The sequence below is a fragment of the Clostridium algoriphilum genome (assembly GCF_020443705.1).
GTDB classification, from domain to species: domain Bacteria; phylum Bacillota; class Clostridia; order Clostridiales; family Clostridiaceae; genus Clostridium_AD; species Clostridium_AD algoriphilum.
On the sequence record NZ_JAIZZK010000021.1, the window covers coordinates 1 to 57,671 of the forward strand.

49 protein-coding genes, 2 pseudogenes and 1 other annotated feature (1 of these 52 running past the window's edge) are annotated in these 57,671 nt (G+C 31.2%); of the genes and pseudogenes, 34 read left to right on the forward strand and 17 right to left on the reverse strand.

Features of this window, described 5'->3' with window-relative positions:
* Nucleotides 1-128: 128 nt before the first annotated feature.
* Nucleotides 129-389, reverse strand: coding sequence for a thioredoxin family protein (locus tag LGK95_RS14650; protein ID WP_226125528.1), 261 nt, complete (start codon nt 387-389; stop codon nt 129-131).
* Between the two features lie 315 nt (nt 390-704).
* Between LGK95_RS14650 and LGK95_RS14655 the strand changes: the two genes are divergently transcribed.
* A complete protein-coding gene (locus LGK95_RS14655) occupies nt 705-1,691 on the forward strand; it encodes a PGN_0703 family putative restriction endonuclease (RefSeq protein ID WP_226125529.1) in 987 nt (328 codons plus the stop codon).
* An 82-nt stretch (nt 1,692-1,773) separates the two neighbouring features.
* On the opposite strand, the gene corA is transcribed toward LGK95_RS14655, so the two are convergent.
* On the reverse strand, nt 1,774-2,724 hold the full coding sequence (gene corA, locus LGK95_RS14660) for a magnesium/cobalt transporter CorA (RefSeq protein ID WP_226125530.1): 951 nt from the start codon (nt 2,722-2,724) through the stop codon (nt 1,774-1,776).
* Nucleotides 2,725-2,877: 153 nt separating this feature from the next.
* Here corA and LGK95_RS14665 point away from each other — a divergent pair, with 153 nt between their 5' ends.
* From LGK95_RS14665 to LGK95_RS14685, 5 genes and pseudogenes are all read left to right on the forward strand, one after another.
* Nucleotides 2,878-3,570 (forward strand): copper homeostasis protein CutC, encoded by a 693-nt coding sequence (locus LGK95_RS14665; protein WP_226125531.1) that lies wholly within the window; start codon nt 2,878-2,880, stop codon nt 3,568-3,570.
* 184 nt (nt 3,571-3,754) lie between these two features.
* A pseudogene (locus tag LGK95_RS14670) lies at nt 3,755-6,083 on the forward strand (GxGYxYP domain-containing protein); the annotation flags it as partial.
* A gap of 144 nt (nt 6,084-6,227) precedes the next feature.
* On the forward strand, nt 6,228-6,539 hold the full coding sequence (locus LGK95_RS14675; protein ID WP_226125532.1) for a hypothetical protein: 312 nt from the start codon (nt 6,228-6,230) through the stop codon (nt 6,537-6,539).
* A 421-nt stretch (nt 6,540-6,960) separates the two neighbouring features.
* The gene (locus LGK95_RS14680; protein WP_226125533.1) at nt 6,961-7,161 is read left to right on the forward strand and encodes a DUF1657 domain-containing protein; all 201 of its coding nucleotides are present in this window, start codon (nt 6,961-6,963) and stop codon (nt 7,159-7,161) included.
* A gap of 65 nt (nt 7,162-7,226) precedes the next feature.
* A complete protein-coding gene (locus tag LGK95_RS14685; RefSeq protein ID WP_226125534.1) occupies nt 7,227-9,032 on the forward strand; it encodes a hypothetical protein in 1,806 nt (601 codons plus the stop codon).
* Nucleotides 9,033-9,117: 85 nt separating this feature from the next.
* On the opposite strand, the gene LGK95_RS14690 is transcribed toward LGK95_RS14685, so the two are convergent.
* Entirely contained in the window at nt 9,118-10,491 is a 1,374-nt protein-coding gene (locus tag LGK95_RS14690; RefSeq protein WP_226125535.1) for a sodium-dependent transporter, read from the reverse strand.
* Between the two features lie 545 nt (nt 10,492-11,036).
* Here LGK95_RS14690 and LGK95_RS14695 point away from each other — a divergent pair.
* The 9 genes from LGK95_RS14695 (at nt 11,037) to LGK95_RS14735 (ending at nt 20,757) form a co-directional block, all read left to right on the forward strand.
* A complete protein-coding gene (locus LGK95_RS14695; RefSeq protein WP_226125536.1) occupies nt 11,037-11,399 on the forward strand; it encodes a YccF domain-containing protein in 363 nt (120 codons plus the stop codon).
* A gap of 77 nt (nt 11,400-11,476) precedes the next feature.
* Nucleotides 11,477-11,813, forward strand: a binding site (T-box leader).
* A gap of 67 nt (nt 11,814-11,880) precedes the next feature.
* Complete coding sequence (locus LGK95_RS14700) at nt 11,881-12,180, forward strand: ACT domain-containing protein (RefSeq protein ID WP_226125537.1); 300 nt, start codon at nt 11,881-11,883, stop codon at nt 12,178-12,180.
* A gap of 41 nt (nt 12,181-12,221) precedes the next feature.
* Complete coding sequence (gene ilvB / locus LGK95_RS14705) at nt 12,222-13,904, forward strand: biosynthetic-type acetolactate synthase large subunit (RefSeq protein ID WP_404814460.1); 1,683 nt, start codon at nt 12,222-12,224, stop codon at nt 13,902-13,904.
* 141 nt (nt 13,905-14,045) lie between these two features.
* Entirely contained in the window at nt 14,046-16,313 is a 2,268-nt protein-coding gene (locus LGK95_RS14710) for a glycoside hydrolase family 3 C-terminal domain-containing protein (protein WP_226125538.1), read from the forward strand.
* Between the two features lie 249 nt (nt 16,314-16,562).
* Complete coding sequence (locus LGK95_RS14715; RefSeq protein WP_404814461.1) at nt 16,563-16,715, forward strand: CoA-transferase; 153 nt, start codon at nt 16,563-16,565, stop codon at nt 16,713-16,715.
* A gap of 109 nt (nt 16,716-16,824) precedes the next feature.
* Nucleotides 16,825-17,478 carry an acetate CoA-transferase subunit alpha gene (atoD, locus tag LGK95_RS14720; RefSeq protein ID WP_226125539.1) on the forward strand — a complete coding sequence of 218 codons (654 nt, stop codon included), beginning with the start codon at nt 16,825-16,827 and terminating at the stop codon, nt 17,476-17,478.
* 1 nt (nt 17,479) lies between these two features.
* On the forward strand, nt 17,480-18,145 hold the full coding sequence (locus LGK95_RS14725; protein WP_226125540.1) for a 3-oxoacid CoA-transferase subunit B: 666 nt from the start codon (nt 17,480-17,482) through the stop codon (nt 18,143-18,145).
* Nucleotides 18,146-18,336: 191 nt separating this feature from the next.
* On the forward strand, nt 18,337-19,716 hold the full coding sequence (locus LGK95_RS14730) for a GntP family permease (RefSeq protein WP_226125541.1): 1,380 nt from the start codon (nt 18,337-18,339) through the stop codon (nt 19,714-19,716).
* Nucleotides 19,717-19,815: 99 nt separating this feature from the next.
* Nucleotides 19,816-20,757, forward strand: coding sequence for a 3-hydroxyacyl-CoA dehydrogenase family protein (locus LGK95_RS14735; protein WP_226125542.1), 942 nt, complete (start codon nt 19,816-19,818; stop codon nt 20,755-20,757).
* Nucleotides 20,758-20,943: 186 nt separating this feature from the next.
* On the opposite strand, the gene LGK95_RS14740 is transcribed toward LGK95_RS14735, so the two are convergent.
* The 6 genes and pseudogenes from LGK95_RS14740 to LGK95_RS14765 form a co-directional block, all read right to left on the reverse strand.
* Nucleotides 20,944-21,705: a 3-hydroxybutyrate dehydrogenase gene (locus LGK95_RS14740; protein ID WP_226125543.1), complete on the reverse strand. Its 762-nt coding sequence runs from the start codon at nt 21,703-21,705 to the stop codon at nt 20,944-20,946.
* Nucleotides 21,706-22,436: 731 nt separating this feature from the next.
* Complete coding sequence (locus LGK95_RS14745) at nt 22,437-23,783, reverse strand: TIGR00366 family protein (RefSeq protein WP_226125544.1); 1,347 nt, start codon at nt 23,781-23,783, stop codon at nt 22,437-22,439.
* 375 nt (nt 23,784-24,158) lie between these two features.
* Nucleotides 24,159-25,883 carry a thiol reductant ABC exporter subunit CydC gene (gene cydC, locus LGK95_RS14750; RefSeq protein ID WP_226125545.1) on the reverse strand — a complete coding sequence of 575 codons (1,725 nt, stop codon included), beginning with the start codon at nt 25,881-25,883 and terminating at the stop codon, nt 24,159-24,161.
* Nucleotides 25,880-27,613: a thiol reductant ABC exporter subunit CydD gene (cydD, locus tag LGK95_RS14755; RefSeq protein ID WP_226125546.1), complete on the reverse strand. Its 1,734-nt coding sequence runs from the start codon at nt 27,611-27,613 to the stop codon at nt 25,880-25,882. Before cydD ends, cydC begins: the two co-directional genes overlap by 4 nt.
* Nucleotides 27,614-27,624: 11 nt before the next feature.
* Nucleotides 27,625-27,778: pseudogene (locus LGK95_RS14760) on the reverse strand (cytochrome d ubiquinol oxidase subunit II); the annotation flags it as partial.
* A gap of 102 nt (nt 27,779-27,880) precedes the next feature.
* Nucleotides 27,881-28,762: a prenyltransferase gene (locus tag LGK95_RS14765; RefSeq protein ID WP_226125547.1), complete on the reverse strand. Its 882-nt coding sequence runs from the start codon at nt 28,760-28,762 to the stop codon at nt 27,881-27,883.
* 611 nt (nt 28,763-29,373) lie between these two features.
* Here LGK95_RS14765 and LGK95_RS14770 point away from each other — a divergent pair.
* Nucleotides 29,374-30,285: a D-2-hydroxyacid dehydrogenase gene (locus LGK95_RS14770; RefSeq protein ID WP_226125548.1), complete on the forward strand. Its 912-nt coding sequence runs from the start codon at nt 29,374-29,376 to the stop codon at nt 30,283-30,285.
* A gap of 80 nt (nt 30,286-30,365) precedes the next feature.
* Here LGK95_RS14770 and LGK95_RS14775 read toward each other — a convergent pair whose 3' ends face one another.
* The gene (locus LGK95_RS14775) at nt 30,366-31,109 is read right to left on the reverse strand and encodes an IclR family transcriptional regulator (protein WP_226125549.1); all 744 of its coding nucleotides are present in this window, start codon (nt 31,107-31,109) and stop codon (nt 30,366-30,368) included.
* A 255-nt stretch (nt 31,110-31,364) separates the two neighbouring features.
* Between LGK95_RS14775 and LGK95_RS14780 the strand changes: the two genes are divergently transcribed.
* The 3 genes from LGK95_RS14780 to LGK95_RS14790 all read left to right on the forward strand — a co-directional run bounded on the left by LGK95_RS14780 (nt 31,365) and on the right by LGK95_RS14790 (nt 34,973).
* The gene (locus LGK95_RS14780) at nt 31,365-31,820 is read left to right on the forward strand and encodes a heme-degrading domain-containing protein (RefSeq protein ID WP_226125550.1); all 456 of its coding nucleotides are present in this window, start codon (nt 31,365-31,367) and stop codon (nt 31,818-31,820) included.
* A 19-nt stretch (nt 31,821-31,839) separates the two neighbouring features.
* Entirely contained in the window at nt 31,840-32,592 is a 753-nt protein-coding gene (locus LGK95_RS14785; protein ID WP_226125551.1) for an SDR family NAD(P)-dependent oxidoreductase, read from the forward strand.
* A gap of 542 nt (nt 32,593-33,134) precedes the next feature.
* On the forward strand, nt 33,135-34,973 hold the full coding sequence (locus LGK95_RS14790) for an APC family permease (RefSeq protein WP_226125552.1): 1,839 nt from the start codon (nt 33,135-33,137) through the stop codon (nt 34,971-34,973).
* Nucleotides 34,974-35,551: 578 nt separating this feature from the next.
* Here LGK95_RS14790 and LGK95_RS14795 read toward each other — a convergent pair.
* Complete coding sequence (locus LGK95_RS14795) at nt 35,552-35,881, reverse strand: winged helix-turn-helix transcriptional regulator (protein WP_226125553.1); 330 nt, start codon at nt 35,879-35,881, stop codon at nt 35,552-35,554.
* A gap of 261 nt (nt 35,882-36,142) precedes the next feature.
* On the opposite strand from LGK95_RS14795, the gene LGK95_RS14800 reads away from it, so the two are divergent.
* The 3 genes from LGK95_RS14800 to LGK95_RS14810 all read left to right on the forward strand — a co-directional run bounded on the left by LGK95_RS14800 (nt 36,143) and on the right by LGK95_RS14810 (nt 38,764).
* The gene (locus LGK95_RS14800) at nt 36,143-36,607 is read left to right on the forward strand and encodes an acyl-CoA thioesterase (RefSeq protein WP_226125554.1); all 465 of its coding nucleotides are present in this window, start codon (nt 36,143-36,145) and stop codon (nt 36,605-36,607) included.
* Between the two features lie 225 nt (nt 36,608-36,832).
* Complete coding sequence (locus LGK95_RS22685; protein WP_226125590.1) at nt 36,833-38,362, forward strand: oxidoreductase; 1,530 nt, start codon at nt 36,833-36,835, stop codon at nt 38,360-38,362.
* 195 nt (nt 38,363-38,557) lie between these two features.
* On the forward strand, nt 38,558-38,764 hold the full coding sequence (locus LGK95_RS14810; RefSeq protein WP_226125555.1) for a hypothetical protein: 207 nt from the start codon (nt 38,558-38,560) through the stop codon (nt 38,762-38,764).
* A 438-nt stretch (nt 38,765-39,202) separates the two neighbouring features.
* Here LGK95_RS14810 and LGK95_RS14815 read toward each other — a convergent pair whose 3' ends face one another.
* Complete coding sequence (locus LGK95_RS14815) at nt 39,203-39,568, reverse strand: hypothetical protein (RefSeq protein WP_226125556.1); 366 nt, start codon at nt 39,566-39,568, stop codon at nt 39,203-39,205.
* An 824-nt stretch (nt 39,569-40,392) separates the two neighbouring features.
* Here LGK95_RS14815 and LGK95_RS14820 point away from each other — a divergent pair.
* Nucleotides 40,393-41,067 carry a YczE/YyaS/YitT family protein gene (locus tag LGK95_RS14820; protein ID WP_226125557.1) on the forward strand — a complete coding sequence of 225 codons (675 nt, stop codon included), beginning with the start codon at nt 40,393-40,395 and terminating at the stop codon, nt 41,065-41,067.
* A 691-nt stretch (nt 41,068-41,758) separates the two neighbouring features.
* Here the strand turns inward: LGK95_RS14820 and LGK95_RS14825 are convergent.
* Nucleotides 41,759-41,950 carry a hypothetical protein gene (locus LGK95_RS14825; protein ID WP_226125558.1) on the reverse strand — a complete coding sequence of 64 codons (192 nt, stop codon included), beginning with the start codon at nt 41,948-41,950 and terminating at the stop codon, nt 41,759-41,761.
* Nucleotides 41,951-42,263: 313 nt separating this feature from the next.
* Here LGK95_RS14825 and LGK95_RS14830 point away from each other — a divergent pair, with 313 nt between their 5' ends.
* Together LGK95_RS14830 and pckA are read left to right on the forward strand one after the other, a co-directional pair.
* Nucleotides 42,264-42,422, forward strand: a complete 159-nt coding sequence (locus tag LGK95_RS14830; protein ID WP_226125559.1) for a hypothetical protein — start codon at nt 42,264-42,266, stop codon at nt 42,420-42,422.
* A 519-nt stretch (nt 42,423-42,941) separates the two neighbouring features.
* Entirely contained in the window at nt 42,942-44,519 is a 1,578-nt protein-coding gene (gene pckA, locus LGK95_RS14835; RefSeq protein WP_226125560.1) for a phosphoenolpyruvate carboxykinase (ATP), read from the forward strand.
* Nucleotides 44,520-45,135: 616 nt separating this feature from the next.
* Here pckA and LGK95_RS14840 read toward each other — a convergent pair.
* Nucleotides 45,136-45,828, reverse strand: coding sequence for a DUF554 domain-containing protein (locus tag LGK95_RS14840; RefSeq protein ID WP_226125561.1), 693 nt, complete (start codon nt 45,826-45,828; stop codon nt 45,136-45,138).
* A gap of 115 nt (nt 45,829-45,943) precedes the next feature.
* Between LGK95_RS14840 and LGK95_RS14845 the strand changes: the two genes are divergently transcribed.
* Both LGK95_RS14845 and LGK95_RS14850 read left to right on the forward strand, forming a co-directional pair.
* A complete protein-coding gene (locus tag LGK95_RS14845) occupies nt 45,944-46,810 on the forward strand; it encodes a LysR family transcriptional regulator (protein WP_226125562.1) in 867 nt (288 codons plus the stop codon).
* A 222-nt stretch (nt 46,811-47,032) separates the two neighbouring features.
* The gene (locus LGK95_RS14850) at nt 47,033-48,205 is read left to right on the forward strand and encodes a class I SAM-dependent methyltransferase (protein WP_226125563.1); all 1,173 of its coding nucleotides are present in this window, start codon (nt 47,033-47,035) and stop codon (nt 48,203-48,205) included.
* A 288-nt stretch (nt 48,206-48,493) separates the two neighbouring features.
* On the opposite strand, the gene LGK95_RS14855 is transcribed toward LGK95_RS14850, so the two are convergent.
* From LGK95_RS14855 to LGK95_RS22475, 3 genes are all read right to left on the reverse strand, one after another.
* Nucleotides 48,494-49,843, reverse strand: a complete 1,350-nt coding sequence (locus tag LGK95_RS14855; protein ID WP_226125564.1) for a citrate/2-methylcitrate synthase — start codon at nt 49,841-49,843, stop codon at nt 48,494-48,496.
* 185 nt (nt 49,844-50,028) lie between these two features.
* Nucleotides 50,029-50,154, reverse strand: coding sequence for a hypothetical protein (locus LGK95_RS22470; RefSeq protein ID WP_264174570.1), 126 nt, complete (start codon nt 50,152-50,154; stop codon nt 50,029-50,031).
* Between the two features lie 1,102 nt (nt 50,155-51,256).
* Entirely contained in the window at nt 51,257-51,385 is a 129-nt protein-coding gene (locus LGK95_RS22475; RefSeq protein WP_264174571.1) for a CPC_1213 family protein, read from the reverse strand.
* 727 nt (nt 51,386-52,112) lie between these two features.
* Between LGK95_RS22475 and LGK95_RS14860 the strand changes: the two genes are divergently transcribed.
* From LGK95_RS14860 to kdd, 7 genes are all read left to right on the forward strand, one after another.
* Nucleotides 52,113-53,447 (forward strand): M20 family metallopeptidase, encoded by a 1,335-nt coding sequence (locus tag LGK95_RS14860; protein ID WP_226125565.1) that lies wholly within the window; start codon nt 52,113-52,115, stop codon nt 53,445-53,447.
* A gap of 83 nt (nt 53,448-53,530) precedes the next feature.
* Nucleotides 53,531-54,373, forward strand: coding sequence for a transporter substrate-binding domain-containing protein (locus LGK95_RS14865; RefSeq protein ID WP_226125566.1), 843 nt, complete (start codon nt 53,531-53,533; stop codon nt 54,371-54,373).
* A gap of 58 nt (nt 54,374-54,431) precedes the next feature.
* Complete coding sequence (locus LGK95_RS14870) at nt 54,432-55,088, forward strand: amino acid ABC transporter permease (protein ID WP_226125567.1); 657 nt, start codon at nt 54,432-54,434, stop codon at nt 55,086-55,088.
* 35 nt (nt 55,089-55,123) lie between these two features.
* The gene (locus LGK95_RS14875; protein ID WP_226125591.1) at nt 55,124-55,846 is read left to right on the forward strand and encodes an amino acid ABC transporter ATP-binding protein; all 723 of its coding nucleotides are present in this window, start codon (nt 55,124-55,126) and stop codon (nt 55,844-55,846) included.
* Nucleotides 55,847-55,900: 54 nt separating this feature from the next.
* Nucleotides 55,901-56,281 carry a 3-aminobutyryl-CoA ammonia lyase gene (kal, locus tag LGK95_RS14880; protein WP_226125568.1) on the forward strand — a complete coding sequence of 127 codons (381 nt, stop codon included), beginning with the start codon at nt 55,901-55,903 and terminating at the stop codon, nt 56,279-56,281.
* 34 nt (nt 56,282-56,315) lie between these two features.
* Complete coding sequence (gene kce / locus LGK95_RS14885; protein WP_226125569.1) at nt 56,316-57,155, forward strand: 3-keto-5-aminohexanoate cleavage enzyme; 840 nt, start codon at nt 56,316-56,318, stop codon at nt 57,153-57,155.
* 11 nt (nt 57,156-57,166) lie between these two features.
* Nucleotides 57,167-57,671, forward strand: the 5' end (the start) of a protein-coding gene (gene kdd / locus LGK95_RS14890) for an L-erythro-3,5-diaminohexanoate dehydrogenase (RefSeq protein WP_226125570.1). 536 nt of this gene lie beyond the right edge of the window; the window shows 505 of its 1,041 coding nt (coding positions 1-505); the start codon lies at nt 57,167-57,169; its stop codon lies off the right edge, out of view.

Consider the following 57,671-nt stretch of genomic DNA (forward strand, 5'->3'; position numbering starts at 1 on the left):
CCAAACTGTTTTTTGCCTTTTACTGCTGACATAACAATACCCCCAATCATAGTTTTATTATCCTACAAATGGGGGTGTTTTTGCAATGTCCGTTTTTAGTGGTTCAGTTCAAAATCGTAGGTGTTTTTTTATTTAAGGGCTTCTTCAAATACGTTACGTATAATATCTATAGAGGGAACACCTTCATGTACCTTAACTTCGTTAACAAAGTAGGTAGGAACATAATAGTAGTCGTATTGTTTAGCTATCTTTGGTTGAAGCTCTTCATCAATTATTTCAACTTCAATATTTGCATATTGTGGGTTCTTATTTTTTAATTCTTTCATCATAGCATATGCTTGTTTACAGTAAGGACACCAGCTTGTTATGAACATAGTTACAGGTTTCATTTATAATCACCACCTATTTATCTTTACAAAGATATTATTTGAATTATAAAATATATTATACACTATTCTACTACTTTGTAATTTAAAAGAGAACATATAAATGAAGAAAATCAATTAATATTATTCTGCTTAAAATATAGTTATAAGAAATAAAAAATTATAAAACAATTATAAGATAATTATCTTATAGTGTAACTAAATTATAATATTTAGAGTTGTTTTTCACAATATGTTCAATATTTGTATTATTAATTAAATTTGAGCAATATACATAATTATACATTAGGAAACAGAAATCATAGGAGGGTGATCTTGTTGGATGATAAATTAAAGGATGACAAAATAGAAAAGTTTAGTGAGATGGATAATACTGAAACTATGATAAAGGATCAAGGCGGAGATTTAGAATTGTCAGATAACAATGGTGTATTAATTTCGGATTCACGAGATTTTCAAACCAAAGTTAAAGAACATTTAGGTGAGTATAAAAGAGATATGCTCAATATTTATGAAGATGGTATATATAACTATAAGAATAAAGGTATTTTATATGAACACATTCTTCATAAAGATAAATATAAAGTAAACATTATTGAAAAATACAGGACTGATTTTTTTAAATCAGATTATTACAAAGGTATAACCCTACACAGGTATTTTCACCATTTAAATTCATCTCAGGCTATGTGTATTAATTTTTTTTATCCATTAATCAAAGAAAAATCATTGGAATCAATCCTAAATGTAATGAATATAGAAGGCGAAATCAATTATAATTGTAATGATATATGTTTTGAAAAAATATCTAAATTAGAAAAAAACTCCGGAAGGAAGACTAACTTTGATTTTTATATAAAGTTAAACTCAAGAGTTAGAATATATTTTGAGATAAAATATACAGAAAATCATTTTGGAAAAGTCAGGAAGGATAAAGAGCGTAAAGAGTACAAAGAACATAAGAAGAAATTTTATGATGTATATATGCCATTAATTAAGAATAATCCAGCCATAAAGGAATGCTTTAAAACAGAAGATAAGTTTTTAAATAATTACCAAGTAATGAGAAATATTGCACACATATCTAAAAATAGTTATGTTATATTTATATACCCAAAGGGAAACAAGGCTATTAAAAAAGCAGCATTGTCTGCAAAAGAAGAAGTTATAGAAAAGGGATGGGAAGCTCATTTTATTTTATTTACATGGGAAGAACTTATAAAGCAATTAAAGTCAAATTTAAATTCAAAAGAATTAATTGAGTATTACGATAAGCAATTTAGTCCGAAATACCTCAAGCTTTAATTCAAGGTATTTAAGAATAATATACTTATATCTTCAGTATTAACAAAGTAAAAACACCATTTATTTGGTGTTTTTAACTATATTATAGCCATTTTTTCTTCTTGAAAATTAATATCTCTACGAAAGAAATAAAAAACATTATAAATATAGTAATAAAATAACTGTATTTAGCACTTAACTCAGGCATGTTTTGAAAATTCATACCATAGATTCCTGTTATTATTGTAAGTGGCATCATAACCGTAGTAATTATAGTTAAAATCTTCATAATTTTATTCATTGAATTAGATAATTGAGAAGAATAAAGCTCTAAACAAGACGTAACCATTTCATGATCAGATTCAATTAAATCATATATTCGAAGTACATGGTCATAAATATCAGAGAAATATATCCTATATTTTTCAGTTATAATATCATCATGCCTCAAAAGAGTATTTAATACTTCCCTCAATGGAGAAACAACTCTTCTGAGCTTAATAACACTTTTCTTTACTCGCATAATATTATTAAGAGTACTTTGAACAGGGTTGTTCATTGATTCTTCTTCTAGAATATTAATTTTCTCTTCAACCGTATCTGTTACCACAAATAACTGGTCTATAGCCTCATCAAGAATATGATATAAAACAAAATCACTTCCATTAGAAACAATATCTAATCCCTTGTTTATATCATCCATAATCTTTTTTACTGATTTATTCTCACCATAATGTATTGTTATAATATAATTTGAGCTTATATATACATAGATGTTATTATAAGAAAAGGCATTTCTAGTATGACTATCTGATGTGACAAGAATTAAAAAATGATAATCTTTATAATCATTTATTTTACACCTCTTACTTTTATGTATACAATCTTCAATAGTGAGATGATGAAAATTAAATTTATCTTTTAAAAACATAAAATCACTTTCACTTGGGTTGTTAATATTAAGCCAAAACATTTTGTCAGAAGATTGCGATTTAGAAAATACTTTTTCGATGGTGGTAAATTCATGTACTTTATCATTAATGTAAGTAATCAATAAAATCTCTCCCTTTATTGAAATATCTGCAATAGGAATATTAACTCTATTATATATTATTATTGATATAAAATATATTAGATATGGTAAAATAACAAATATATATAATTAAAAAAGGAAATTCAATTAGGAACATACATAGGAGTTGAGCAAATGATTGAAATTATAGCAGCAACGATAGAAGATGTAAAGAGAATTGAAGAAAGTGGCGCTGATAGAATAGAGCTTGTTAGTGCATTATCGGAAGGTGGCTTAACACCAAGTTATTCACTTATTAAAAGAGCAGTCCAAAGTGTTAAAATACCAGTAAATGTGATGATACGACCACATGGAAAATCGTTTATATATACAGATGAAGAAATTGAGGTTATGGTAGAAGATATTATGATTGCAAAAGAACTTAATGTTAATGGTGTAGTATTTGGAGTTTTAAATATAGATAATGAAATATGTATTCCTTCTTTAGAGAAATTGTTAAAAGCTTGCGATGGCATTGATGTGACTTTCCATAGGGCTATTGATGAGCTAACTGACCAGGTGAAAGGGATAGAAGTTTTAGCTGGTTATAGTCAAATTAATAATGTTCTTACATCAGGTGGGAAAGGGAATATACTTAAAAATATTCCAGTTATTAAAAACATGGTAGAAAAGGAAAAACATATTAATGTAATTGCTGGTGGTGGCTTAAATCTTGGGAATATTATAGAGGTTATGATAAAAACTAAAGCACCTCAATACCATTTTGGAACAGCAATAAGAAATGATAAATCAACGTTTGGAGATATAAATACACACAAGTTGCGGTTATTAATTAATCTTATTAGAAAACAGAAGTCCATAACGTAGATAAAAAGTATCAAAATAATTTTCCATACATAATATATAGTGAAAACTATTTTTATGGAGGATATATATGTACTGGTGTCCGTATTTTTATAATTATAATATGATGCGCTCTTATAATAGAAGAAGATCTTATAATGAAACAATAGATTCGATGGAAACAAGAAATGAAATTGCGCAAGATCCGATTGCAACCTTAGATGACAACATTGCGCATCTTGTATTGGATTCACAAAATCTCTATGACATTCCAAAACACTTTCGTAAGTCTACTGATATATTAACCTTGCAAGACAATGATAACTTAAATCTTAGCGGATTAAGCACATTAAACATTTCTGGAAGTCAACAATTTTCTGAGTATAATCTACCTCTTGTAATAAATAGCATAGGAACATCATTACCTATAACAGTTATAGACTTAAGACAGGAATCTCATGGATTCATTAATGGAAATCCTGTTAGCTGGGCTAATGTTAAAAATGATGCTAACATAGGTTTAACAATGGATCAAGTAATTATAGAAGAATATAATAAATTAAATAATATTGAATTAAATGTACCTATGACTTATTATAATCATAAAAATATAACTGTAGTTCCCCGAAAAGTTGAAAATGAAAATCACCTAGTTAATTCTAAATCACTATCATATATCCGCATTACTGTTACTGATGGTAAGATACCTAAGGATGATATGGTTGATTATTTTATAAAGTTAGTAAAATCACAACCTGACAATTCATGGTTACATTTTCACTGCAAACAAGGTATTGGGCGGACTACTACTTTTATGATTATGTATGATATGATTAAGAACTGCAAAAATGTTACTTCTGATGATATCATAAAAAGACAACTACTATTGGCAAATTTTGATGAGAGTCATATTAAATCTTTTAATAATAACGAAAGAATTAACTTTTTACAAAATTTCTATAAATATTGCAAGGAAAACAACAATGGCAAGTATTAAGTGGAGTGATTGGAAAAAAGCTCTAAGTACAAAAAAATATATGAAAAACCCTATAATACCAACTTATTTATATGTTATTTCTCAGGATAGAATGACAATTAATGAGCGAACAATGATAGCAACACTTCAAGGATTAGTTAATAATTATTCATTAATTCAAATTTATACACTTAGTTCCTCACAACCAGATTATCAAATTTGGCTAGATGATTTAAAAGATAGGTATGGAATATTATATAAAATCATCTCAAATCCATGGGAATTATTAGATCTATATAAAGATTATGTTGATGGATATTTGCTTTATAATAATAAATCTCTAAATGATCCTTCAATAAATAATGCTTGTTCACTCGCATCATTAACTAAATGCATTGCAGTTGATGATGCTATTGAAGATAAAATAAGAGCTCATGGCATTACAAAAATTAAAGGTGATCTTCGAAACACAGATGAGAACTGGGCATACGATAACTTATGGAATTCTGGTCTCAACCATTCCATAGTAATTGAGCTATCCCCGGGCAAAGCCTCCGCCTTAAGAGACTATGCAATAATGACCAAAGCTCTAGTATTTTATGAAGATAAAGTAAATGATACAGTTCTTCGAGATAAAGTATTTTCATCCATGGATAAGGACTCCATCTGCTTAGGGTGGGGACCAGATGAATTTGTTAATGTTAGTACGACTTCAAAATATGGTATTAGTATGGTCGCTGCAGATTGGTCTTATAATTTAACTGTATTAAGTGCTTTTCCTTCAGTACCTATGACTCAAAAATCATTAATGAGTACTCCTAATGATGAATCTATGCATTATGTAACATTTATTATGTCTGACGGAGATAATCAACAGTGGAACCTTGGAACTAATTATGGTTCTCACAAATGGTATGGCTCTCCCTACAAAGGAAAGTTTAATTTGGGGTGGTCATTAAGCCCATCTTTATATTACCTTGCACCTACTGTATTTAATTTATATTATGAAAGTGCAGCTCATGGATCAACTAATGATTATTTTGTTGTACCACCATCTGGAAATGGCTATATGTACCCAAGTAAATTTGATAGAGAAACACTCGATATTTATATTAATAGATTAAATGATTACATGAAAAAAGTAGATGAGAAATATATAGCGATCATAGATGACTCATCTTTTCATGATACTAATCTTTGGGAAAAATTTACTGCTAAGCCTGATATAGAGGGGTTGTTTTATCTTGATTATCAAAGGCACGACAATTATCAAGGAGAAATTATATGGTCTAATAATAAACCTATAGTTTCATGTAGAGATTTACTTTGGGATAGTATCGAAAGTGAAGGGGAGCTGGATTTAAATATCAACAATAGAGTAGAATCTGGACTAGTAGATATTCATTATTCTAATAGTTATACCTTTGTTTATGTTCATGCATGGAGTAAAAGTCTTAGCAATATTGAAAGGGTTGTGGATAAATTAAAGGAAAATCCGAAAGTTAGAGTAGTCACCCCTGAAACATTTATGCAGCTAATAAAAAAGAATGTTAAACATTAGCTTTTTATAAAAGCTGATTTTATGAAAAATTTTTAAATCACATAAATATACAATTTTTATCAACTATATTTTGTAACGAAAAGGGTAAACTATATAATACACACTATTTATATAGTGTAATTTATATTGGAAGGGAGAATACTTATGAATAAAAATGATTTAGAAAAATCAGAAAAGAATAAGCATACTATCGAAATTACAGTCCCATTTAATGGAGTTATTTCAGGAGATAATAAAGGCTCAATTTCTTCAAATACGAGTATGTCTAATGAGAATAATAACGCCAAGGATGCTACTTCAAAAAAAGGACGAATAGGTAAAGAATCAGATGAAAGTAGTTTTTCTGATGATGATACCTCAAAAAAAGGACAAATGAGTAATCAATCAGATGCAAGTGATCTTTCTGATGGTGATACTTCAAAAAAAGGACAAATGACAATTAAAATATCTCAATAATAAAATATCTCAATACCACTTTTTACTGTATAGGTTCTTCAGAAATTAAGTTTTTTGATAAACTAATAATAGTAATATTAAGAGGTCAAAGTGAAAACTGTTTCATTAAAAATAAAAATCAGTTAACCAATATTGGCTAACTGATTTTTTATTTCTATATTTATATAAAAATTTAAAGGACGTAATTGAATGAATTAAATTTAAGCATATTAGGTAAACTACGTTAGAAAGCAATTTATTAAAATAAAGGAAATTCATATGACTGTTAGCACTAAAGTAAAACAAACATTAGTAATATGGAAAGAGTGTTAATTAAAAATGGTAAGGTTATGGAAAAATGACGGGTCAACAGTTTTTACAAGAACTATGTTCTCAAAAATCATTATATTGAATTAAATATATTTGAATGGAGGTGAAAACTATGACTATAGGAACTCAAATGCAACAAGCGATTGCTGGAATGCAGAGTGCGTCTGCTACAATGAAGACTTTTTCCCTAGAAACTGATAATAAACAAGCAAAAAGTGATTTTACACAAATTGGGGAGCAACTTGATTCTGCACTAGACATGTTAAAGGGAAGACAAAAATATATTCAAAAACAAGAACCTCAATATAAGTAGTATTTAATTTTTACATTTACAATTTTTTATTGCAAAAATATTGTTACTAATGAGGAGGATTTCTAATGAAATCAAAAAGTATGTTATTTATGACAGCTATATTAACTGTATTATTTGTAGGATGTGCTAAACAACCTACAATGCCACCAAAAACAATTCAAAAAGTAGCAAACACAGTTCCTAATAAAGTAAATATAGTTCCTGCATCTGCTTTTGAAAAAGCTATAAGTAATAAAGGTATATGGAATATTGCACTGACAAAAAATTTAACTATTGATAAAAATCTTGCAGTTGATGGTGAGTATAAAAATGATAAAAATATTATAGAACGTAAGATAGCTCTATACAGTCAAGACAAAAATAAGAATATAACCGCTAGATTCACTTTGACGATTCCCAAATTAACCATTAACAGTCCTAATACCAGTATTGAACATGGAATTTTTAAAGGTGACCTTTATGTTTCAGCAAAGAACTTTCAGTTAATAGATACCACAGTTGAGGGAAATATATATTTTACTACGAATGAAGCCAAATCAACATTCAAAATGGATTCTAAAAGTAAAGTGACTGGGAAACAGGAGTTAGTAACACCCCCAATGATAAGCACTGCACCTGCTTTTGAAAAGGCTATAAGTAGCAAAGGTACATGGATTATTGCACTAACAAAGAACTTAACTATTGATAAAAATCTTGCAGTTGATGGTGAATATAAAAATGATAAAAATGTTATAGAACGTAAGATAGCTTTATATAGTCAAGACAAAAATAAGAATATAACTGATAGATTCACTTTGACGATTCCCAAATTAACCATTAACAGTCCTAATACCAGTATTGAACATGGAATTTTTAAAGGCGACCTTTATGTTTCAGCAAAGAATTTTCAGTTAATAGATACCACAGTTGAGGGAAATGTATATTTTACTACGAATGAAGCTAAATCTACATTCAAGATGGATACTAAAAGTAAAGTGACTGGAAAACAGGAGTTATTATCAACTTCAATGGTAAATAGTGCACCTGCTTTCGAAAAGGCTATAAGTAGCAAAGGTACATGGAATATTGCACTAACAAAAAATTTAACTATTGAGAAAGATCTTGCAGTTGATGGCGAGTATAAAAATGATAAAAATGTGATAGAACGTAAGATAGCTCTATGCAGTCAAGACAAAAATAATAATATAATTGATAAATTCACTTTGTCGGTTCCAAAATTAACCATTAACAGTCCTCGAACTACTATTGAACATGGAGTTTTCAAAGGTGACCTTTATGTTTCATCAAATAACTTTAGGTTAATGGATACTATAGTTGAGGGAAATGTATATTTTACTACGCATGAAGCTAAATCTACATTCAAAATGGATACTAAAAGTAAAGTAACTGGAAAACAGGAATTCAAAACACAAACGAAAACAACTCCAAATGTAGGAAACACAGTTTCAATGGTAAGTACTGCAACTACTTTTGAAAATGCCATAAGTAGCAAGGGCACATGGATTATTACAATAACAAAGAATTTAACTATTAATAAAGCTCTTGTAGTTGATGGTGAGTACAAAAATGGTAAGAAAGATGCCAATGGTAAAGATATTATAGAACGTAAGATAGATCTATACAGTCAAGACGAAGATAATAAAATAACTGATAAATTCACTTTGACCATTCCTAAATTAACCATTAATAGTCCTCTAACAATTATGGAACATGGAACTTTCAAGGGCGACCTTTATGTTTCATCAAAGAACTTTAGGTTGATAGACGCTAAAGTTGAAGGAAATGTATATTTTACTACGGATGAAGCTAAATCCACATTCAAAATGGATAAGAAAAGTATAGTGACTGGAAAACAGGAATTAAAAAAATAGTATAATATCAAATAAGATATTTGATATAAAAAATCAGTTAACCAATTAATTAGTTAACTGATTTTTTAATATGTATACTTTATATTTAAAATTTAATAAATCCTATTGAGTTTAAGAAAACAATTACTAGTAGAAGTGGTGATATATATTTAATGAATACAAATATAATATTTAACACAAAATCATTATTTAAAGTTCCTTGGTTTGATAGCTCTAGTTTAAAGTCTTCCTTTTTAGCAAAATATCCAACGTAAATTGCTATTAAAAGTCCGCCTACAGGAAGTAATATATTAGAAGACAAGTAATCAAAGGAATCAAAAAAACCTTTCTGTCCTAATACATGAATATTACTAAGAATACTTGTGGGATCAGCCGATAATGTTGCTAGAATTCCAACAATCATCATTATGCTTGTTGGAAATAATACAGATTTTACTCTACCCATACCTCTTTCTTCCGAAAAATAAGCAACTGCAACTTGAACCATAGATATCATTGCTGTTGTAGCAGCTATTGCAGTTAAAAAGAAAAACGCTACTAATAGTATATTACCAAAAGGTATCTTTGAGAATACAAGTGGTATAGTCATAAATAAAAGTCCTGGTCCTTCACTAGGTTTCATACCGAAAGAGAATACAGCAGGAAATATTGCAATTCCTGCGAGAATCGAAATCAGTGAGTCAGATAAAGCAACCTTTATTGAAGTGGCTATCATATTATTATCCTTCGTAAAGTAACTTCCATAGGTTATCATTGTTCCCATTCCTAGGGATAATTTGAAAAATGACAAACCAAGAGCAGCGAGTATTACAGGTCCAGTTAATTGCGAAAAATCAACATGGAATAAAAATTTTAATCCTTGTGATGCGCCTGGAAGTGTTAATGCTCTTATATCACATATAATAATAAGTACGAATAATACAGGCATAAGTGTTTTTGTTATTCTTTCAATTCCTTTTTTAACTCCTGCAATTAAAATCACCGAAACTACTATCAAAACTATTAACTGCCATATAAGTGGAGAGAACGGTCCAATTAAAGTTGACATGAATTTTGATTTGGCTGTAACTGAAGTAACACCAACAAGATCACCTCTTATTGCTTTGAAAACATAGGAATATACCCATCCAGCAACGCAGCTATAAAAAAATGCAATTAAAAATGCTGAAGCTACCCCCATAAATCCAATAGTTCTCCAACCTTTAGAGGCCTTTAACTTTTTAAAAGCGCCTACTGCATTTTTTCTTGCTTTTCTACCAATGTAAAATTCACATGCCATAATCGGAATACCAACTAATACAACACATAAAAGATATACTAAAAGAAAAGCTCCTCCGCCGTTAGTTCCTAGTAAGTAAGGAAACTTCCATATGTTTCCTAAGCCTACTGCTGAACCTAATGTTGCAAAAAAAATTGCAAATCCTGTGGAAAACATTTCTCTTTTGTTTTTCTGTTCCATTACATATCACCCCTTTTATTTAACTTTTTCTACGTGTTTAAAATAGTGCAAAAAAATAGACATAGTATTTCACTACTAGGCGAAAATATGTCTGTGATACAACTTGAATTTATAAGTTCATTTATAGTTTTCTATACACTTTAACACTCTACCACGTCCGTATTATTAAATCAACAGAAAATTGCAATATTACGGTATGCTTTTTTTATTCTTTCTCTCTTTTTTGTATATATTGCCATGGAAAATCTTATTTTCCATGATTTTTCTCCTTTGTTATTAAAACTTAATTTATGTAATTTCAATAGGTAAGCATATTTTTAAAAATCATTTTAAGTTTCAATAGAGTCTTAGATAATATTATTATAGTAACGTATTACCAGAATAGGAATATGATGGTAATATGTTTTTTTATTAGTAAAAACCTCTCATACCTATGATTTTTTTGTTTTTTAATTGAATATGCATTAATATGAAGGTATTATGTTTTCTCAGATTTATGGGTATAGAGAACATCTTAGGAATAAAGAAATGAAAGAAGGTAGACAATGAATTTTATAGGTAATATTATTTGGCTATTATTTGGTGGAATTATTGCAGCTATTGCATGGCTTTTAGCAGGTATAATTTTATGCGTTACAATTATTGGTATACCATTTGGTATTCAATGTTTTAAAATCTCCGAATTTGTATTGTGGCCTTTCGGAAAAGAGATAGAGCTTGGTAATTTTGGAGTTGGAGGATTGCTTTTTAATATCATCTGGATCATTCTTTTCGGATGGGAGTTTGCCATAGCACATCTCATTACAGGTGTAATCTTTTGTGTAACAATTATTGGTATACCATTTGGTATTCAGCACTTTAAATTTGCTAAACTTGGTATCATTCCCTTTGGAGCTAGAATATACTAGACAGAAGTAAAATATTTTTATAGCAATTGTTTGACAAGTATGTGGATTTAGAATATTATATATAATAAGAATAAAATTTAAAAGCTATGAAGGAGAGAAAAATATCACATTTAAGACTACAGAGAGCCAATTGTTGCTGAAAGTTGGTGTTGACATGGATATGTAATAATCACTCCTGAGCTGCTTAGTTGAAATTGAAACTAGTGTGACGATGAATTGCAAAGGAACATTATGTTTTGCATAGTAAATCACAAAAAATGCACAGTTTCACATAGAGTAAACTAAGACGGATGCTCCCGATATAGAGCTATGGTTAGGAAATGCATCAAAAATTTCTTTTGACCAAAAATAATGAGGTAATTTATAATGATAAATTACGAACTAGGGTGGTACCGCGAATCTTTCGTCCCTATAAACATAGATAGCTATGTTTATAGGGACGGAGGATTTTTTTATTTTATAAATTAAAGGAGGAGTTGTAATGTATAAAACTATAAGTGCAAAGGTGGAACATGGTATAGATGCTTTAGTAAGAGTTACAAATACTTTAAGAAGAAAAGAATTTAAAATAAGAGGAATTGTAATGGAAGAGTGTGAAATTGGTGGGTATTCAGATTTAAGGATAACAATAGAAGAATACTCTAACTTAGGGATAGAACAAGCAATGATGCAGCTTAGAAAGATTATAAATGTATATGAAATTGAAGAGTTTAAGGGCAATCAAATGAAAGATATGGCACCGACATTAGAAATAGTACCTTCAGTAGCAGCTTGTGAATAAGGATGAAATATAAATAATAAAATATATTAAAAGAGGGTGAGATGATGAAGCTAAGTGGGGCTCAAATAGTACTTAAGTGTTTAAAGGAGCAGGAAGCAAATATTATTTTTGGATATCCAGGTGGAGCTGTAATTCCACTATACGATGCACTATATGATGAAATGGAATATTTCACGCATATTAGAACTGCTCATGAACAGGCAGCAGTTCATGCAGCAGATGGTTATGCGAGAGCAACAGGAAAGGTTGGAGTTTGCTTTGTAACCTCAGGGCCAGGAGCTACCAATACCATTACGGGGATTGCAACTGCTTATATGGATTCTATTCCAATGGTTGTAATTACAGGTCAGGTTCAAAGAAGTTTGCTTGGTAAGGATTCTTTTCAGGAAATAGATATAATGGGAATTACATTATCTATTACAAAGCACAGTTGCATTATAAAGGACGAGAAGGATTTAGCAAGTTCAATAAGAAAAGCTTTTGAAATAGCGAGAAGTGGAAGACCAGGTCCAGTGCTTATAGATATTCCAAAGGATATTTTCTTAAGTAAAACGGAATACACAAAACAAGCAACTGAAGATAAAAAATATGAAAGCAGATCTGTTATAGAAAGTAAAAAAATACAAGAAGCTGTTAAATTGATTCAGTCTGCAAAAAAAACTATAATATATGCTGGTGGCGGAATAAAAACAGCAAATGCTTCAATGAAATTATGTGAGTTTGCAAGAATAGGGGATATTCCTGTTGCAAATACATTGATGGGACTGGGTACTATACCAAGAGATGATAAATTATCACTTGGTATGGTAGGAATGCACGGTTTTCGAGAAACAAATTTAGCGGTGACTAATAGTGATTTGGTTATAGCAATAGGTGCACGATTTAGTGATCGGGTAATTGGGAACGCAGATGAATTTGCTCAAAATGCAAAAATCATTCAAATTGATATTGACGAAACAGAGATAGATAAAAATAAACCAGTAGATTTATCTTTAGTTGGAGATATGAATACTATATTAGAATCACTAATTTCTTATATGAAACCCCAAAACAGACAATCTTGGCATGAGGAAATAGAAAGCTGGAAGGTTGCACCGTCAGTAGACTTTAAGAATGAGCCTAAGAGAGAAAATAACTTCACACATCTCAATGTACTTCAATGTTTAAATGAAGTTCTTGAGGAAGATACGATTGTTACAACAGATGTAGGACAACACCAAATGTGGACTGCTCAGCAATGGAACTTTAAGCAGCCAAGAACATTTATAACATCAGGAGGCCTTGGAACGATGGGATTTGGACTGGGAGCCGCCATTGGAAGTCAAATGGGACAGTTAGACAAAAGGGTGCTTTTGGTAACGGGTGATGGGAGTTTTAGAATGAGTTGTAATGAGCTTCAGACTATATCAAAGTATAAGCTTCCTATAGTTACTGTAATAATGAACAATCACACCTTAGGAATGGTAAGGCAATGGCAGAGAATGTTCAGCAACGAGAGATATTCTGAAACAGATATTGGTGATGAAGTAAACTATGTAATGCTTGCAAAGGCTTATGGCATTGAAGCACACAAGGTTACCAGTGTGATGGAATTGAGAAAGGTACTTGAAACCGTAAAAGAAGGAAGAAAACCTATGCTTATAGATTGTGAAATAGATAAAAATGAGGGGGTATATCCAATAGTACCACCAGGAAAATCAATTCAGGAATTGGTTTTAGAATAATTATTATGTTTAATCAATTTGCGCAATAAAAGAAGTTATAGTGAAGTTTTTATAAAATAATAATATCAAATAAAGTAAAAAAGGGCATTAGCCCTTTTTTATGTGAGGGATTAACATAAAAATATTGGAGGTATTAATAAAATGGCTAGAGACATAAAAGAAATAATTTCAAGAATGACCTTAGAAGAAAAAGCAGGCATGTGCTCGGGCCTTGATTTTTGGCATACAAAAGGGGTAGGAAGATTAGGGATACCATCCATAATGGTAGCAGATGGTCCACATGGTCTCAGAAAGCAAGCAGCAATTTCAGATCATTTAGGACTAAATAAAAGCGTTCCAGCAACATGCTTTCCAGCAGGGGCTACATTAGCTTGCTCATGGGATAAAAGTCTCATCCAAAAAGTTGGGGTTGCCTTAGGTGAGGAATGCCAAGCAGAAGACGTGTCAATTATACTTGGACCAGCAGCTAATATAAAACGGTCACCATTATGTGGAAGAAACTTTGAATATTTCTCAGAGGATCCTTACTTGTCTTCTGAAATGGCTGCGAATCATATCAAGGGAGTTCAAAGTCAGGGCGTGGGGACATCACTAAAACATTTTGTTGTAAATAATCAAGAACATAGAAGATTATCTGTAGATGCAGTAGTAGATGAAAGAACATTAAGGGAAATCTATTTAGCTAGTTTTGAAACTGCAGTAAAGCAGTCTAAGCCTTGGACAGTAATGTGTGCATATAACAAAGTGAATGGTGAATATTGTTCTGAAAATGAGTACATTTTAATTTCAATTCTTAAAGAAGAATGGGGTCATGAAGGTTTTGTAATGTCTGACTGGGGGGCTGTAAATGAAAGAGTGGATGGACTTGAAGCAGGATTAGAGCTTGAGATGCCGTCAAGCAATGGACTATCTGATAAAAAAATTGTAGAAGCTGTTAAAAACAGAAGACTACCAGAAAATGTTTTAGATAAGGCTGTGGAAAGACTTTTAAAAGTAATATTTAAAGCTGAAGATAATAAGAAACAAAATTCAGTATATGATAAAGAAGCGCATCATAAATTAGCAAGAAAAGTTGCAAGAGAATGTATGGTATTACTAAAAAACGAAGAAAATATATTACCCCTTAAAAAAGAAGGACAAATTGCAGTTATAGGTGCATTTGTTAAAACTCCACGATATCAAGGGGGAGGAAGTTCTCACATAAATCCAACAAAGCTTGACAATGTATTAGATGAAATAAAACTATCAGCAGGCAGTAATTGTAAAGTTTCGTATTCTCAAGGATTTAGTTTAACTGAGGACGATACTTATGAGAATTTACTCCAAGAAGCAAAAAAAGCAGCACTAAACTCACAGAAGGTAGTCATATTTGCAGGATTACCAGACAGTTATGAATCTGAAGGTTATGATAGAACTCATATGAGAATACCTGAAAACCAAATAAAATTAATCCAGGAAATTTCAAAGGTGCAAGAGAATATTGTGGTTGTATTAAGCAATGGATCACCTATAGAAATGCCATGGCAAGATAAAGTTAAAGGGATTTTGGAGGGATATATAGGAGGGCAGGCTGCTGGAGGTGCTATAGCAGATTTACTGTTTGGAACTTTTAGCCCTTGTGGAAAATTAGCAGAAACATTCCCTAAAAAACTAAGTGATAATCCTTCCTATCTTAACTTTCCGGGTGAAGGTGATTCAGTTGAGTACAAGGAAGGATTGTTTGTAGGGTATAGGTATTATGATAAAAAAGAACAATCAACATTATTTCCTTTTGGACACGGGCTAAGCTATACAAGTTTCAAGTATTCAGATATTATCTTGGATAAAAAAGAAATGGATGATAATGAAAATTTAAAGGTACAGGTTAAAATTAAAAATACCGGAGGAGTAATTGGAAAAGAAATAGTTCAGTTATATGTAGCGGATATAGAAAGTACTGTGATAAGACCAATCAAAGAACTTAAGGCATTTGAAAAGGTCCAGCTTAAGTCTGGAGAAGAGAAAATTATAACCTTTAATTTGAAGAAGAGAGCTTTTGCATACTATAATGTGGAAGTCAAAGATTGGCATGTAGAGAGTGGTGACTTTGAGATACTTGTAGGATCTTCATCAAGAGATATAAGGATTAAAGAAAAGCTGCATGTTAAGTCAACAAGAGTTATTAAGAAAAAGTTTAGTCGAAATTCAACCCTTGGAGACATAATGAGTGATCCAAATGGTGAGAAAATGGCTGAAGGTTTAATAAAATCTATTTTTGGTGAAGAAGAAATATCAAGGGATGATCTTGGAATGGATATGAGTATGATGTACAAGGATTTTGTTTTACATTCTATGATTTCTTATTCAGGTAATAAATTTACGCAAAAGATGATGGAGTCACTCCTTGAAAAATTAAATATCGGTGAGTGATTAAATAGAGCAAAGCCTGCGAGAAAATTAATCATCTCACCGGCTTTTTTTCATTATTTTGCTTGACACTCTAGATGAAGCAAGTGAAAAATTAGGGTAACTGTATCAAAGTAATACAAGTAGGGAACAATAATAATTATTATATCCTCAAAAGATACAAGGAGGTAATATTAATGAATAAAGTTTTATCTTTAGAACAAGTGGCACATTTGCTTAAAGACGGAATATAATGATAGGTGGCTTTTTAGAATAAGAGCAGGGGGAGCTGGTCTTGGTGGAGTGCTTACACTTACAGGAGTTGACACTACGGTGAAAGATACGGTGGGAGATGGAAAACAAAAACTTACAATAGAAGGAAAAGAGTATTTATTAGAGCTCCAAATTAAAGCAGATTTAGCATAAAGAATTTATATTAATATTAATAGAGAAAATAGAGGAGATTATAGTAAGCATGTAGAATAAGAAATTAATAGTTATAAAATTAATCATTATATTTAAGGGGGTAATATTAATGAATAAAGTTGTATCTTTAGAACAAGTTAGACCTTTGCTTAAAGACGGAATGTCAATAATGATAGGTGGTTTTTTAGCCTGTGGAACACCTGAAAAGATAATAGACTTATTAGTAGAAACAAATATTAAAAACTTAACGATTATAGCAAATGATACAAGTTATGTAGATAGAGGTATAGGCAGACTTGTAGTAAATGGTCAAGTTAAAAAGGTTATAGCTTCTCATATAGGAACCAATGCTGAAACAGGAAGATTAATGACAGAAGGAAAAATGGAAGTGGAACTTTCACCACAAGGAACACTTATTGAAAGGATAAGAGCAGGTGGAGCTGGTCTTGGGGGAGTACTTACACCAACGGGAGTAGATACTATGGTGGAGGAAGGCAAACAGAAACTTACTATAGAGGGAAAAGAATACTTATTAGAACTTCCAATCAAAGCAGATTTAGCACTTGTTTATGCAAGTGTTGTAGATGAAATTGGAAATGCAGTTTATTATGGAACAACGAGGAACTTTAATCCGATTATAGCTACTGCAGCAGAAATTGTAATAGTGGAAGCTGGAAAGATTGTTAAGGTTGGAGAACTCGATCCTAATAATGTGGTAACTCCAAGTGTATTGGTTGATTATATTATAGGGGAGGCTAACTAATATGAGTATGGATAGTAAGAGTGCAAAACAAATTATTGCAAAAAGAATTGGTAAAGAATTAGAAGATGGACAACTAATTAATTTAGGCATAGGTCTTCCAACAATGGTTACAAACTATATTCCAGAAGGTGTACATGTTACATTTCAATCAGAAAATGGCATGGTTGGCATGGGATCCGCTCCAGCAAAAGGAGAGGAAAACAAGGATGTAATTAATGCAGGTGGTCAATTTACTACAGTACTTCCTGGTGGAGCATATTTTGATACTGCAACGTCTTTCGCTTTAATAAGAGGTGGACACGTTGACATGACAGTTCTTGGGGCACTAGAAGTAGATCAAGAAGGTAACTTAGCTAATTGGATAGTACCAGGTAAGATGGTACCAGGTATGGGTGGCGCTATGGATTTAGTAGTAGGAGCTAAAAAGGTTATTATTGCAATGCAACATACAGCTAAAGGGACTCCTAAAATATTAAAGAAATGTACATTACCTTTAACCGCAAAAGCACAAGTTAACCTTATAGTTACGGAACTTGGAGTAATGGAATTTACTGATAAAGGGCTTGTACTTACTGAAATTCATAAGGACACAACAGTTGAAGAAGTTAAGTCACTTACTGGTGCTGAATTAATAATATCAGAAAATCTAAAAATAATGGATGTATAAACAAGTAGCAAGTAAGACTGCACTAGCAAGTACAGCCTTACCTGCACAATAAAAAAATGATCCATACTCCGTAAAAGCTTACAGTGATTCTAAAATCCTAATTTTAAAATATGTATACGTATACAAATTTGTTCGAAGAAAAACCATATGTGATTTAAAATACTACAATATAAATAAGGGGAGGAAGTATAATGTTAGGACTTATTGGTATTATTATCTCTTTAGGACTTTTAATGTTTTTGGCCTATAGAGGGATTACAGTTATTATTTTAGCACCAGTTTTAGCTCTATTAGCAGTTTTGTTTCAAACTGGACAGAGCCATATTTTAGCTAATTACACTGAAGTTTTTATGGTTAATTTTGCAGCATATGCTAAGACATATTTCCCAGTATTCTTACTAGGAGCAATATTTGGTAAAATAATGGATGATTCAGGAGCAGCTAAATCTATAGCTTATACCATTAGTAGTAAGCTAGGTAAAGATAAGGCAATCCTGGCCGTGGTTTTATCTTGTGCCATATTAACATATGGTGGCGTTTCATTATTTGTAGTTGCATTTGCAGTATATCCTATTGCAGCAGAATTATTTAGAGAGGCAGATATTCCAAAAAGATTTTTACCTGCGTCTATAGCGCTTGGTGCATTTACATTTACTATGACAGCATTACCAGGAACACCACAAATACAAAATGCTATTCCAATGCCTTTTTTTGGAACAAATGCTTATGCAGCACCAATTATAGGGATTATAGGATCAATAGTAATGTTTGGTGGCGGTATGTTATGGCTTACAAGAAGAACAAAAAAAGCTATGGCATTAGGTGAAGGATATGGTGATCATAAAGAAGAAGGAATGAAACAAATTGATTTATCTAAATTACCTAAACTTTCATTATCTATAACTCCAATAATCTTAGTACTAGTTGTTAATTATTTATTAGGTAAATATGTTTTTTCTACAATGGATGGAGCGTACTTAAAAGATTTCGGTGGAATTAGCATATCAAAAGTACAAGGTATATGGAGTTTAATTTCAGCATTAGTTGTTGCTATAGTTGTTAGTTTGATTTTATTTTGGAAAAACCTTGAAAGTGTTACAAATACAGTTAATAAGGGGGCTATAGGTTCTTTGCTTGCAATTGCAAATACCTCTTCTGAAGTTGGTTATGGAAATGTTATTAAAACATTAGCAGGATTTGCTATACTTCAAGCTGGGATACTTGCAATACCAGGAACACCTCTTATTTCACTAGCAGCATCTACTAGTATTCTTGCAGGGATAACAGGTTCAGCATCAGGTGGTATGAGTATTGCTCTTGGAATATTAGGTAAAACATATATGGCAAAGGCTCAAGCTCTAGGAATTAATCCAGAAGTGTTCCATAGAATAGCAGCAATTGCCTGTGGTGGACTTGATACACTTCCACATAATGGTGCAGTAATAACTTTACTAGGTATAACAGGTTTGACTCATAAACAATCATATGTAGATATAGGAATGTGTACAGTTGTTATCCCTCTTATAGCTACAGCAGTGTGTATTATATTTGCATCTATGGGTGTTGTATAATAAGTATCAACTTAACTACCTATGATATATAGCTGGATACAAACTGCTTTGTATCTAGGTAGTAAATGATAAAAAACAATTAAGGAGGTAAATCTGAATATGAAAATTAAAAACATTACAGTTATAGGTTCTGGTACCATGGGTCATGGTATTGCTCAATTATGTGCTGAATCAGGGTTAAAAGTAAATATATATGATATATCATTGGAGAATTTAAATAAAGGTTTTGAAAATATTAAAAAGAATCTTTCCCTGCTTATAGATAATGGCAAGCTCATAAAAGAAGAAGCAGAGGATATTTTAAAAAGAATATCTTTAGTAAGTGAATTAAAGGATGCTGTTTGTGATGTGCAACTAGTAATAGAATGTATAGCTGAAAATTTAGTAATAAAACAAAAGGTGTATGGAGAGTTAGATTCCTTATGTGATCCAAGTGTCATACTTGCATCAAATACATCAGGGTTAAGTCCATCGGATATATCAAAATATTTGAAACACCCAGAAAGAATGGTTGTAGCTCACTTTTGGTGTCCACCAGAATTGATTCCCTTAGTAGAAGTGGTACCAGGAGAAAAAACATCTAAGGAAGTAGTTGAAAAAACTGCAGAATGGATTACAGCAATAGGGAAACAGCCTGTTAAAATGAAAAAAGAATGCCTTGGATTTATAGGTAATAGAATGCAACTTGCTCTTTTAAGGGAGGCTATGTATATAGTGGAGCAAGGCTTTGCAGACATTGAAGAAGTTGATAAAGCAGTTGAGTATGGTTTAGGACGCCGACTTCCAGTAACAGGACCACTATGTAGTGCAGATTTAGGAGGATTAGATATATTCAATAATATATCTACATACTTATTTAAAGATTTATGTAATTCTACGGAACCATCTAAGTTACTTAAGGATAAAGTTGAAGCTGGAAATTTAGGAAGTAAAAGTGGTAAAGGGTTCTATGATTGGAACACAGAGAATTTAGAAAAGAAGCAAAAGGAACGTGCTGATGTACTTCTATACTTCTTGAAAAAAGATGAAAAAAATAAATAATATATGATTTTGGTGTGGCCAGGTAAACATGTGTATGAATACACTAAAAACAATAAGAGGTGTCTCAAAATGATTGCTTAATCATTTCGAGACACCTCTTATCTATTAAGATGTATCCGAAAACCGATATCAATTTGTTTCCTAATTTAATCTTAATAAAAACTTCCTAAAAAATAGTATATCATTTTAGCCTGCTGTCCAACCGCCATCTATAGTCATCATTGATCCAGTGATATGTGATCCTGCTTCTGAACATAGGAACATGGCTACGTCACCGATTGTATCTGGTTCAATCAGCTTCTTTATAACGGCCTTCTGAAGCATTATGTCAGATACAACTGCTTCCTTTGAAATTCCATGTGCCTTGGCCTGGGATTCAATCTGGCCGTCAACCAATGGAGTCCTTACATATGCAGGGCATATTGAATTTACTGTTATTCCATATTGTCCGCCCTCCAGTGCAGCTGTCTTGGTCAATCCAGCAAGACCATGCTTTGCTGAAACGTAAGCTGACTTGAATTCTGAAGCTACCAATCCATGCATGGAGTTCATGTTTATTATCCTACCCCAGCCTTGCTGTTTCATCGATGGCCAGACATATTTGGTTAACAGGAATGGCGCTGTAAGCATTATCTTCATCATAAGATCCCACTTGTCTTCAGGAAAATCTTCAATTGGACTTACTGTCTGGATACCTGCGACGTTTACAAGAACGTCAACCTTTAAATATTTTTCCAGTGTGAAATCAACCAGGGCCTTGCAGTCTTCTCTCTTGCTTAAATCCGTTTTGAAATAGGTGGCACCCAATTTATCGGCTTCAATCTTCAGTTTTTCTTCATTGATATCCGCCATCACAATTTTTCCGCCATCTTTTGCAAAAGTCTGCGATATAGCTAGTCCTATACCACTTGCCGCACCAGTAACGATACATACTTTGTTTTCTAACATCAAACAATCCCTCCTAAACTAAATATAGTGTTTCACTTCTAATCATGCGATCAAACCCTCAACGAATGTCCTTATCCACCTCCTTGTTTATTCTGTATTGGGCTGAATCCACGACCCAACATATCTAATCCACTATTTCCGGTTTGAAATCCGAAGAACATCTCTGCGGGCTATTGAAAACGTTTAGATGGAAATTCAAATAAGAGACTATTGCATATTCAACTATGGTCTTATTATATCATATATGCATTTTTTAAACATACTAATTTCAAAATATGGTAAATTATTTAATCTATTAAATATTAATGAGACGACCGACGAAGATACAAATAAGTTGAATAATTGACTAAGTCTTCTTGGGGCACTAGAAGTAGATCAAGAAGACTTAGTCAATTGGATTGTACCAGGCAAAATGGTCTCAGGTATGGGTGGAATTTACTAATGAAGGCTTGTAATTACTGAAATCCATAAGGACACAACAGTCGAAGAAGTTAAGTCACTTACTGGAGCTGAATTAATAATATCAGAAAATCTAAAAATAATGGATGTATAAATAAACAAATATGTTATACCTAGACATTAAACATATAATATGATTATAAAAAGTTAATAAGAGGTGCCTCAAAATGATTATTAAATCATTTTGAGGCACCTCACCTCTTAGATATTAAGATGTATTTAAAAAACATTACAAATTAGTTTTCTAATTAACTATATTATAATAAAACTTATTAAAAGAGAAACAATCCCAGTCCGATAATAATACCGGAGTATAATAAGTCAACAATACAAAAACCCATTACGTCCTTAGCATTGAGTCCAGCAATTCCAAGAGCAGGTAATGCCCAAAATGGTTGAATCATGTTAGTCCATGCATCTCCCCAAGCAATAGCCATAGCGGTTTTCGCAGCAGGTACACCTAAAGCTGCACCAGCAGGCATCATGATAGGAGCTTGAACAGCCCATTGTCCACCACCAGATGGTACAAAGAAGTTAACGAGTCCTGCACTTAAGAAAGTGAAGAGTGGGAAGGTATGTTTATTTGATATACTAACGAAAGAAGTAGACATAACCCCTGCAAGGGAAATCCCAGCAGCACTTGTACCTACCATCATACCCATAATACCTGCGTAGAACGGGAATTGAAGTATAATTCCAGCAGCTCCTTTAGCAGCGTCTGTAATTGCACCAACAAATCTCTTAGGAGTTCGATGAAGAGCAACGCCTAGGAATAAGAAGATAGCATTAACAATATTTAAATCAAGAGTACCACCATTAACAAAATAATAAATAATATAACTAAAGCCCATAAGTGCTAATAACATTGAGATAATAGTGCTATTCTCAAGTTTATCAGCAGGAGTCATTGCCTCTTTAGCTATCATAACTTCTGGTTCCTCTACCAAAAGCTTCGAATCTATTGTAACAGTATTTTTTTTGTCCGGGTGCATAGCTTTGTTTATAAGAGGTAATGTTACTAAAAGTACAGCTAATATGATTAAATTAAAACCTGAGAATAATGTCATACTGGTTGGTATAGCTGTAGTAACAGCACCTGCAGTAGCTTTTACTACTTCAGGACCACCCCCAGCAACCACTAGTGGTATAGAACCAGAAAGACCAGCATGCCATACTAAAAAGCCTGAGTAAGCAGAAGCTATTAAAAGTCTATAATCTACACCTTTAACTTCTTTAGCTAATTCCTTAGCAAAAATAGCTCCAATTACAAGTCCAAAACCCCAGTTAATCCAGCAAGCTACAGTAGAAATAAGTGTAACAAGAATAATTGCTTGTGTTGGTGAGTTAGGGATTTTCGCAAGAGTTTTAAGACCCTTTTTAAAAGATGGTGCATTTGCAAGCGCATGGCCTGTAACTAATACTAATGCCATTTGCATTGAAAAAGCGAGAAGTGTCCACAGACCTTTACTCCAGTGAACGGTCATAGCTAAAGGAGTTTGACCAGTAAGTAATACACCTAAAATCAATACAAAGAAGGTTAGAAGTACAGCAAATATGAACGGGTCTGGTAAATACTTTTGGACAATATTAACACAGGCTTTTGTAAATTTTTTAAACATTTTTATTCCTCCCTTTAAATATTTAGAAAAAAGATTTAATTTAAATTACTATTGGTTCTATTATTATTATTATTCTATATAATAATACATATTCCTTCTTTTATTAAAAGATTATCTATTTATTTAGATAATATAATGTAAGTTAACAGAATAGAATAACATTTGAATGGCGTACTTGTATAAGACTTATTTAAACAGAGCAAAGCCTGCGAGAAAATTAATCATCTCACAGGCTTTTTTTCATTATTTTGCTTTAATAAAAGTAAATTTAATTGCTTATATACATTGGTATCATCCATCGTAGGTCTATAGGTAACGATAAAAATCTTCATATTTAATCATCTTCTCATTTTTAACAATTTTCGGACTATTTTTTTATATATTAAGATATTGCTTTTGCATATTCCACAATTCGTAGTAAAGTCCATTTTTATTTAATAATTCAATGTGGGTTCCTCTCTCAACTATTGAGCCTTCATCCATTACTAAGATTTCATCCATAACTTCCATATTTACTAGTTTGTGAGTTACCCATATACAACTTTTATCCTTAATTAAATCATGAAGCTCCTGCACAACTTTTTTTTCTGTTTTTATGTCCAAACTTGCAGTAGGTTCGTCCAGTAGTATTATCTCGCTACTTTTTAATATAGCCCTGGCAATAATAAGTCTTTTTATTTCACCGCCTGATAGATTATAGCCATATTGGCCAAGTAAAGTATTTAAACCTTCAGGAAGTTCTTTGATTAAATCCATGATCTGAACTTTATTTAGTACTTTATTAATTTCATCAGCTGTAGCCTCGGTATTAGCTATTAGCAGATTTTCTTTAATTGTAGTATTAAAAGTATACGGAGTTTGATCAACATAAGTAAACACTTTTCTTATATCGTCAATTTGTAGATTTTTATAAGAGTCTCCATCAATAAATACATCTCCTATTTGATATTTAATGTAACCGAGCATTGCTTTAAGTAATGTACTTTTTCCACAACCACTTTTTCCGACTATTGCTATTTTTTTCTTATAGGGTAATTCAAAAGACAACTCTTTGATGATATAATGTTCCTTATCTTTAATGCTTAAGTTATTTACTGAAATATCATAGCTTGCAATTGTCTTGTTTTTTAAGTTTTTTGGTTTGTGAGAATTACTGTCTATTATTGAAAAAATATTTTCACCACTACTATAAGAATCATTAAACTTATATACCACAAGTGACATTGGAATTATTGCTTCAAAAGAAGCCATAATCATAAGAGGAAGCATGGAATAGTAAATGCCACTCAATTTATTTGTTCCTACCATTACAGCAGTAAGCATTAAAGTTAAAACAATTAAGAGGCTTAATGCTACTGAATTAATACTTTCAACTAATGTGTTGATTATATTTTGTTTTTTTCGAAGTTTTGATAGTTCTTTATTAAGACTAATAAATTTTTCTGTGAATTCATCTTTTAAATTATAAATCTGGACTTCCACTATGCCTTTTAATATATCTAAGAGAGTTAAATTAATATCATTTTTTAACTCTCTTTCTCTCCCAGAAAACATTTCATTCCATTTAAATAATATTACAGGTAAAACAAAGCCAGAGAATATATAAAAACATATATAAATAATAGAAACCTTCATACTAAAGTAAGAAATAAACACAGTTGTAATTATTCCTGTTAAAATTGCTATAATGAGTGGATAGAAGACTCTTAAATAGAAGTCCTTTAGTACATCCACATCATTAACTATTTTGCTGTATATATCTCCAGTCTTGAATTTAATAGTGTTTTCTGTATAATTTTCATTGAAGTTTTTAAAAAACCAGGATCTAATGCCGCTTAACATCTTTAAAGTTGTATTATGAGAAAATATTCTCTCAGCGTATCTAAATACACCGCGAGATATACCAAAAAATCTTACAATTACTATTAAGACTATCAAGTCTAAAACATCAGGACGAAGTGCTGACCTTGAAAGAAGTACCGCTGAGGTTGAGAGTAAACCTACATTTGCAAGTATTGTGAAAACTCCCATAACTATCGAGAGTAGAACAAAAAAAAATTGCTTTTTCATAAGTGCATTCATAACTTTAAATATTCTCATGATTCTTCTACCTCCGACGATCCTACAAATTCATAATATTTGTTTTTATTATTAATAAGCTCTTCATGAGTACCCATTTCAACTAAATTACCAGCGTTAAGAACTATAATTTTATGGATAGATTTTAGGGTATTCAATCTATGAGTTGCAATTAGTACAGTAGTTTCTTTTAGATAACCATTCATAAGATCCGTGAATAGTTCCTCGCTTTTGCAGTCCAAGGCTGAGCTAGGCTCATCTAATATTATCAACTGAGTGTCTTTAGCTAAAACTCTGGCGAGTGCAATCTTTTGAATTTCCCCACCACGTATAGCTACATTTTCTCCTTCACCAATAAGCGTCTGATATCCATCCTCTAGCTTGTTTTTTAGCTCTTCAATCTTTGTTAATTTATATATTTCATGAAGTTTTATAGGGTTCAATTCTTTAATTCCCAGGGTTACATTTGCTTCTAAGGTTTTATTAAAGATGTATGGGGATTGAGATGCTATCGAAATTTTACTTAAAAACTCTTCTTTATCAATGTAATTAATATCTTTGCCGTTTATAAAAACCATGCCATCACTTGGCTTTACAAAACCACTTAAAATGTTTATTAAAGTACTCTTTCCGCTACCAATTTCCCCAACTAGAGCAAATTTCTCTCCTTTTTTAATCTTAAAACTTAAATTATTAAGAGCTATTTTATCTCCATAAGAATAACTTAAATTTTTAACTTCTATTTCAGAAATATATTCACATGTATTAGTAGACTTACAGATTATATCTCCATATTCTAGTTCTTTTGTAATACTATCTATTTTTTCTATGGATACAGTTCCGTTTAGCGATGAATGGAATCTTAGACCTAAGTTTCTAATAGCTAAATAAAAATCAGGTGTAATTATAAGGATAAAGAAAGCACTGAGGAAAGTTATTTTACCGTAGACTAATCTAAGTCCTAAATTTACTGCAATAATAGCTGTGCTTATAGTTGAAAAAAGTTCTAACACCAAGGCTGAAGAAAAGGATACTTTTAGAACTTCCATTGTTGCTTTTCTATAGTTTTCACTTGTTTTAAACACTTTGGATTCTTGTGTTTTACTTCTTTCAAATATTTTTAGAGTACTTAATCCCTGTAGCATATCTATAAAATGAAAACTTAAAAGACTAAGTTTTTTCCACTGTTTTTCATTTAGCTCCTTAGACTTATATCCAATAAGGATCATAAACAATGGAATCAGGGGATAAGTAAATATCATTATTAATGATGACCATTTGTCAATAAATGCTGTTACAATAATTAATATCATGGGAATTATAACAGCGGAAGCAGCTTGTGGAATATACTGAGAATAATAGGGGGTAATCATTTCAGCACCATCAGTTAAGGTATTAATGATTTCTCCTAATTTCTTTTTTTTAACTTTATAGGGATTGCCCGTTATAATTGACTTGAAACTTTTCTCCTTTATATTTTCCTTTATATCCTCAGCAGAGTTTTTAATATAAGATTGGATTAAAAAGTTAACTAAAGCTTTAATAACAGCAGTTAATAGAAATAGAACTAAATAAATGTTTATCCTATTAACAGTTTCTTTTTTTATAAAAACTTTGTTAACTATTGTTGCTAAAATGTAAGCTGAAACCACTATAAATATACCCATTAATAATGGTTCCAGTATAATTAGTGGTTTATAATATTTTTTATAACTACTTTCTTTTAATAATCTAGTATTTAGCATTGTCATACTTACTCTCCTTAATATTCTAATTCTTTAGTTGTAACTCGTTTTCTAAATATCCAATAACTCCATATTTGATAACCATAAAACTATGGGTACAAATATTAATGCTACCTTTGGCGTAAGTTAAAGGGTGTTTGAACTGGAAGAAGCATTAGCAATTGTAAGATTTTCATTGGTAGGTTTTTAACAAGGTAGTTGCCTTGTGCATCACCCATGCCAGCTACTAAAATAGTGGAAACTATAGCCATTATTAGACTGATTTAAATTATGTTACTTTGTTAGAATAAGTACTAAAAATAATTCAATAGAGGAAAACAAATAAATCATTGCAGTTATGGGTACAAGTTTTCTTTTGTCGGATTTAATGCACCGCACAATCTCGTTTATTAAAGGTATCGTTGATAAGACTATAATTGATATTTCAGGTAAATATTTAAGTATAACTAATATCGTTGTATTAATATATGCGAAAGCTATTAAGGAATAGTATATAATTTTCCCTTTTTCGTAGCCAATGCGAACAGTTAATGTCAAAACACCTCTGTCTTTATCATCAAAATAATCCCTTAGTTCATTTGCAAGTAAAATAGCTGGAATAAATAATCCTAATGTGAAGGAGTATACTATGGGCTGAAGGGAAAAGCTTTTGGAAAATACAAAAAAACTTGCATAGGCCATTAGTGGACCCATCATAATAAAAGAGACCACAGATCCCAACCTATATTTCTTATAATTTATAGGTTCTCCTGCATAAGCATAGGCTGCAAATATACCGATAAGTTCTATAATCAAAAGCTGAAAACCTGTATAGAAAGCTAGGTATATTGAAATTAGTGCAGTAATTGCAAAGAAAGTAATACCAACTTTAAAAATAAGTATTTCTAAATGACTTCTAGTGCGACCTAAAAAATTAAGATTACGGAGACCATCAGACTCTTCTTGGATATCATCTTCAAAGTAATTATTCATCATGTTCATGCCAGCTTGTAATAACACAGCGGCTGCAATTACTAAGAATATCCTCCATAAATCCCACATATGATATGTAAAAACATATCCTTGCCTATAGGCAATTATTATTCCTAAAAAAGTTGATAGTATGGACACCACAAGGGTTGCTGGTCTTGTAGACTTAAAGACTTTGTTTATCATAAAAAATTTCCTCCAATATATAATAAAATTTTATTTTGTTTAATATTATGTATAAATATGTTCAAAAGAATATATACATTCGCACAATTTATTATATTTGTAAAATTAGGATGAAAAGAGGATAAACTATGCAAACTAATATGGATTTCATTAGTTATTTTGAAGAAGATTTATAGGAAAGTGCGGATAATAAAATAACACAAGATTTGAAGAGGATAGGGTGGAACATATACATATAAAGCATTGAAATTAATAGATGAACTTCCAGATAGTCCTGAAAAATTAACCTTAAAATCTATAGTGGAAAGTTTGCTCCATAGAACTTTTTAACAACAATCCGATTAAACAGCTAATACTTTAAATCATAAATTTACTTAAAGTTTACAAGAATTATATAGTTATAAAAACATCTATAATTTATGGGTGTTTTTGTGTTTATATAATGTAAACGAATTCTATAATTCAACTTTTGGAATAAAATGAATGAAAAATGGCAAAACCAAAACAGAAGGATAAAAGAATACTTAGACTAGAACCAGTAGAGGATATTAATGGTTATTGAGAATTAATATATAAACTATAATGCTTTTTATATAAAGAGGAGGATTATTATGATTAGAGTATTAGTTACTGATGGTATGGCAGAAAGTGCAGTTGTAGAGTTAAAAACTAAAGGGTTTGAAGTTGTTGAACAGTTTTACGAGCCTGAAGTTTTAGGCGAAAAATTAAAAGAATTTGATGTAATCGTGGTTAGATCTAAAACAAAGGTTAGACAACCATTAATTGATAAGGCAGTAGAAGCAGGAAGACTAAAACTTATAATTCGTGGAGGAGTAGGAGTTGACAATATAGACGTAGCGTATGCTAAAGGAAAAGGGATAGGGGTAACTAACACTCCAAATGCAAGTAGTGGATCTGTAGCTGAACTTGCGCTTGCCCATATGTTTGCTGTATCAAGATATGTTAATATTTCTAATGTATCTATGAGACAAGGTAAATGGGATAATGAAAAATATGAGGGTGTAGAAATTGGTGGAAAAACTTTAGGGCTAGTTGGATTTGGAAGAATATCAAGAGAACTAGCTAAAAAAGCATCTGCACTTGACATGACAGTTATATATACAAATTTAACAGGAAAAGTAAATGGCTTTGATGAGTATGAATTCTGTAAATTAAATGATCTTCTAAAAAAATCAGACTATGTATCATTACACATACCTTTTATTAAAGAGAATGGAGTTACTATAGGAAAAGATCAATTAGCTATGATGAAGGTTGGAGCATTCTTAATCAACTGTGCTAGAGGTGGATTGATTGATGAAGTAGCATTGGTAGAAGCCTTAGATAATGGAAAACTTGCAGGAGCTGGGATAGATGTTTTTGCTGATGAGCCAACAAAGAATGAAGCTTTAGTTAATCATCCAAAAGTTTCTGTAACACCACATATTGGTGGTGCAACAAAGGAAACTCAAATGAGAATTGGGAGTGAGATAGTAAGTATTATTTGTGAGTTTTTTAAATAGTAATAATGGCAAATCATTTAGATGTATTGAAACACCTACGAGGAAAATCGTAGGTGTTTTTCAAGTTTTTTAAAGAACAATCAAAGTTTTTGGCTTATTTCATTAGATATTATTAGTAGCTCTTTTCTCATGTTTGCTAATATAATTTTATTAAACCTAATGGAAGGAATACTAATACTTATTGCAGCAATAGATTCATTTATGGAGTTTTTTATAGGCGTTGAAATACAATTTAACCCCAATTCTAATTCCTCAAGATCTAAAGAAAACCCCTTTTTACGAATTATTGACAACTCATCTAATAATCTTGATTTTTCACTTATAGAATAGTCTGTTAATTCATTTGATTTTGAAGTTTTTACAATATAATTCAATTTATCATCAGGTAGATAGGCTAATATAGCTTTACCTATAGCGGTTGTAAGTAATGGATCTGTTGTACCAACTTTAGAAGTCATTCTTAGAGAGTGAGGAGATTCTTCCTTATCAATGTATAAAACCGTAAGATTGTTTAAAACTCCGAGATGAACAGTTTCCGAAAAGTCCTGAACTAATTTAATTAAATAAGGTTTTGCTATTTTTTTTATAGATAAATTATCTTCATATAACTTGCCTAATTCAAAAACCTTTGAACCTAATGTATATTTGGTGCTAACAGAATCCTTATTGATTAATCCATGATATTTAAGTGTTGAAAGAATTCCATGTAATGTACTTTTCTTTAAATTAAAGTAATTACTCATATCAATAAGCCGACAGTTTTGATTTTTTGAGATATATTCCATAACAAGTACAGCTCTATCTATTGATTGAATAGTTTTCATATATATCGCTCCTTAGAAAATAATAATTTAAATATACCATAAATTCAATTATATATTTTTCATTGATAGTAAGCAATTAAAAAAATATATAATTTTTCGGTATTATTAAATAATACTTTTTATCCACTTTATAATAGCCTAAGAAAAATATCTCAAAGTTGACAAAAGTAAAAACTTAGATTAAAATATGTATGCAATTATCAAACATGGTTCGATAATGATGAACGTTGAAGGAGAAGAGATATGGAGGATATTATGAAACACTTATTAAAATTAGAAGAAAAATTACAATTTACTAAATTTTCAAGTGAAGATGCACTTAATTTAGGGCTAACATTTATTGAGATTGCTAAAGAGATAAATCAAGGTGGTATTGGTATTAAAATAGAGAGAAATAGACAAGTTTTATTTTCTCATTTAATGGATTCTACAATGCTGGAAAATGCATATTGGTATGACAGAAAGAAAAATGTTGTAGATAGATATAACCATTCATCTATGTATGTTAAAGAAATGTACAAAGCTATGGGAACAACTTTTGATCAGTCTAGTCTTTTAAATCCATCAGAATTCCAAGCGGTTGGAGGTTCTTTCCCATTAATAGTTAAAAATGTTGGGGTTGTAGGATCTATTACTGTTTGTGGATTAACTGAAGATCTTGATCACCAAATATGTGTAGATGGAATCAGACAATTTTTAGAATTTAAATAATATTTAAAGGAGAATAGATATGAAAAGAGTATTAATTACTGGTGGAACATCAGGAATGGGACTTAGTGCAACAAAGCTTTTCCTTCAAAAGGGTTGGAGAGTTATGGTTGTGGGCCTTAGTGAAGAAAGAGGGGAAGTTTTAATTAAAGAACTTAGAGAAGAAGGTTATAATGAAGTTTACTTCTGTAAGTGCAATGTTGCAAAGGATGCTGACGTAAAAGCTCTTTATGATTGCACAATGGTAACACTAGGTGGAATAGACAGTATAATTAACAATGCTGGTATTTGGGCTGGGGGGATGCTTCATGAAACTAGTGAAGACGATTGGGACAGGCTATTCGATGTTGATGTAAAATCAATATATTTAATAGCTAAATATTTTGTACCATATATGATACAAAACGGTGGAGGGAGTATTGTAAATACTGCTTCAGTTTCAGGGATGCTTGGAGACTATAACATGGCAGCATATAATGCAGCTAAAGGTGCAGTTGTAAATTTAGTTAAAGCTATGGCACTGGACTATGGAAAATATAATATTCGTGTAAACAATGTTTGTCCTTCAGCTTGTGCAACGCCAATGTTTTTAGAAAATGCTCCAGAGGTTATAGGGATGTTCAATGAAGCAAATCCACTTAAGAGAATTTGTACGCCTGATGAGGTTGCTAAAGCAATGTACTTCTTATCTTCAGAGGAATCAAGCTCCTGTAACGGAGTGAATTTACAGGTTTCAGGTGGACTTGATGTACATACAGGTCAGCCAGCTCAATAATTAGAAAATAGATTTAAAAGAAAAGATAGCCTTTCCTAGTAATAGGAAGGGCTATGTTATTTTAATACAGTTTCTAACTGCAATAATTAATCTTTATTGTGAAAATTTATATTAGGTTCCTTTTATAGGGTTAACAATAGTGTGGTGAAATTATTGCTAGTTATACTAGATTTCAAGGGTTAGACTTTAAATTGACTGGTATTTTTCAATAGACATCGGGATAATTTTGTGTATCAAATAATAGTGCACCAATAGTTACTGACATAATGGTATAAAATGGGATTAAGGGGATATGGAATTTTAAATAGAACTAAGGTTATAATATTAGAATAATTCCAATACTAGATAAGGCTTACTTATAGGAAGCCTTATCTATAATAAGCATATACGATAATGAGCAGTAAAGTATTGTATTTTGCAGATTAATGACACAATGAGTTGTATTATAGCTTAATTTAATAGATTCCCAATTGAAATTCTTAAATGAATGCTATATAATAAATAAATATTGTAATGGTAAAGTCTACAATGGAGGTGGGTTTATGTTTTCTAAAATAAGAGAACTGTTAATAGGTAAAACACTAAAAACAGAAGAATTAGAAGGAGAAAAATTAAATATTTTTTGGGGTTTACCGATATTATCTAGTGATGCTGTTTCCTCAGTTGCATATGCAGGGGAAGAAATTTTATATGTGTTAATTGGAGTTATAGGTCTTATGGCATATAAATATATGTTTTATGCTGCATTGTGTGTTGTTTTATTATTAGTTCTACTTGTTTTTTCTTACAGGCAGACTATTGATAGCTACCCATGTGGTGGTGGATCATATATAGTTGCGAAAGATAATCTTGGCACAATTCCTGGACTTACTGCTGGGGCATCACTTACTATAGATTATATACTGACAGTTGCTGTTAGTATAAGTGCTGGAACCGCTGCTATAACATCAGCTATGCCATCCTTGTATCAGCATAAAGTAGCCATAGCTCTTGCAATGCTATTACTTATAACAATAGGTAATTTAAGAGGAGTTAGGGAATCATCTAAACTTTTTGGAGTTCCTACATACATATTTATACTTTCTTGCGTAGTGCTTATTGTCACTGGTATTCTAAGGCATTATATTTTTGGGTATTCACCAGAGGCTTTGTATGCTATACCAAAGGCAACAGGGGACATTACATTGTTCCTATTTCTTAGAGCGTTTGCTTCAGGTTGTACTGCATTAACAGGTGTTGAAGCAGTAAGTAATGGTATACCTAATTTTAAAAAACCATCACAAAAAAATGCAAAAGCTGTTTTGGCATTATTAGCTTTTTTAGTTTTTTTTATCTTTGTAGGTTTATCTTTCCTATCAACAATTTATCACGCTGTACCTGTTCCGCATATGACAGTAATAGCTCAAATATCTCAGCAAGTTTTTGGAAAAGGTATTATGTTTTATGTTATTCAAGTTACCACTGCAATTATTCTAGTACTGGCTGCTAATACAGCATATGCAGGACTACCTTTATTGCTTTCTTTAATGGGACAAGATGGATATGTTCCAAGACAATTTTCACAAAGAGGAAAGAGACTTAGTTTTTCAAATGGAATAATATTACTTGCAGTTGCCGCTGCTATATTAATTGTTGTGTTTAAAGGTGATACTCATTCACTTTTACCGTTATATGCTGTTGGTGTATTTATTTCTTTTACTCTTTCACAGGTTGGAATGTTTTTAAAATGGAAAAGAAGTAGAACGCCTGGATGGAAGCATAAGGCGTTTATAAATGGATTAGGTGCTATTGTAACTTTTATTACAGTAATATTAATAGGTATTACAAAGTTTTTCCATGGAGCATGGTTAGTTTTTATTATAATACCATTACTTGTTTATTTTATGATGAAAATTAAGAACCATTATAATAAAGTAGTAGAACAAATTAGATTATCAAATGATCAAAGACCAAATGTAGGCATGAAAACCAATAATGAGCAACATGTAATAATTCTTTTAGGTACATTAAATAAGTCATTTTTAAAGTCATTGAATTGCGCTAATAGTTTATCGAAAAATGTAGTGGCATTTCATGTATCAACTGATGTAGAAACTACTCAAAAATTAAAAAGAAAATGGAAAGAGTACGACCCGGGAATTCCATTAATAATAGAACATTCCGCTTATAGAGACGTATTGGGACCATTAATTGATTTTATAGAATCAGAAGACCGTGCTTCAAAACATGGAGAAACTGTAACAGTTGTACTATCACAGTTTGTTATAACTAAGTGGTGGCATAATATACTTCATAATCAAACCGGATATTTTATAAAGAGTATGCTATATAAAAATAGAAATGTGGCAGTGCTTACTGTACCATATATAATAAAAGAATAGAAACTAAAAAATCCTTAGCTTAAGCTAAGGATTTTTTAGATGATATTTCTTCTATTAAATTATTATCCAACATATGGTTTATAATAATATTATCAAATTCATCTTTATTAAGAATAAATCATCTCCTAAAATATACATTCTACACTCAAGAGGCAATTCCCTTTACTAATTACATATTTTATGTTACTATATTAAGGTAGAGGTGATTCAATATCAATGTTAATATAAAGACAATAGAAAAAATGTCCACTAAAAAGTTAGTTATTAGAACTAAAAATAATGAAGATTCAATTTCAAATGATAATTTAATATATGACTCTTTTGAAGAGTATCTTAATAATTATAATTATAAGAATAATTAATAATAAGGTGTAAGCTTTTACACCTTATTTTTTATGTGTTTGGATACTAAAGTATAGAACAAATAAGCTAATTCAATTATATTAAATAGAAAATATAATTGAATTTGTTAAGGGTCAGCCAGTTCAATAATTAGAAAATTGATTTAAAAGAAAAGATAGCCTTTCCTAGTAATAGGAAAGGCTATCTTATTTTAATACAGTTTCTAACTGCAATAATTAATCTTTATTAGGAAAATGCTTAATTGACCAATCTTGAATCATTTCTAATGCTGGAAAAAGGTCTTTTCCAGTTTCGGTTAGTAGATATTCTACTTTAGGTGGAACTTCAGGATAAACTATTTTTGTAATTAGGCCATGATGCTGGAGTTCCTGCAATTTTTCATTAAGAACTTTTTGACTAATACCGCCAGTTATTCTTTGAAGTTCTAAAAATCTTTTAGGACCATCATTTAGATGACATAAGATTACTGCCTTCCATTTGCCACGAATTATTTCCATTCCAAGATCTATATTACAGACATATTTTTTACCATCATATATGATCATATTTACACCTACCTATGAAAATTTATCAAATGAAAACATTATAACTAAGTATTATTATATATCATTTAAGATATAGTATCAATTTACTTATAAATAAATTTGTCGAAAAACCGTGTGAATTCAACAATTCATACCTTTTGGTTAGATAACTAACAAAAAAGTGCATACTATTTCTTTGCTTTGGAGTGATGTATACTTCATCTAAAGCAAGCAATACGAACATAAATATGAAAGAAACTTATTTATATAAGGAGGTAACAAATGGGAAAGTTATCAAGCAAATCTGCACTAACACTCGGCCAGGTAATGCTTCCAAGTCATTCAAATGTAGCAGGTAATGTATTCGGTGGAGAAATCTTAAAACTTATGGATTCAGTTGCTTATGCAGTTGCAATGAAGCATTCAGAAAGTAATGTGGTTACTGCAAGAATTGATGAAATTATGTTTCATAAACCAATTTTAATAGGTTCGGTAGTAAAGTGTAGTGGAAAAGTTGTATTTACAGGTAAAAGTTCGATTGAAGTCTATCTTACTATAGACGTAGATGATATACAAAATAGAAAAACATGTGGCAGGGCTCTTTCTGCTTACTTTACTATGGTAGCAGTTGATGAGAATAATAAACCGAAAATTATACCACAGTTAGAATTAATAGATGAAGCAGAAAAAAAAGAGTTTGAAAAAGGAAAAGAACGATATGAAAAAAGAAAATTATTGAAATATTAGCTTGAAATATTAAATATACAATATACAATATAAAAATAATTAGTAAACGGAGGATATACATATGTTTAAGAAAATGTTTGAATCAGGAAAGATAGGAAATTTAGAAATCAAAAACCGTTTGGTTGTTCCACCAATGCTCAGTGAATATGCAGATGAGAATGGTAACCTTTACTAGGGATACAACCTGTAGCTCCATCACCAATACATGATCCAGCAATCTTTGAAATCCCTCATGAATTAACAATAGACGAAGTAATAGAATTAGAGGATAAATTTGTAGATTCAATAGTAAGGGCACAAAAGGCGGGGTATGATGGAACTGAGCTCCATGGTGCTCACGGGTATCTAATTAATCAGTTTGTCTCTCCTTTTTCAAATAAAAGAACTGATATCTATGGTGGGAATTTAATGAATCGTTTGAGATTTCCTTTAAATATAATAAAGAAAGCTTACGAGAAGGTTGGGAAAGACTTTGTAATAACTTACAGAATAAGCGCTGATGAATTTGTAGAGGGTGGGCTTACTATTGAAGATTCAAAAATTATAGCTCCTATCCTTGAAGCTGCTGGAATCAAAGCAATACATGTATCTGGAGCAGTATATAAATCAGGTCATCTTCCTTCAGCACCATATCAAGCTACTACAGCTCTCTTTTCAGATTTAGCTAAGGAAATCAAATCCGTCGTAAGTATACCTATAATTGCGGTTAATAAGATAAATACCCCTTACGTAGCTGAATCTATATTAAAACAGGGGAAAGCAGATTTTGTAGCCATAGGAAGAGCTTCTATAGCTGATCCTGAATTTCCAAGTAAAGTTAGGGAGGGAAGACTCGAAGATATTATTCCTTGTATATCTTGTGATCAAGGATGCCAAGGATATATAGCACTTCAAAAACCAGTTTCATGTTTAGTGAATCCAAGAACTGGTCGTGAGGGAGAGTACAATTTAGAGAAAGTGGAAAATCCTAAAAAAGTTATGATTATAGGTGGAGGATTAGCTGGAATGCAAGCTGGAGTTGTAGCTGCTATTAAAGGGCACAAGGTTGAAATATTTGAAAAAGCTGACAGATTAGGCGGCCGATGGTTATTAGCAGCTATACCACCATCAAAAGAAATATTTAATTCATTTGTAGTATATTTAAAAGGTCAGTTAGATAAACATAAAGTCAAAGTACATTTAAATACAGAGGTTACAGAGGAACTTATAAACATTTTTAAACCAGATCATATAATTTTATCAGCAGGATCTAATCCAATTGCAATTCCGTTTAAGGGACTAGAAACAAATAAAAATGTAGTTCAAGCTAATGAAATTTTAGCAGGAAAAGTTTTACCAGGTAGAAATGTGGCTATTGTAGGTGGGGGATTAGTTGGAATGGAAACTGCGGAACATTTAGCTGTTCATAACTCATCAGTAACTGTCATAGAGATGAAAGAGACTTGCCTTGAAGAGATGGCAGGAATACCTAAAGTATTTATGATGAAGAGCTTAGAACACAACAAGGTAGCTATTAGACTGGGAACTAAATTGGAAGAAATTAAAGAAAATAGCATAGTTATAAGCAAAAATGGAGTTTCTGAGGAGTTACAAGTGGATCAAATAATCTTAGCTATAGGGGCTAGACCTAATCTCGCTCTTGACGAGATAATAAAAGGAAAATTTTCATATACTAAAGCTGGAGATATCACTGGAGTTGCAGATGGAATAGCGTCTGTAAAAGAAGGATATGAGGCTGCACTGAATATAAAATAAGATGGAATAGATTTTAATTATTTTTAATAAGGTTAATTATTGAGAAAGTTAGTAGTTGATATATTTAAAATAAAATATAATAAAATTTATGTTAAGACATAAATTTTATTAGCTTCCTTTTATAGAATCGATTAATTTCTCTTATTACCTGCTTTTAAACAGGATAATATATTTCTTTGAAGGGCAATATATAAATTGATGAAATTATTAATTGATGGAGGTATTTATATGAGTATATTTGGAGGGATTTTTAAAAACGGCGACAACATCAAAAATGAAACTACTGATCATTCTCCAAAGCTTCGTCATCGCAAAGAAGGACTTAATATTACCAAAAGTAGAGTGCAAAACGGCGAAATAGGACTTGATAAGAAAATTGTAGAATCAAAAAAAATTCTGTAGCGCGTTAGTGGAAAAGAAGTTAAATAGAAATTGATTATCTAGATTGTAATACATTTATAATACTATCAGAGGATATCGAGCCAATAAGTAGATTTTAATAGACAGGGTTGCAGAGATGCAGCCTTTCTTTTTTCGGTTTGGAGATAATTGAGAAGAGTTGACCTAGCTTAAATGTGGATAAAAACAAAAGGAATATCATAGGTAAAATAAAGATAAAATCATAAAATTTGTAAATATAAATACAGGTTACTCTCATTTAATTTTTTCTGCTCTTTAAATCTAATTTGTTTAAATCTCCATTCTAACAACATTAACTATTCATCCAATACATTATCAATGTTCTTCTTAACCCCACATCTAATGATATGGGGTTACTTGAGACGACATATAAGAAAGAAGCGTATTAACTTAACTTTTCATTTTGTTCATAACTTTAATTCATTTCAAGTTCTTTTTTATTTTAACTCTGATAATCAAGCCAATTATAAGTCCAATCAACGCAGGAAAAAAAGCAAAAAATAAGTCTATCCCATCAAATGTACTAAATACTACAAACGGAATTATTATGCCCAAAAGACCAACAAATACAGGATAAAACCAAAACAGATAACCTTTTTTCAAACTAATGATAAGGGAAGCAATCAGAGTAGTTAAAGGCATTACAATGTAAAAATTAAGCAAACAATAGCCCATTTCATCACCCGCGGAAAGAAATACTCCCCAAAGACCAATTGTAAAAAAAAATAATGCAGAAACACCATAACATAACAGCGAAATTTTTTTCGATGAATTGATATTTTTCATAATTACTCCTCCAAATAAAATATAATCTTTACGTCAACATTTACTACGATTAGATTACGACATAAACACTTACTTAATTATACTATTTTTACTGGAAATTCTATATAAGAAATTAAAATATGTTTTGTTAATAATACGATAAAAAACATTTAGTATAATAGGTAAATATATTATTTAATGATGTCATGAAAGTTAGATATATATAGGGAAAGTACGTTATTAAGATAAATAACGTACTTTATAATGCATCGAACTTCTGTTTACACAAAATTATTTACAGGCCTAAAAAAATGAGTAGGAGGGGCAATAAGGAGGAGCTATTACAATATAAACAGTATTTACTGGGTTCAACTGTTGACATCGTTTACGAAATATAGTAAAATAAAAATAAGCGAAATAAAATGAAACATAAACGAACATAAACGAACATAAACGAACATAAACGAACATGAATAAACGTTGTTGTTTAAAATATGATAAAAAAGGAAGCTTTAAAGTTATGTTTCCTGAAGAAAGAAAAAGCTTAATAAAATGGTAGAAAATAATATTGGAAATCTTATAGATGATTTTATACTTAATCAAAACAGAAAAGTGGACAAACTTATTCTAAAGTTGCAGTAAGTTAAGCAACATTACATATGAATATTTTTTTTTATTAAACCTGTTGTTTTTTTGTATTTAGGAATAATAAGTAGCCTCAAAGTGAATGTTTGCAATGCTTAATAATATTATTATTAAATTATTAAGATGCTTTTGTGTTCTCACATCTAATAAATAGGTTGCATATTAAGCAACTATAAAATATAAAGAAAGGGATGGAAAATATGACTAAAAAAATAAATCTAATTAAAAGACTAATTATATTTTTTGTAGGAATGAGTATTATACAGATTGGAGTAGCCTTGTTTTTAAAAACTAATATTGGTTCCGATCCATTTACTTTATTCACTCAAGGATTAGCATTTTTATTAAATAAAACACCCGGAAATGCTAATATGATTATTTTATTTGTATTGTTTTGCATAATACTTCTAGTTGAAAGACGTCGTATAAAGATAGGAACAATTATATGCGTTGTTGGAGTAGGACCCATTATTGACCTTGGAGTAAAGGCTGTTTCATTTTTCCCAATTGCCTCTTTAAATATTAGTATGAAAATATTTTTAGTTGTAATCGGTTGTGCTTTAATTGCAATTGGATTTTCTATACTTAAAGCAAGTGATCTAGGTGTTGCACCAAATGATATTATTCCATTTATTATAAAAGATAAAACTAATTTAGAATATCGTTGGATTCGTATGGCATTAGATGTTAGTTTTTTAATAATGGGCTTTACACTCGGCGGAATATTGGGAATAGGTACAATAATATCTGCATTGTTAATAGGTCCATTCATACAATTTTGTCTTCCGTATGGAGAAAAGTTCGTAAATGTTATTGTTAAAAATCAAACTGAAGATGAAAATGAAAATGAAGAAAGTGTATCTTTAAGGGCTTAAATTTAAAAGCTAATGATATTGCAATAATTCTTTGAGAGAGGCAGGCAAACTTAATAGCTTGAAAATAGTCGTAATTTATATTGAAATGTACCTACCAAAACATTATACCTTGCCTGTATAGGCAAGGTATAGTGTTTTGTTTTGGTATGGTACTTTACCATATCAACAATATAATTTAAATTAGCCTGAATGCTTTTCATCCATTGCAAATAAAAATGCCTCTGGTAGCTCCAGAGGTTTTTATTATTTAACTAATTTTAACTTTATAATATCGGAAGGTACTTTATTTACCCTCTTCATACTGATTAATTAATTTATAGAATGTAGTTTTCTTTAAATCTAATATTTTCATAACATCAACACCACTTATGTTGCCATGGCTTACGTCCTTTATACTTACCTTCTGTTACCGCAACAGCTATGCCTTCCATATAATTAGTTCACTTACTATAGTGAATTCAAACGAACGCCTGAATATTATTAAGCATAATAAGGCAATTATATGTAATACTTTTGTAATGCAATAGTATTACTAATTTATTTTTTATAAAAAATATAACAAACTATTAAGTGTATCAATAAACTATAGTTAAATGAGACGTTGAAAAATACCCAAAATAAAATAGTAGAACTGGTGTTTCATAGAACTCATATACATTTAACTATCGTTCTCCATTAACCGAATAACAATTTATATAACATTATAGGTTCCATTAATAAATAAAATCAAGTCGCTAATTGTACCAACACAAAAAAATATAAAATAATAACTCGCAATAGTGATTTCCTTATTAAACAGCTCTTTAAATGCTTGAATGAACAAGTTATTAAACTTAAACCAACTTAATATCCAACCAATTAAAAGAAAACTTACAATCATCATTTTTTGTCCCCCACTCTAAAAAAATTGAGTTTTGTATCTTCTTTAGTATATCATTATTATTTATATAGGTAAAATGTTAATGTCGTGAAATGAATAGTTTAACGACAGAAGACATTAATAAGTGCATGGGCAAATAAATGAGTGAAAGCAACATATTTTTTGCAAAAATATGGTATACTTATTCCATAATTACTTGTTATTGTAAAATTATAAATACTAAGGTTATTGGTTTAAAGGGGACTGAGTTACCAGATGAATTGACAGAAAATAACCTAAAGATAGTAGAAGAAATACGATCTATATCAGCGGAGATGTGTCAACAAAAAGATCACCAACAATACCAAAAGCTGCAAATATAGAAGGAACTTTAGTTAACAATTTATTAAAGGATAATAGTAATAAATTAAAAATAGCACATCCAGGCGACATCATGGAAACGGTTGCTAAGGTTAACAATGGAAAAATTATGTAAAGGTTGTTAGAACAGCGAGAAGAATAATGGAAGGTTACGTTTATACAAGAGAAAAATATTAAGATAATATGAAAGGGGCTGCATCAGCAGTAGGAATAGGACTAGGAGATATAGCTATTCTTACAGCAGGTAACAGATTTTAACTTTTACCATTTGCTCAAGTGGCTACAAGACTTGGTGGTGCAGCTACAGTTACATTAGCTATAGCAATATTAAGAATGATTCATTAGTATCATATTTAAATATTATAAAATAAGAGAAGCTTATGAAGAATGTAGTGTAAAAGTTGGATTATCTATTAAATTAGTAGAAAATTGGTATCTATATCTATATCTATATCTATATCTATATGAATCATGATTTTATAATTTTTGATGTAAATAGGTACTAATTTATCATGTAAGTATTGTTGGTGAACTAATAGCTTTAAAAATAAGAATGTTAAATTTATATTGGAGTGTTGAATAATAAATATATTTTTTTCTCGTTGTATAAAATAGTAAGGGGGAAAATTAATAAATGAATTTGAATCTGGATTATTTAAATATAAAAAATTACAATAATTTATATAGAAACATGAGCATACCCAATCTTATAGAATTTGCAATTAAAAGAGAAGAGGGTGTTTTATCAGATAAGGGAGCATTGGTGGTAAACACAGGTAAATATACTGGTAGATCTCCAAATGATAGGTTTATTGTAAAAGACAATATTACAAAAAATACAATAAATTGGGGAGAAGGAAATTTGCCAATAGATGAACATGTATTTGATAAAATTTATAATGATGTGTTAGGTTACTTAAAGCAAAAGGATTTATTCATGTTTGACGGTTTTATAGGAGCTTTAAAAGAATATACTCTTCCTATAAGAGTTATATGTGAATGTGCATACCAAGCTATGTTTTCTAACCAAATGTTTATTAGACCTAATGTTGAACAACTTTCAAATTATGCACCAGAGTTTAATATAATATCAGTTCCAGGTTTTAAGGCTAAGGGAATGGAAGATGGAATAAATTCTGAAGCTTTTGTATTAATAAATTTCTCGAAAAAAATAATTCTTATTGGTGGAACAGGTTACTCAGGTGAAATAAAAAAATCTGCATTTTCAGTAATGAATTTTATACTTCCCCAAAAGGGTGTATTACCAATGCACTGTTCAGCGAATACAGGGAATGATGGGCGTACAACAATTTTCTTTGGACTATCAGGTACAGGAAAAACCACATTATCCACTGATGCTGAAAGAAGGCTTATTGGCGATGATGAACACGGTTGGTGTAACGAAGGAGTATTTAATTTTGAAGGCGGTTGCTACGCAAAAACAGTAGGACTTAATAAGGAGAAGGAACAGGAAATATATAATGCCATAAAATTTGGAACTCTCCTTGAAAATGTAGTAATAGATGAAAATAGAACTCCAGATTATAATGATTCTCAATTTACTGAGAATGCAAGAGCAGCTTACCCAATAGATTATATAGATAATATTAATGTTAGTGATGTTTCAAGTAATCCAAGTAAAATTATATTTTTAACTGCAGATGCTTTTGGAGTAATGCCTCCTATATGTAAACTAACTAAAGAATCAGCTATGTATCATTTTATGTCTGGTTACACAAGTAAAGTAGCAGGCACAGAGAGAGGCATAACGGAACCCAAAGCTACATTTTCGGCTTGTTTTGGAGAACCATTTATGCTCTTAAATCCTGTAGTATATGCTAAGTTGCTAGGGGAGAAAATTGATAAATATAAGGCAGAAGTATATCTTATAAATACAGGTTGGATAGGTGGGGCCTATGGCAAAGGAGAAAGGGTTAATTTGTCTTACACAAGAGCTATGGTTAAAGCAGTTATGTTGGATAAGTTTAAAAATATAAAATTCTATGAGCATCCAGTATGCAAAGTCTTAATACCATTAGAATGTCCAGATGTTTCTAAAGAAATACTTAATCCTAGAAATACATGGGTTAACAAAGATGAATATGATAAAAAAGCGTATGAATTGGCAGAAAAATTTGAAGAGAATTTTAGAAGATTTAAGGACATACCCAGCAATATAATCAAAGCAGGTCCACATAAATTGGTAATTTAGTAGAATAACATAGTTTCAATTTAAGCATTGAAACTATATTATTTAAACATCTTCTATTATAAAAGATTCTTAGAATATTCTAATTCTGGATGTAGTAGAGGGGAGCTATAAATATATCTATCAAGTAAATGATAAGTATGTTGTTAATTGGTGATATTTTAGATGCAGGTAAAAAATTATTAAATAACAATCAACTTTCTTTGGCATTATTGTTAGTATAGTAGTGCAAATACGAAAACTCGAACAATATAAAATAAAGGTTGAAGCTAGTTAAATACGCTATATCCTACGACTAAATCTTAACTCTATATATAATAAAATTATTATTTAACCTTGGTTAGAAATAAATAGTTACTAACACTTAAAGTCTCAGTGAACTCATAACTGAGACTTTTTAGTTCATTAAGTAGTTAATTTTCACTTATTTTTATTTACGGTACGTGAAACAATTAAAGGTCACTCATTAAAGATATCTGGTCAAGCTAAGTTTATTATATTTGATCATCAATATTGTCAAATATAGAATTTAATTAACAAAAGCTCTGATAGTAATATCTCAGAGCTTTTTACTTCTTGTGGGAATTTTGAAGGGCAATTCTGGGGCTAATATACTGCCCTATATCAGTGTTACTATCCAGCAAAGAATTGGAACAATGATGATTGTGGGAAGATAATTTGCCACCTTAATTTTGGTAATGCCTATGATATTCAGCCCAAGTGCGATGATCATAAGGGAGCCTGCACAGGTGATTTCCGCAATGGCGGCGTCTGTCAGAATTGGTTGTAAAAAATGCGCCAGCAGAACAATGGAGCCCTGGAATACGAAAACGAAAGCGGCGGAAAACAAAACGCCGATGCCAAGACTTATAGACAACATGGTCGCTGATATCAAATCGAGCAGTGATTTTGTAAAAAGCATCTCGTTGTCTCCGGTCAGTCCTGAGTTCAGCGAGCCTACAATCGTCATGGCGCCGATACAAAACAAAAGGCAACCCGTAACAAAGCCCTCGGCGACCGAAGCGGAGTTGTCGGAAGATTTCTTGAAATGTGTTCCAATCCACTCGCCCAAAGCGTTTACTTGCTTGTCAATATCCAGCCATGTCCCTATGATGGAGCCAATGACGATGGAAATGATAAGAATCAGAGTGTTTTCGCCTTTTAGTGTGCCGGATATTCCAATGTAAATGGTGCATAGCCCTATACCAAGCATGACTGCATCAGTAAACTTTTTAGGGATTCCTTTCTTGCATAGCAGGCCGACAAGACTGCCTATGATAACGGTAGCTGTGTTGACTAGTACTCCTATCATCTTGAATTCTCCCTTCTGTTATTTGATATAAGTATACTATTGCTCTTGCCACTTGTAAAACGACGCATTATAATAGATCTATTAGAATTTCTCATAGATGTGACGGAGGTGGGATATGGAATCAAATAAGGTGAAAGCGCTGCTTATAGCAGTGCATATGGGTAGCTTTACAAAAGCAGCGGAGAAGCTTGGTTATACCCAGTCGGGGCTTACGCACATGATGAACAGTCTGGAAAAAGAGATCGGCTTTCAGCTTTTGCAACGTGGACGCTTCGGTGTCAGTCTCACGTCTGATGGTCAGCGACTGCTTCCAATGCTACGGGAGTTTTTGAAGTGGGATACAAAAATCCGTTCCGAAATCGTTTTGATAAACAAGCAAAAGAAGGGAAATATTCGCATCGGAGCCTATTCCAGCATCTCAAAGCACTGGCTTCCAACCATTGTCAGAGATTTTCAGAAGCTCCATCCGGATGTCAACTTTGAGATTAAGGTAGGTGGCATGGATGAGATTTATGCATGGCTGAACAATTGCGAAGTAGAGCTGTGCTTTGTCAGCAGTTACGCGAAATACAACTATGAATTTATCACACTGAAGGACGATCAGTATATGGCAGTGCTACCGGAGGGTTATCCATTGGAGAGTGCAATACAATTCCCAATCGAGAAAGTAGATGGAGTAACATTTATTATGCCATCCTTTGGGACAGATAACGATGTGCAGGTGGTGCTGGACGAATTCAACATCAAGCCTTTTGTCAAGACAACATCTGTAGACGACTCTGCTGTTCTGTCCATGGTGGCCCATGGCTTGGGTGTCAGCATATTGTCGGAGTTGGTGCTGAGAGGGCACAATGAGAACGTGATCACCGTACCGTTGCAACCTGCATCCTATCGTCAGCTGGGTATCGCGATGCGGTCATTCAAAGAAGCAACACCAATGGCGAAGAAGTTTATCGCACTAGCAAAAATAGCTGATTTGTAAATTTAATTTATTTGCATGCAACGTCAAATTAGCGTAATCTGGCATTAAACTATCTACAATATTAATTAACATTAGCATATTCATATTGTGAATTTAGGATATAATAATTAATAAACCTACTTACAAAAGAAAAATTTTTGGAAATGGATACATCTTCATTAGATCATAAGAATAAAGTTAGATATTGCCATAGATAATTAAAATAGAAAGAAGGCTAGATTTGTGTTTATAGATAAACTGTTTTATAAAACATTATTTAAAAGTTTATTTGCTGATCCTTTTGATGTTGAATTTTGGGATGGAGAGGTAAAAAAGTACGGTGAAGGAGAGAGTAAATTTCAAATAATTTTAAATGAACCTATTGCTAAAGCAGCTATTATTAATAATCCTTCTATAGCTTTAGGCGAAGCTTACATGACTAAAAAATTAGATATAAAAGGAAATATACAGGAGATTTTAGAATCATTATATAATAGCAAGGAAAGTTTTATGGGTAATAATACTAAATGTGTAGATATAGTCAAGAAGATAGTTCATAATGTTAAAAACAACAAAAATAATATCCAATATCATTATGATATTGGTAATGATTTTTACAAACTGTGGTTAGATGATACAATGACTTATTCTTGTGGATACTTTAAATCTCCAAACGATTCCTTAAGTACAGCTCAAAACAATAAAGTAGAACATATCTTAAAAAAATTATATTTGAGTGAAGGAGATACATTACTTGATATCGGTTGTGGTTGGGGTGAATTAATTATTGCTGCTGCAAAGGAATACAAAGTAAAGGCTATGGGAATAACTTTAAGTTTTGAACAGTTTAACAAGGTTAATGAGAGAATAAAACTTGAAGGATTAAGTGATCTTGTTGAAGTTCAGCTTTTAGATTACAGAGAACTAAAAAACAGAAAATTTGATAGGGTAGTTAGCGTAGGTATGGTAGAACATGTAGGACAGGAGAATATTATAGATTATTTCGCTGCTGTAGATAATTTACTAAATGAAAAAGGTGTATCTTTACTTCATTGCATAACAGGTATAGATGAAGGTGGTAGAGACGCTTGGATAGATAAGTATATTTTCCCGGGAGGATATATACCTGTACTTAAGGAATTAATATCTAATATTGGAGATAAAAAATTTCAAGTGATTGATGTAGAAGGTCTCAAAATGCATTATGGAAGAACACTCGAGCATTGGGCAATAAATTTTGAAAATTCATTGTCTGAAATAAGTAAAACTAAGGATGAAACTTTTATAAGAATGTGGAGATTATACTTAAATGCATGTGCAGCATGCTTTAATTGTGGAAATATTAACATTCACCAAATTTTATTTGCTAAACATAATAATAATTTACCTTGGACTAGAGATTATATGTACAAATAATTTTATGATTTATAAATTAAAGGCATATTCTATAGTGCTTTTTTAGTGTTCTTGGCATAGACGTTTACTCATCGGTTAAAGTTTGATACGGGAGCAGATAGTGCCATCCGTTAACTAAAGACAATTGTACCCTAAGTATTTCTTAGAAATGAATTTTATGGTGTTTTTGCTATGAAGGAGTATAGGAAAGACGAGGTCACTGCCTTTTACAGCAGTGCCTTAGCTTAACTACATTTATACTAAGCTTCTTCTTGAAATATTGGAGCTTCTATTATGAAATTACTATATTTATCTATCGATTAATGGAACGTAAGTACTACTTCGTACAACACATTTATATGAAGGTCTAATAATTTTACCATTGTTTATTATTTCCTCAAGCCTGTGAGCACTCCAACCAGCTATTCTTCCTATAGCAAAAATAGAAGTGTACATCTCATCTGGTATACCAAGCATTCTATATACAAAGCCTGAGTAGAAGTCTACGTTAACACTTACACCTTTGTAAATTTTTCGTACACTGGAAATTACTTTAGGTGCTAGTTCTTCTACTTTTGCATAAAGATTGTATTCATCCTCTAGACCTTTTTCCTTAGCAAGTCTTGCAACATATTTTTTAAAAATAACGGCTCTTGGATCAGATATAGAATAAACGGCATGACCTATTCCATAGATTAGGCCAGTTTTATCAAAGGCATCTTTAGTAAGTATTTTTAATAAATATTTTTCAATTTCCGTATCATCTTTCCAATTACTAACATGTTCTTTCATATCTTCAAACATTTCAACAACTTTTATGTTTGCACCTCCATGTCTTGGTCCTTTTAAAGAACCAAGCGCGGCGGCTATAACTGAATAAGTATCGGAACCCGCCGAGGTTATAACATGTGTAACAAAGGTGGAGTTATTACCACCACCGTGCTCTGCATGAAGCACTAGGGCAAGGTCAAGTAATATAGCTTCAAGTTTTGTGAATTTACCATCATCTCGGAGCATGTACAAAACATTTTCAGCAGTACTTAGATCCTCGCGTGGGCTACGAATAAGCAAATTGTTATTATTATGATAATGTGATAGAGCATGATAACCATAAACCACTATAAGTGGGAAACAAGCAATCAATCTCATACATTGCTCTAAAACATTGTTTACAGAAGTATCTTCAGCTTTATCATCTATGCTATAAAGCGCTAATATACTCCTTGCTATTGAGTTCATTATATTTTTACTTGGCATTTTTAATATCATATCTCGTACGAAATCGTCAGGAAGATTTCTATATTTAGAAAGTAAATCTACAAAATTTTTAAGTTCTTCTTTTTTAGGAAGATCACCAAAAAGTAGTAAATAGCATGTCTCTTCAAATCCAAATCGACCATCTTTAAGAAAACCGTCTACTAGACTTTCAATGCTTATGCCTCTATATTCTAAAGAACCTGCAACGGAGATCATCTTGTTATTTTTGAAGGTAGAAGAATTAACCTGACTGATTTCCGTTAAACCTACTAGCACCCCATGACCATCAAGATTTCTAAGCCCTCGCTTAACTTGATATTTAAGATATAGTTCTGGTTCTATAAAACTGTTTAATTTCTCAGGAATTGTATTTTTAAATTCTTGCAATTTATTAATATCCATAATATCACACCTCGCAAAATAGTTCTTAAATATAATTTATTGTTCATAAACAAGAGCATCGCTACTCTTGTTTATGAACAATATAAGAATGTTGTGAATTAATTTAAAGAATATTTAGGTTTATTATTATCCAAAAACATTTTTTATTCCAACTAAAATAACAAACATCCCAAATGCCTTTTTAGCTATTCTTTAATTACAATTAATTTCCAATTATCATCAACAATTTTATAATATTCCTTTCCCTCTTTATAACATATAACTGCCTCTGTATCATTATTTATGAAATTCAATGTATCAATTTTATTCAATGAGTTACCAAACCGTTCTATGAATTGTTCTCGTTTATCCTCTATTTTAAATACCTCCTCAAAGTTGCTTGTACGGTCATTTTGAAATCTAATTGTTTACAATGAGTTTATCCATTTATCTTTTAGTTTTGCTAATCAATTCTTATGCTATGATTTATACTCAATGGATTATTTAATACATATCTTGCAATTATATGAACTCAATATAATATTAATATTCATTATATTGGATATTGTTAATATTTATCAGGGAAAAAACTAGCGTTTTGAGCGAATTATAATGATAAAAGCTTGGATGCTATAAATTCCTCCCATTTCATGAAAATTATGATAATAACGACTCATTAACATAATACATGGTTAAACTTATATATTTATATACTTATATATAAAGTTTATAAAACATGCAAAGAACTAAATCTAAACCATATTTACTGACGGTTTATTACCAATAAACTTTTTTTCAATTATAAAAGGATATTATGAATGTTGTTGAATTATGTAAATAAGATTGTTTATTATTAGTAATAAATTTATATTGCATAATGTCTATAATGTGAAGGTAGAAAATTGAGAATTTAGATATGAATAAATAATATGGTATTAAAAAATAAGGTTGGAGGTGATTTAATGAATAACTTAGATAAAGAGAAAAAAATATGGGGTAAACAAAAAGCTATGGGGAAGAAAAAGTTTGTATAAATCTATGGAGTATTAATTTTTGGAGGAATTAGTGCTTTAGTAAACTTTATACTTACTATACTTTTCATTTCAACTTCAATAAGTAATATACTTGTTAATGTTATAGTCTATACGATTAGTATTTATAACCTTAGCATTAAGTTGCTTTGATTATAATTTTATAATAAAGGATGGGGTAGGTTTTTAAAAAGATCACAACCAAAATTATGTCTCATTTGAGTAAACAAATCCACAAGATTTTAAGAAATCTTGTGGATTTGTTTATAATTATTGTATTAGATTGACGATGTAGTATTATCTCTGAATACCAGAATTGAGCCTAAGTTGTTTTCCTTTATAATCGTGCTGCTTTTTTAACAGTATAAGGTAACACTGCTCTTTGATCTCTCTTTTATTTATTCTAATCTTTTTTTTCCATATGATCAAAAACTACTCTTGCACTTTCTTCATTGCCATGCTTGATATTTTTTTTCTTAAATTTTTTGTCTTCTTTCTTATTATTTTTAGTTGCACTCATTTTATTATCCATTTACACTTCTCCTATCTTCAATATTTTACTTATTAAACACTCACTTGTGTTTAAACAGTTATATATTATTTTCAACATTTTTTTAAAAAATATACAATATAATAAAAAAAGAATAAATAATGGCCTCAATATGGGGACATTCAGATATTTTGTTTAAGGTGCACTCACGTGGCAAGTGGCATCTTTAGAATCAAAAAGAGGGATCATTATATAAAAATTGAAAAAATGAGTGATAACTATTACATAACAATAAAACAGAAAAATGCAATAAACATTAAAAGAAACTGCATAAAACTTGACTTGAGTATAAAAAAGCAGTATTATAAGTAACAATTAATCGATTAAGAATTAGAAAATATGAATGATAAATTAACGAGGTAATTCATTTTCAAAACAATTGTTAGCGGTATGATTTGCAATTGATTTCCATAATTATTTTGAATAACAAGCGAAATAGTGGATAGTAAGGCAAAAATCAAAAAAATAGAATTAAAAAGAATAAGAAAATATGAAATAAATAAGCATAATGATTTATGATATATTAAAAAAATCATTTTATATACAAATGATTAATAAATAAATAAAAATGCATTCACGATTGAAATGAAGAAATGAAACTTTAAAACGTCGGTTTTGAATTACTTGCATGAGATTTTATCATAACTGAAAAGTTTATAGAAATTCTTGTAATGGTAATTGTCATTGATATTTAGTTAATTACAAGGTTATGCAATTAACAATTATATTTAGAGAGGAAGATGAGACAAAAATGTTACAGCATAACTTACAAATAGCTCAAGATACTACAGTATATGAAGAAAACATAACATCTGAAGCAATTAACTTAATGAAAGAGTTAATCTCAAGACCCAGTCCTTACTTTCACGAAGGTGCTATCATGGATTTTACATACAGTTGGTTTCTAAAAAATGGTATGAATGCATACATTCATGAATACTATGAACCTAAAATTACTGGGTTTAAGGGTGAAAATGTTATCTGTGAGATTACTGGAGAAAGTGATGGTCCGATTATATGTATTAATGGTCATATGGATACAGTTAATCTTTGTAATGGGTGGTCTAAGGATCCTTATCAAGGATTAGTAGAAGGAGATAGAATTTATGGACTTGGTGCTCTTGATATGAAATCAGGTTGTTGCGCTTCTATGCTTGCTATTAGAAAATTTCATGAGCTTAACAAAAGATTTCACGGAAAGATTATTGCAACTTTTGTTTCTGATGAAGAGGGTCCTTATGGGCTTGGAACAAATGCTTTAATTGAAGACGGAATACTTGAGAATGTAGATTTTTCAATTATTGCAGAGCCAAGTGATGCTTTTAATAATAAATCTTTCCCAGATGTTTCTCTTGGTGCAAGAGGTGGTTATGGTCTTGAAGTTGAATTTTTCGGGAAAGCGGCTCATGCAGCTCTACCTGATTATGGTATAAATGCCGCGGTGGATGCTGGAAAATTCATGTGTGAATTAGGAAAAATTGATTATATTGAAACAGCATTTTTAGGAAAGGGTGTTGCATGTGTTATTGCTGTAGAGAGCGATGGGGGAGCTTGTAGTGTTCCAGATTATGCTAAAGTCAAGTTGTTTTGGCATATTGTAATAGGTGAAAATGAAAAGACAATAGAGAATTATATTAAGGATGCAATAAAAAGAGCAAATATTAAAAGTACTTTTAAAATTTCTTTTAGAGATGCGCCAACAGATGGCAGCAAGGGATTTATGCCGTTTATTGTAGCAAAACAAAATCATTTCGTTGCTGCCTTCTTAGAATCAGTAAAGGATACTTGCGAATGCGAAGCAAGTGTATCTTATTTTAAAAGCATAGGTGATTTTAACTACTTAGGTTCTAGGTTAAATGCACCTGCAATTATTTTTGGTACTGATGGTGAAAACTTTCATGCTGCTGATGAATATGCAACCATAAGTTCTATTGTTAAAACTTCAGATATCATCTATAACTTTTTAGATAAAGTGCTTAGTGACAATAGTAACTCAAGTTTTGGTGAAAATTCTCTTTCGGTAAATGGATTAAAGGTCTGCTAACAATATAAAATGATTGCTTAACTATCAGAAAATTAATATTATCGTGGACTTATAAATATAATAAATAGAAAGTGAGGTTACTAATGAAAAATTCATTTAAAACTCTTTGTATTATGATTTCGGTAGTTGCTGTAGGAGGATTAGTTGCTGGTTGCAGTAACACCAGTGGCATAAAAATCGGTGTAGTTACAGGAACTACATATGGAGAAAAAGCAAAAGAATACAGTAAAATAACAGAAGTTAAGTCATATAAGGATGATAATTTAAATCTGCAGGAATTAGCAAACAAAAGGATTGATGGTGTAATAACAGACAAGCTAGTTGCTCTTTATGGAATTAAGCAAGCTAATTACAAAGATTTAAAACTTGCGGGAGATTTGATTTATACGGAAACAATTGCAGTTGCTGTAAGGAAAGATGATAATAGTCTGCGACAAGCTATTAACGCAAGTATAGGGACGATAATAGAAGATGGAACATATGCAAAAATTAGCAATAAGTATTTTGGTAAAGATATTCTTGAAGGAGTAAAATATGAAAAAACAATTGCAGCGGCAAAGGATGCACCCGCAAAGGATAGTAGTTTGGCACGAGTAAAGAAGGCAGGAAAAATCACTTTTGCTTTAAGTGGAGGTTATCCACCATTTAATTTTATTTCACCCGATGACAAATTAACAGGTTTTGATGTTGAAATAGGAAAAGAAGTAGCTAAAAGATTAGATGTTAAGTATGAATCAGTAACTACTGATTGGAGTGGTATTTTGGAAGGTCTAAGAAGTGGACGTTATGATGGCATTTTTGGTAGTATGGCTGTAACTCCTGAAAGACTTAAAGTAGTAAATTTTACTGATCCATATTATAACTCGGGGGCTCAATTAGTTGTACCAAAAGACTCAAAGATAAAAAGTATAAACGATCTAAAGTGAAAAATCTAGTATAACATATTCGCTAAGTAGAATGGGTTATACTCTAGGGGGAATTTATTTGAGTTATGATTTTAGTATAATTTATGAGAAGTTTCCTATATTTATTCCAGCTGCTATTGAGACACTTAAAATTTCAGCGGCTGCTATAATATTAGGCGTAATATTTGGATTAATTATTGCATTTGGTAGACTATCAAAAATTAAAATAATATATTATATTTCAACTCTGTATGTAACTATAATTCGTGGAACTCCAATCATTTTACAGCTTTTTATTGTATATTTTGGGTTGGCAAATATCGTAAGACTTGACCCATTCCCATCAGCGGTAATTGCATTTGGAGCTCATAATGCTGCATATATAGCGGAAATATTTCGTGGCTCAATTCAATCTATAGACAAGGGACAGATGGAAGCAGCACGTTCAATTGGAATGACAAATTTTCTAGCTATGAGGAGAATTGTACTTCCACAGGCTTTCAAACGTGCAGTTCCAAACCTTGGTAATCAATTTATAATTGCCATCAAGGATTCATCTTTGGCAAGTACAATTGCTGTTGGTGAGCTTTTACTAAAAGCTCAACAGTTAGGTTCTTCTAATTTTCGGTTTATGGAGTACTTAGTATTAGCTGGAATTTATTATTTAATAATAACGGGTGTTTTAAGTTTCTTTGTAAATAAACTTGAAAGACGACTTGCTGTCAATGAAAGGTAGGTGTAATTACAGTGGCAAAACGAAGTGATAAAAAAATGATACGAGTTTCTAATATTAACAAAAGCTTTGGAAAAAATCAAGTTTTGCATGATATTGATTTGACGGTTTATGAAGGGGAAGTTGTAGTAATTATAGGACCTAGTGGTTCTGGAAAAAGTACATTACTACGATGCGTTAATTTTCTTGAAACTAATGAAAGTGGACAAATATATTTTGAAGAAGAGTTAGTAGTACATAAGGAAGATGCCATTAATAAAATGCGTCAAAATGTGGGGATGGTATTTCAGCATTTTTATCTATTTCCACATATGACAGTTTTAGAAAATATTATAGAAGGACCTACTTATGTAAAAAAGGTAAAAAGGCAAGAAGCTGTGGCTTTTGCGGAGGAATTGCTTACTAAGGTAGGATTGCTTGATAAAAAGGATTTTTACCCATCAATGCTCTCAGGGGGTCAAAAACAGAGGGTGGCTATTGCCAGATCACTTGCTATGAGACCAAAGTTAATAATGTTTGATGAACCAACATCTGCACTTGATCCAGAACTGGTAGGTGATGTGTTAAATGTTATGAAAGAATTGGCAAAGGACGGAATGACAATGCTCGTTGTAACTCATGAAATGGGCTTTGCAAGGGAAGTTGCAGACAGGGTGATATTTATGGACAAAGGTAAAATTGTTGAAGAGGGAAATCCTAAAACTTTCTTTGTTAACCCAGAGAACCCACGGGTTAAAGATTTCCTAGGGTGCATTATCTAGAAGTAAATAGGTACTGATAATTATAAAATTAAGTTATGAGAGGAGGAAGATAAAATGAAATCTTTAATAAGATTAAGAATGAGTGCCCATGATGCACATTATGGTGGAAACTTAGTGGATGGAGCAAGAATGCTTCAATTATTTGGAGATGTGGCTACAGAACTACTAATTATAAATGATGGTGATGAAGGATTATTTAAAGCATACGATAATGTGGAATTCTTGGCACCAGTTTATGCAGGGGACTATATTGAAGCTGTTGGAGAAATAATAAAGATAGGGAATTCTTCAAGAAAAATGATATTTGAAGCAAGAAAAGTTATAGTACCTAGACCTGAAATAAATGATTCAGCTTGCGACGTATTAGATGAACCTATAGTAGTTTGCAAGGCAAGTGGAACTTGCGTTGTTCTAAAAGACAAACAGAGGAAATAATTATTCTCTCCAAGAGGACAAAGGGAGGTGACATGTGGAAAAATTAATAATTACTGCAGCTATATGTGGAGCAGAAGTTACAAAGGAACATAACCCGAATGTGCCTTATACCGCTCTTGAGATAGCAATAGAAGCTGAAAAAGCATATAAAGCTGGAGCTAGCATTATTCATTTACATGTAAGGAAAGATGATGGTACACCTACTCAAGACATAAAAAGATTTAAAGAATGTATTGAAGCTATTAAAATTAGATGTCCAGAAGTAATAGTCCAGCCATCAACAGGTGGAGCAGTTGGTATGAGTAATGCAGAAAGAGTACAACCTGTGGAGCTAAAGCCAGAAATGGCAACTTTAGATGCAGGTACATGTAATTTTGGTGGAGATGAGATATTCGTAAACACTGAAAATATTATTAAAGAATTTGGTCAAAAGATGATTATATTTGATGTGAAACCAGAAATTGAAGTTTTTGATAAGGGAATGATAGACATGGCTATAAGACTTCAAAAGAAAGGATTTATAAAATCACCAATGCATTTTAATTTTGTTATGGGTGTTAATGGAGGAATTACTGCATCACCAAGAGATCTAGTTTTCATGGTAGAAAGTATACCACAGGGAAGTACGTTTACTGTATCGGGTATTGGTAGATATGAGTTTCAAATGGCAGCTATGGCTATTATTATGGGTGGTCATGTAAGAGTTGGATTTGAAGATAATGTATATATTAAAAAAGGAGTAATAGCTAAATCTAATGAAGAATTAGTAGAAAGGGTAGTTAGAATTGCGAAGGACCTTGATAGAGAAATCGCAACTCCACATGAAGCAAGAGTGATATTGGGACTGCCAAAGCGAAAAACAATTAATATATAGGAGGGGAATATATGGAAAAAAAAGGGTGCAAATACGGAACTCATAGGGTGATTGAGCCAAAAGGTGTGTTGCCTCAACCAGCAACTAAAATTTCAAATGATATGAATATATTCGATAATGAAATTTTAATTGACGTACAAGCATTGAATATAGATTCAGCTAGTTTTACTCAAATAGATGAAGAAGCAGGACATAATATTGAAAAAATAAAAGCTAAAATCATAAAAATTGTAGCAGGTAAAGGAAAAATGCAAAATTCGGTAACTGGATCAGGAGGAATGCTTATTGGAACAGTTGAAAAAATAGGTGAAGCACTAGACGGGAAAATAGGTCTTAAAGTTGGCGATAAAATCTCTACATTAGTTTCATTATCATTAACTCCATTAAGAATAGATGAAATTATAGATATTAAACCAGACATTGATAGAGTTGTAATAAAAGGAAAAGCTATTTTGTTTGAAAGTGGATTATATGCAAAACTTCCAAAAGATATGGATGAAAATCTAGCTCTAGCGG

Coding starts and splice junctions, on each gene's coding strand:
- LGK95_RS14840 (WP_226125561.1), bottom strand. CDS start 45,828: ATGATAGGAGTACTAGTCAACACAGCTACCGTTATCATAGGCAGTCTT.
- LGK95_RS14695 (WP_226125536.1), top strand. CDS start 11,037: ATGAATTTTATAGGTAATATTATTTGGCTATTATTTGGTGGAATTATT.
- LGK95_RS14730 (WP_226125541.1), top strand. CDS start 18,337: ATGTTAGGACTTATTGGTATTATTATCTCTTTAGGACTTTTAATGTTT.
- LGK95_RS14775 (WP_226125549.1), bottom strand. CDS start 31,109: ATGAAAACTATTCAATCAATAGATAGAGCTGTACTTGTTATGGAATAT.
- LGK95_RS14710 (WP_226125538.1), top strand. CDS start 14,046: ATGGCTAGAGACATAAAAGAAATAATTTCAAGAATGACCTTAGAAGAA.
- LGK95_RS14725 (WP_226125540.1), top strand. CDS start 17,480: ATGAGTATGGATAGTAAGAGTGCAAAACAAATTATTGCAAAAAGAATT.
- LGK95_RS14700 (WP_226125537.1), top strand. CDS start 11,881: ATGTATAAAACTATAAGTGCAAAGGTGGAACATGGTATAGATGCTTTA.
- ilvB (WP_404814460.1), top strand. CDS start 12,222: ATGATGAAGCTAAGTGGGGCTCAAATAGTACTTAAGTGTTTAAAGGAG.
- LGK95_RS14735 (WP_226125542.1), top strand. CDS start 19,816: ATGAAAATTAAAAACATTACAGTTATAGGTTCTGGTACCATGGGTCAT.
- LGK95_RS14780 (WP_226125550.1), top strand. CDS start 31,365: ATGAAACACTTATTAAAATTAGAAGAAAAATTACAATTTACTAAATTT.
- LGK95_RS14865 (WP_226125566.1), top strand. CDS start 53,531: ATGAAAAATTCATTTAAAACTCTTTGTATTATGATTTCGGTAGTTGCT.
- atoD (WP_226125539.1), top strand. CDS start 16,825: ATGAATAAAGTTGTATCTTTAGAACAAGTTAGACCTTTGCTTAAAGAC.
- LGK95_RS14765 (WP_226125547.1), bottom strand. CDS start 28,762: ATGATAAACAAAGTCTTTAAGTCTACAAGACCAGCAACCCTTGTGGTG.
- LGK95_RS14820 (WP_226125557.1), top strand. CDS start 40,393: ATGACTAAAAAAATAAATCTAATTAAAAGACTAATTATATTTTTTGTA.
- kal (WP_226125568.1), top strand. CDS start 55,901: ATGAAATCTTTAATAAGATTAAGAATGAGTGCCCATGATGCACATTAT.
- LGK95_RS14665 (WP_226125531.1), top strand. CDS start 2,878: ATGATTGAAATTATAGCAGCAACGATAGAAGATGTAAAGAGAATTGAA.
- LGK95_RS14690 (WP_226125535.1), bottom strand. CDS start 10,491: ATGGAACAGAAAAACAAAAGAGAAATGTTTTCCACAGGATTTGCAATT.
- LGK95_RS14745 (WP_226125544.1), bottom strand. CDS start 23,783: ATGTTTAAAAAATTTACAAAAGCCTGTGTTAATATTGTCCAAAAGTAT.
- LGK95_RS14790 (WP_226125552.1), top strand. CDS start 33,135: ATGTTTTCTAAAATAAGAGAACTGTTAATAGGTAAAACACTAAAAACA.
- LGK95_RS14650 (WP_226125528.1), bottom strand. CDS start 389: ATGAAACCTGTAACTATGTTCATAACAAGCTGGTGTCCTTACTGTAAA.
- LGK95_RS14855 (WP_226125564.1), bottom strand. CDS start 49,843: ATGGATATTAATAAATTGCAAGAATTTAAAAATACAATTCCTGAGAAA.
- LGK95_RS14770 (WP_226125548.1), top strand. CDS start 29,374: ATGATTAGAGTATTAGTTACTGATGGTATGGCAGAAAGTGCAGTTGTA.
- LGK95_RS14795 (WP_226125553.1), bottom strand. CDS start 35,881: ATGATCATATATGATGGTAAAAAATATGTCTGTAATATAGATCTTGGA.
- LGK95_RS14875 (WP_226125591.1), top strand. CDS start 55,124: ATGATACGAGTTTCTAATATTAACAAAAGCTTTGGAAAAAATCAAGTT.
- LGK95_RS14740 (WP_226125543.1), bottom strand. CDS start 21,705: ATGTTAGAAAACAAAGTATGTATCGTTACTGGTGCGGCAAGTGGTATA.
- LGK95_RS14675 (WP_226125532.1), top strand. CDS start 6,228: ATGAATAAAAATGATTTAGAAAAATCAGAAAAGAATAAGCATACTATC.
- LGK95_RS14680 (WP_226125533.1), top strand. CDS start 6,961: ATGACTATAGGAACTCAAATGCAACAAGCGATTGCTGGAATGCAGAGT.
- LGK95_RS14685 (WP_226125534.1), top strand. CDS start 7,227: ATGAAATCAAAAAGTATGTTATTTATGACAGCTATATTAACTGTATTA.
- LGK95_RS14800 (WP_226125554.1), top strand. CDS start 36,143: ATGGGAAAGTTATCAAGCAAATCTGCACTAACACTCGGCCAGGTAATG.
- LGK95_RS14815 (WP_226125556.1), bottom strand. CDS start 39,568: ATGAAAAATATCAATTCATCGAAAAAAATTTCGCTGTTATGTTATGGT.
- LGK95_RS14785 (WP_226125551.1), top strand. CDS start 31,840: ATGAAAAGAGTATTAATTACTGGTGGAACATCAGGAATGGGACTTAGT.
- pckA (WP_226125560.1), top strand. CDS start 42,942: ATGAATTTGAATCTGGATTATTTAAATATAAAAAATTACAATAATTTA.
- LGK95_RS22475 (WP_264174571.1), bottom strand. CDS start 51,385: ATGGATAATAAAATGAGTGCAACTAAAAATAATAAGAAAGAAGACAAA.
- cydC (WP_226125545.1), bottom strand. CDS start 25,883: ATGAGAATATTTAAAGTTATGAATGCACTTATGAAAAAGCAATTTTTT.
- LGK95_RS14860 (WP_226125565.1), top strand. CDS start 52,113: ATGCAATTAACAATTATATTTAGAGAGGAAGATGAGACAAAAATGTTA.
- LGK95_RS14845 (WP_226125562.1), top strand. CDS start 45,944: ATGGAATCAAATAAGGTGAAAGCGCTGCTTATAGCAGTGCATATGGGT.
- LGK95_RS14825 (WP_226125558.1), bottom strand. CDS start 41,950: ATGATGATTGTAAGTTTTCTTTTAATTGGTTGGATATTAAGTTGGTTT.
- cydD (WP_226125546.1), bottom strand. CDS start 27,613: ATGACAATGCTAAATACTAGATTATTAAAAGAAAGTAGTTATAAAAAA.